Annotated in this window: 52 protein-coding genes and 1 pseudogene (2 of these 53 only partly in view); 33 read left to right on the forward strand and 20 right to left on the reverse strand. The window is 64.7% G+C overall.

Going from position 1 to position 56,819, the window contains the following annotated elements:
• Positions 1 to 375: the 5' portion of a ubiquinone biosynthesis hydroxylase gene (locus tag NKH04_RS14435; protein WP_352818429.1), read on the reverse strand. The gene continues 870 nt to the left of window position 1, outside the view; only the first 375 of its 1,245 coding nucleotides appear in the window; its start codon is at positions 373 to 375; its stop codon lies beyond the left edge, outside the window.
• Positions 376 to 475: 100 nt separating this feature from the next.
• Here NKH04_RS14435 and tesB point away from each other — a divergent pair, with 100 nt between their 5' ends.
• The 6 genes from tesB to NKH04_RS14465 all read left to right on the forward strand — a co-directional run bounded on the left by tesB (position 476) and on the right by NKH04_RS14465 (position 8,039).
• Complete coding sequence (gene tesB / locus NKH04_RS14440) at positions 476 to 1,351, forward strand: acyl-CoA thioesterase II (RefSeq protein WP_031212697.1); 876 nt, start codon at positions 476 to 478, stop codon at positions 1,349 to 1,351.
• A gap of 219 nt (positions 1,352 to 1,570) precedes the next feature.
• A complete protein-coding gene (locus NKH04_RS14445) occupies positions 1,571 to 1,909 on the forward strand; it encodes a P-II family nitrogen regulator (RefSeq protein ID WP_023679755.1) in 339 nt (112 codons plus the stop codon).
• Between the two features lie 49 nt (positions 1,910 to 1,958).
• On the forward strand, positions 1,959 to 3,281 hold the full coding sequence (locus tag NKH04_RS14450) for an ammonium transporter (RefSeq protein WP_502893763.1): 1,323 nt from the start codon (positions 1,959 to 1,961) through the stop codon (positions 3,279 to 3,281).
• A 343-nt stretch (positions 3,282 to 3,624) separates the two neighbouring features.
• Positions 3,625 to 6,282 carry an FtsK/SpoIIIE family DNA translocase gene (locus NKH04_RS14455; protein ID WP_352540844.1) on the forward strand — a complete coding sequence of 886 codons (2,658 nt, stop codon included), beginning with the start codon at positions 3,625 to 3,627 and terminating at the stop codon, positions 6,280 to 6,282.
• Between the two features lie 132 nt (positions 6,283 to 6,414).
• Positions 6,415 to 7,098 (forward strand): outer membrane lipoprotein carrier protein LolA, encoded by a 684-nt coding sequence (locus NKH04_RS14460; RefSeq protein ID WP_031213172.1) that lies wholly within the window; start codon positions 6,415 to 6,417, stop codon positions 7,096 to 7,098.
• A gap of 134 nt (positions 7,099 to 7,232) precedes the next feature.
• Entirely contained in the window at positions 7,233 to 8,039 is an 807-nt protein-coding gene (locus tag NKH04_RS14465; RefSeq protein WP_353044477.1) for an exodeoxyribonuclease III, read from the forward strand.
• Between the two features lie 12 nt (positions 8,040 to 8,051).
• Here NKH04_RS14465 and NKH04_RS14470 read toward each other — a convergent pair whose 3' ends face one another.
• The 3 genes from NKH04_RS14470 to NKH04_RS14480 are packed head-to-tail and all read right to left on the reverse strand — an operon-like array spanning position 8,052 to position 11,231.
• Entirely contained in the window at positions 8,052 to 8,903 is an 852-nt protein-coding gene (locus tag NKH04_RS14470) for a TIGR01459 family HAD-type hydrolase (RefSeq protein ID WP_352540845.1), read from the reverse strand.
• Positions 8,900 to 10,186, reverse strand: a complete 1,287-nt coding sequence (locus NKH04_RS14475; RefSeq protein ID WP_352832405.1) for an FGGY-family carbohydrate kinase — start codon at positions 10,184 to 10,186, stop codon at positions 8,900 to 8,902. The genes NKH04_RS14470 and NKH04_RS14475 overlap by 4 nt, the downstream gene beginning before the upstream one ends.
• Position 10,187: 1 nt before the next feature.
• Positions 10,188 to 11,231, reverse strand: coding sequence for a class II aldolase/adducin family protein (locus NKH04_RS14480; RefSeq protein ID WP_352615432.1), 1,044 nt, complete (start codon positions 11,229 to 11,231; stop codon positions 10,188 to 10,190).
• Between the two features lie 228 nt (positions 11,232 to 11,459).
• On the opposite strand from NKH04_RS14480, the gene NKH04_RS14485 reads away from it, so the two are divergent.
• The 6 genes from NKH04_RS14485 (at position 11,460) to NKH04_RS14510 (ending at position 18,186) form a co-directional block, all read left to right on the forward strand.
• The gene (locus tag NKH04_RS14485) at positions 11,460 to 12,242 is read left to right on the forward strand and encodes a DeoR/GlpR family DNA-binding transcription regulator (protein WP_023680486.1); all 783 of its coding nucleotides are present in this window, start codon (positions 11,460 to 11,462) and stop codon (positions 12,240 to 12,242) included.
• Positions 12,239 to 13,618, forward strand: a complete 1,380-nt coding sequence (locus tag NKH04_RS14490; RefSeq protein WP_352832408.1) for an FGGY-family carbohydrate kinase — start codon at positions 12,239 to 12,241, stop codon at positions 13,616 to 13,618. The genes NKH04_RS14485 and NKH04_RS14490 overlap by 4 nt, the downstream gene beginning before the upstream one ends.
• Complete coding sequence (locus NKH04_RS14495; protein WP_352832411.1) at positions 13,615 to 15,159, forward strand: sugar ABC transporter ATP-binding protein; 1,545 nt, start codon at positions 13,615 to 13,617, stop codon at positions 15,157 to 15,159. Before NKH04_RS14490 ends, NKH04_RS14495 begins: the two co-directional genes overlap by 4 nt.
• Before the next feature lie 20 nt (positions 15,160 to 15,179).
• Positions 15,180 to 16,157 carry an ABC transporter permease subunit gene (locus NKH04_RS14500; RefSeq protein ID WP_502913395.1) on the forward strand — a complete coding sequence of 326 codons (978 nt, stop codon included), beginning with the start codon at positions 15,180 to 15,182 and terminating at the stop codon, positions 16,155 to 16,157.
• Positions 16,158 to 16,243: 86 nt separating this feature from the next.
• Entirely contained in the window at positions 16,244 to 17,182 is a 939-nt protein-coding gene (locus tag NKH04_RS14505) for an ABC transporter substrate-binding protein (RefSeq protein ID WP_352470775.1), read from the forward strand.
• Positions 17,183 to 17,292: 110 nt separating this feature from the next.
• A complete protein-coding gene (locus NKH04_RS14510; RefSeq protein ID WP_352540852.1) occupies positions 17,293 to 18,186 on the forward strand; it encodes a sugar phosphate isomerase/epimerase family protein in 894 nt (297 codons plus the stop codon).
• A 46-nt stretch (positions 18,187 to 18,232) separates the two neighbouring features.
• On the opposite strand, the gene NKH04_RS14515 is transcribed toward NKH04_RS14510, so the two are convergent.
• Positions 18,233 to 18,688, reverse strand: a complete 456-nt coding sequence (locus NKH04_RS14515; protein ID WP_352470773.1) for a Crp/Fnr family transcriptional regulator — start codon at positions 18,686 to 18,688, stop codon at positions 18,233 to 18,235.
• Between the two features lie 125 nt (positions 18,689 to 18,813).
• Entirely contained in the window at positions 18,814 to 19,497 is a 684-nt protein-coding gene (locus NKH04_RS14520; protein ID WP_023680479.1) for a response regulator transcription factor, read from the reverse strand.
• Positions 19,498 to 19,641: 144 nt separating this feature from the next.
• Here NKH04_RS14520 and NKH04_RS14525 point away from each other — a divergent pair, with 144 nt between their 5' ends.
• Positions 19,642 to 20,178 (forward strand): L,D-transpeptidase family protein, encoded by a 537-nt coding sequence (locus NKH04_RS14525; protein WP_245274862.1) that lies wholly within the window; start codon positions 19,642 to 19,644, stop codon positions 20,176 to 20,178.
• Positions 20,179 to 20,278: 100 nt separating this feature from the next.
• Here NKH04_RS14525 and NKH04_RS14530 read toward each other — a convergent pair whose 3' ends face one another.
• Positions 20,279 to 20,524, reverse strand: coding sequence for a hypothetical protein (locus NKH04_RS14530; protein ID WP_352451326.1), 246 nt, complete (start codon positions 20,522 to 20,524; stop codon positions 20,279 to 20,281).
• A gap of 174 nt (positions 20,525 to 20,698) precedes the next feature.
• On the opposite strand from NKH04_RS14530, the gene gcvA reads away from it, so the two are divergent.
• Positions 20,699 to 21,619, forward strand: coding sequence for a transcriptional regulator GcvA (gene gcvA, locus NKH04_RS14535; RefSeq protein ID WP_352767415.1), 921 nt, complete (start codon positions 20,699 to 20,701; stop codon positions 21,617 to 21,619).
• Positions 21,620 to 21,622: 3 nt separating this feature from the next.
• Here the strand turns inward: gcvA and NKH04_RS14540 are convergent, their stop codons facing one another.
• The 6 genes from NKH04_RS14540 to tsaD form a co-directional block, all read right to left on the reverse strand.
• Positions 21,623 to 22,039: a DUF1761 domain-containing protein gene (locus NKH04_RS14540; RefSeq protein ID WP_023680475.1), complete on the reverse strand. Its 417-nt coding sequence runs from the start codon at positions 22,037 to 22,039 to the stop codon at positions 21,623 to 21,625.
• Positions 22,040 to 22,087: 48 nt separating this feature from the next.
• A complete protein-coding gene (locus NKH04_RS14545) occupies positions 22,088 to 22,744 on the reverse strand; it encodes a class I SAM-dependent methyltransferase (protein WP_352832432.1) in 657 nt (218 codons plus the stop codon).
• On the reverse strand, positions 22,741 to 23,166 hold the full coding sequence (locus NKH04_RS14550; RefSeq protein ID WP_023680473.1) for an EVE domain-containing protein: 426 nt from the start codon (positions 23,164 to 23,166) through the stop codon (positions 22,741 to 22,743). The genes NKH04_RS14545 and NKH04_RS14550 overlap by 4 nt, the downstream gene beginning before the upstream one ends.
• Before the next feature lie 181 nt (positions 23,167 to 23,347).
• Positions 23,348 to 23,644, reverse strand: a complete 297-nt coding sequence (locus NKH04_RS14555) for a YciI-like protein (RefSeq protein ID WP_352470768.1) — start codon at positions 23,642 to 23,644, stop codon at positions 23,348 to 23,350.
• A 26-nt stretch (positions 23,645 to 23,670) separates the two neighbouring features.
• A complete protein-coding gene (locus NKH04_RS14560; RefSeq protein WP_352540854.1) occupies positions 23,671 to 24,681 on the reverse strand; it encodes an NAD(P)H-dependent glycerol-3-phosphate dehydrogenase in 1,011 nt (336 codons plus the stop codon).
• Positions 24,678 to 25,763 carry a tRNA (adenosine(37)-N6)-threonylcarbamoyltransferase complex transferase subunit TsaD gene (tsaD, locus tag NKH04_RS14565; RefSeq protein WP_352540951.1) on the reverse strand — a complete coding sequence of 362 codons (1,086 nt, stop codon included), beginning with the start codon at positions 25,761 to 25,763 and terminating at the stop codon, positions 24,678 to 24,680. Before tsaD ends, NKH04_RS14560 begins: the two co-directional genes overlap by 4 nt.
• A gap of 94 nt (positions 25,764 to 25,857) precedes the next feature.
• Between tsaD and hemC the strand changes: the two genes are divergently transcribed.
• The 6 genes from hemC (at position 25,858) to NKH04_RS14595 (ending at position 32,184) form a co-directional block, all read left to right on the forward strand.
• On the forward strand, positions 25,858 to 26,784 hold the full coding sequence (gene hemC, locus NKH04_RS14570; protein ID WP_352540855.1) for a hydroxymethylbilane synthase: 927 nt from the start codon (positions 25,858 to 25,860) through the stop codon (positions 26,782 to 26,784).
• A gap of 1 nt (position 26,785) precedes the next feature.
• Positions 26,786 to 27,499, forward strand: coding sequence for a uroporphyrinogen-III synthase (locus NKH04_RS14575; RefSeq protein WP_352832414.1), 714 nt, complete (start codon positions 26,786 to 26,788; stop codon positions 27,497 to 27,499).
• Between the two features lie 324 nt (positions 27,500 to 27,823).
• Entirely contained in the window at positions 27,824 to 29,314 is a 1,491-nt protein-coding gene (locus NKH04_RS14580; RefSeq protein ID WP_352832417.1) for a COG4223 family protein, read from the forward strand.
• A gap of 8 nt (positions 29,315 to 29,322) precedes the next feature.
• Complete coding sequence (locus NKH04_RS14585) at positions 29,323 to 30,930, forward strand: heme biosynthesis protein HemY (RefSeq protein WP_352683749.1); 1,608 nt, start codon at positions 29,323 to 29,325, stop codon at positions 30,928 to 30,930.
• A 39-nt stretch (positions 30,931 to 30,969) separates the two neighbouring features.
• Positions 30,970 to 31,449: a tellurite resistance TerB family protein gene (locus NKH04_RS14590; protein ID WP_352832420.1), complete on the forward strand. Its 480-nt coding sequence runs from the start codon at positions 30,970 to 30,972 to the stop codon at positions 31,447 to 31,449.
• An 18-nt stretch (positions 31,450 to 31,467) separates the two neighbouring features.
• On the forward strand, positions 31,468 to 32,184 hold the full coding sequence (locus NKH04_RS14595) for a glutamine amidotransferase (protein WP_352832422.1): 717 nt from the start codon (positions 31,468 to 31,470) through the stop codon (positions 32,182 to 32,184).
• Here the strand turns inward: NKH04_RS14595 and NKH04_RS14600 are convergent, their stop codons facing one another.
• From NKH04_RS14600 to NKH04_RS14625, 6 genes are all read right to left on the reverse strand, one after another.
• Positions 32,185 to 33,426: an MFS transporter gene (locus NKH04_RS14600; protein ID WP_352832425.1), complete on the reverse strand. Its 1,242-nt coding sequence runs from the start codon at positions 33,424 to 33,426 to the stop codon at positions 32,185 to 32,187. It abuts the gene before it with no gap.
• 457 nt (positions 33,427 to 33,883) lie between these two features.
• Positions 33,884 to 34,351: a Ros/MucR family transcriptional regulator gene (locus tag NKH04_RS14605; RefSeq protein WP_352613172.1), complete on the reverse strand. Its 468-nt coding sequence runs from the start codon at positions 34,349 to 34,351 to the stop codon at positions 33,884 to 33,886.
• Between the two features lie 164 nt (positions 34,352 to 34,515).
• Positions 34,516 to 35,220: an ROK family protein gene (locus NKH04_RS14610; protein WP_352818354.1), complete on the reverse strand. Its 705-nt coding sequence runs from the start codon at positions 35,218 to 35,220 to the stop codon at positions 34,516 to 34,518.
• Positions 35,221 to 35,239: 19 nt separating this feature from the next.
• A complete protein-coding gene (gene zwf / locus NKH04_RS14615) occupies positions 35,240 to 36,616 on the reverse strand; it encodes a glucose-6-phosphate dehydrogenase (protein WP_352772220.1) in 1,377 nt (458 codons plus the stop codon).
• 22 nt (positions 36,617 to 36,638) lie between these two features.
• The gene (gnd, locus tag NKH04_RS14620) at positions 36,639 to 37,655 is read right to left on the reverse strand and encodes a phosphogluconate dehydrogenase (NAD(+)-dependent, decarboxylating) (RefSeq protein ID WP_352767430.1); all 1,017 of its coding nucleotides are present in this window, start codon (positions 37,653 to 37,655) and stop codon (positions 36,639 to 36,641) included.
• A 101-nt stretch (positions 37,656 to 37,756) separates the two neighbouring features.
• A complete protein-coding gene (locus NKH04_RS14625) occupies positions 37,757 to 40,168 on the reverse strand; it encodes a glucan 1,4-alpha-glucosidase (protein WP_352834698.1) in 2,412 nt (803 codons plus the stop codon).
• 219 nt (positions 40,169 to 40,387) lie between these two features.
• Here NKH04_RS14625 and NKH04_RS14630 point away from each other — a divergent pair, with 219 nt between their 5' ends.
• From NKH04_RS14630 to NKH04_RS14650, 5 genes are all read left to right on the forward strand, one after another.
• Positions 40,388 to 41,401 (forward strand): ABC transporter substrate-binding protein, encoded by a 1,014-nt coding sequence (locus tag NKH04_RS14630; protein ID WP_352481006.1) that lies wholly within the window; start codon positions 40,388 to 40,390, stop codon positions 41,399 to 41,401.
• Positions 41,402 to 41,475: 74 nt separating this feature from the next.
• Positions 41,476 to 42,969 carry a sugar ABC transporter ATP-binding protein gene (locus tag NKH04_RS14635; RefSeq protein ID WP_352834711.1) on the forward strand — a complete coding sequence of 498 codons (1,494 nt, stop codon included), beginning with the start codon at positions 41,476 to 41,478 and terminating at the stop codon, positions 42,967 to 42,969.
• A 1-nt stretch (position 42,970) separates the two neighbouring features.
• Positions 42,971 to 43,945, forward strand: a complete 975-nt coding sequence (locus NKH04_RS14640; protein ID WP_023678190.1) for an ABC transporter permease — start codon at positions 42,971 to 42,973, stop codon at positions 43,943 to 43,945.
• Positions 43,946 to 43,947: 2 nt separating this feature from the next.
• Positions 43,948 to 44,895, forward strand: coding sequence for an ABC transporter permease (locus NKH04_RS14645; protein ID WP_352456288.1), 948 nt, complete (start codon positions 43,948 to 43,950; stop codon positions 44,893 to 44,895).
• 121 nt (positions 44,896 to 45,016) lie between these two features.
• Positions 45,017 to 47,086: a 3-hydroxyacyl-CoA dehydrogenase NAD-binding domain-containing protein gene (locus NKH04_RS14650; RefSeq protein WP_352834696.1), complete on the forward strand. Its 2,070-nt coding sequence runs from the start codon at positions 45,017 to 45,019 to the stop codon at positions 47,084 to 47,086.
• Between the two features lie 8 nt (positions 47,087 to 47,094).
• Here NKH04_RS14650 and NKH04_RS14655 read toward each other — a convergent pair whose 3' ends face one another.
• Complete coding sequence (locus tag NKH04_RS14655; RefSeq protein ID WP_292657193.1) at positions 47,095 to 47,907, reverse strand: helix-turn-helix domain-containing protein; 813 nt, start codon at positions 47,905 to 47,907, stop codon at positions 47,095 to 47,097.
• Between the two features lie 114 nt (positions 47,908 to 48,021).
• Between NKH04_RS14655 and NKH04_RS14660 the strand changes: the two genes are divergently transcribed.
• The 8 genes and pseudogenes from NKH04_RS14660 to NKH04_RS14695 all read left to right on the forward strand — a co-directional run.
• A complete protein-coding gene (locus NKH04_RS14660) occupies positions 48,022 to 49,152 on the forward strand; it encodes an ABC transporter ATP-binding protein (RefSeq protein WP_352540866.1) in 1,131 nt (376 codons plus the stop codon).
• A pseudogene (locus NKH04_RS14665) lies at positions 49,133 to 50,295 on the forward strand (ABC transporter substrate-binding protein). Before NKH04_RS14660 ends, NKH04_RS14665 begins: the two are co-directional and overlap by 20 nt.
• 76 nt (positions 50,296 to 50,371) lie before the next feature.
• Positions 50,372 to 51,235: an ABC transporter permease gene (locus NKH04_RS14670; protein ID WP_353044479.1), complete on the forward strand. Its 864-nt coding sequence runs from the start codon at positions 50,372 to 50,374 to the stop codon at positions 51,233 to 51,235.
• Complete coding sequence (locus NKH04_RS14675) at positions 51,235 to 52,047, forward strand: ABC transporter permease (protein WP_352834690.1); 813 nt, start codon at positions 51,235 to 51,237, stop codon at positions 52,045 to 52,047. The genes NKH04_RS14670 and NKH04_RS14675 overlap by 1 nt, the downstream gene beginning before the upstream one ends.
• A gap of 12 nt (positions 52,048 to 52,059) precedes the next feature.
• A complete protein-coding gene (locus tag NKH04_RS14680) occupies positions 52,060 to 52,821 on the forward strand; it encodes an SDR family NAD(P)-dependent oxidoreductase (RefSeq protein ID WP_352834687.1) in 762 nt (253 codons plus the stop codon).
• A 142-nt stretch (positions 52,822 to 52,963) separates the two neighbouring features.
• Positions 52,964 to 54,169, forward strand: a complete 1,206-nt coding sequence (pcaF, locus tag NKH04_RS14685) for a 3-oxoadipyl-CoA thiolase (RefSeq protein WP_353044480.1) — start codon at positions 52,964 to 52,966, stop codon at positions 54,167 to 54,169.
• A gap of 152 nt (positions 54,170 to 54,321) precedes the next feature.
• The gene (locus NKH04_RS14690) at positions 54,322 to 55,353 is read left to right on the forward strand and encodes a BMP family protein (protein WP_352683733.1); all 1,032 of its coding nucleotides are present in this window, start codon (positions 54,322 to 54,324) and stop codon (positions 55,351 to 55,353) included.
• 274 nt (positions 55,354 to 55,627) lie between these two features.
• On the forward strand, positions 55,628 to 56,819 hold the 5' portion of the coding sequence (locus tag NKH04_RS14695; RefSeq protein ID WP_502898597.1) for an ABC transporter ATP-binding protein. Its footprint extends 299 nt past the window's final position; only the first 1,192 of its 1,491 coding nucleotides appear in the window; the start codon lies at positions 55,628 to 55,630; the stop codon falls past the right edge of the window.

Genomic DNA, 56,819 nt, shown 5'->3' on the forward strand with positions numbered 1-56,819 from the left:
CCGGCGCAAGGCGCCGTTCAAATCCTTGTTGGCGACCATATGCGCAAAGGGTTCGCCGGGCGCGACCTCGCCGTCGAAGGTGAGGAACACCGGGCGGACCGGATCGGATGTGCGCGAATCGGTGACGATCATTTCGGTGATCGCCTGCGCCCCCGGCGCGATCTCGTTCCAGACGCCGAGCTGGTCGAGCATGCGGCACGCGGCGGCGGCAATCGCCGAGGCGCGGCCGTCCTTCTGCCAGACCCTGGCGGGTGCTGCATCGACGACGGCGACGGCGAGGCTCGGCCGCGCCTGCTTCAGCGACACGGCGGCGGCCAGGCCGACATAACCGGCGCCGGCGACCAGAACGTCGAGCGAATTCTTGCTGTCGAGCATGGCAATTCCTTTCGCAGCCTGACTGTCGCCGGGCATTCCGCCCTTGACTGCCCGCTGTTCCTGTCGGAAACCGCCATGGTAATTTTGCGGCGAGGTCAAGATGACGGCAGCCATGGACGAGCTTCTCGGCATTCTCGACCTCGAGCAGCTGGAACACAACCTGTATCGTGGTCGCAGCCCCAAGCTCGATTGGCAGCGCATCTTCGGCGGCCAGACCATCGCCCAGGCGCTGGTCGCCGCGCAGCGAACGGTCGAGCCCGAGCGCCACGTGCATTCGCTGCATGGCTATTTCATGCGGCCGGGCGACACCAAGGTGCCTATCATCTACGAGGTCGACCGCATCCGTGACGGCGGCTCCTTCACCACGCGCCGCGTCGTGGCGATCCAGCACGGCCAGGCGATCTTTTCGCTGGAAGCCTCGTTCCAGCAGGATGAGGTCGGCCTGGAACATCAGGTGCCGATGCCGCAGGACGTGCCGGCGCCCGACACGTTGCTGTCGCAGCGCGAATTGCTGGGCAAGTTCGGCGAAGCCGTGCCCGACGGCATCAAGCGCTATTGGGAGCGCGACCGGCCGATCGAGATGAAGCCGGTGATGCTGAAGCATTATACCAGCCGGGAAAAACTCGAGCCGAAGCAGAACATCTGGATCCGCACCACCGGCCCGGTGCCGGCCGACCGCGCCACGCAGGCGGCCGTGCTCGCTTACCTCTCGGATATGACGCTGCTCGACACCTCGACCTTTGCTCATGGCCGCGCCATTTTCGATCGTGATATCCAGGCAGCCAGCCTCGACCACGCCATGTGGTTCCACCGCAGCCATCCGCTCGACGACTGGATGCTGTACACGCAAGACAGTCCGTCGACGCAAGGATCGCGTGGCTTTACCCGCGGCTCGCTGTTTGCCCGCGACGGCACCTTGATCGCCTCGGTTGCCCAAGAAGGACTCATCCGGCTGAAGCGGCCGCCTGCGGAGTAGGCATTTTTCGAAATTTGCCTATTTTTTAAGCATATGCACTGCCGCGCCTGTGAACAGGCAGCTGCCAGACCTTCTCGATTTCGTTGTTTAACAACAGCTTAACACCCTGCTTCGGCAATTGGCACGGAGCTTGAATCCTAGCGGGCACTCTCCGGCTCTCATGGGGATCGGCGAAGTCGTGCAAACGCGGGGACCCGCAACAGCAAAGGGTGAAACCTTATGAAGATCGTGATGGCAATCATAAAGCCGTTCAAGCTCGACGAGGTGCGCGAGGCGCTCACCGCAGTCGGCATCCAGGGCCTGACCGTCACCGAAGTAAAAGGCTACGGACGTCAGAAGGGTCACACGGAAATCTATCGCGGGGCGGAATACGCGGTCAGCTTCCTGCCGAAGATCAAGATCGAAGTCGCGGTCGCTGTCGACATGGTCGACAAGGCCGTCGAAGCCATCACCGCGGCGGCCAAGACCGGCCAGATCGGCGACGGCAAGATCTTCGTTTTCGGCATCGACCAGGCGGTGCGCATTCGCACCGGCGAAACAGACACCGACGCGCTTTGAGCTGCGGATACGTATTCCAATGGAGAGTTCAATGAATATTCCTTCTACCTTGAAGATAACGGGACGCGCGGCCGTTTTAAGTTCGCTCGCTCTCGCTGCACTGGGCACGGTTGCTGCGTTCGCGCAGGAAGCGGCACCGGCGGCACCGGCAGCCCCTGCGCCCGCGCTCGACACCGGCAACACAGCCTGGATGCTGACCTCGACGGCGCTGGTGCTGATGATGACCGTACCGGGCCTGGCGCTGTTTTATGGCGGCATGGTGCGCAAAAAGAACGTGCTCGCCACCATCATGCAGAGCTTTGCCATCACCTGCCTGGTGACGGTGCTGTGGTTCATGTTCGGCTACTCGCTGGCCTTCTCGGATGGCGGCGGCATGAATGCCTATCTCGGCGGCTTCTCGAAGTTCTTCCACAACGGCATCACCACCTCCTCGCTGTGGCTGCCGGGCGTGGCGAACATTCCTGAGTTCGTCTTCTCGATGTTCCAGATGACCTTCGCCATCATTACGCCGGCGCTGATTGCCGGCGCCTTCGCCGAACGCATGAAGTTCTCGGCGCTGCTCATCTTCATGGGCGCGTGGCTGCTGGTGGTCTACGCCCCGATCGCGCACTGGGTGTGGGGCGGCGGCTTCCTCGGCACAGCCGGCGTTCTCGATTTCGCCGGCGGCACGGTCGTTCACATCAACGCCGGCGTTGCCGGCCTGGTCTGCGCGCTGGTTCTCGGCAAACGTGAAGGCTACGGCACCACCAACATGGCGCCGCACAACCTCGTCTACTCCGTCATCGGCGCTTCGCTGCTGTGGGTCGGCTGGTTCGGCTTCAACGCCGGCTCGGAACTGGCCGCCGACGGCCTTGCCGGTGCCGCGATGCTGAACACCCAGGTTGCCGCTGCCGCTGCGGCGCTCGCCTGGATGTTCGCCGAATGGATCGTCGCCAAGAAGCCGAGCGTGCTTGGCATCATCTCGGGCGCCGTCGCCGGCCTGGTCGCGGTGACGCCGGCTTCCGGTTTCGTCAATCCGACCGGCGCCTTCATCGTCGGCATCGTCGCCGGCGTGCTCTGCTACGTCTCGGCCGTCAAGCTCAAGCACGCGTTCGGCTATGACGACTCGCTCGATGCATTCGGCGTGCACGGCATCGGCGGCATCATCGGTGCATTGCTGACCGGCGTGCTCGCCGATCCGGCGATCAACAGCCTTGGCTCGGGTGCCTCTGTCGGCAAGCAGCTCTACGGTATCGTCTTCACCATCCTGTGGACGGCGATCGCGAGCTTCGTGATCCTCTATATCGTCAAGGCGCTGGTCGGCCTGCGTCCTTCCACCCAGGAAGAGGTCGAAGGCCTCGACATCAGCCAGCACGGCGAAGTGGTGCCGTGAGGTTTATCGGCTGGCACCGGCGTTTTGCCGGTGCCGGGAAGATCCCGTCGTGATGCTCCCGAAAGGGCTCACGCCTTGAGGCCCGGAAACCTTCCGGGCCTCTTTTTTGTGTGCAGGCGGCCGTTATGGCTCGATCATACAATCGCTTGATCAAGGTGGCTCGATCCGCCGGCGGCGTGAAACAGCGGCCGCAACGCTCCGAACTGTGGTGGCGGTCGCCCGTTCCGGTGACGCAGAATGCCCATGGTTAATGCGCCCTTAACCTTCCCGCCGCTAGTCTGACAGCCGAATCTGCCGTGTTGCGCGTCCGCGCCCGGCCGGGCAACGACAGACGAGGAAAAGCATGCGTTCAGGGGCTTCAGCACCGCTTGCGCTGGCCGATACGGAGCACGGCATCCGGTCGTTCGCGAGGCGCCAGGTCGGGCGGCTGGTCGGTGCCGGGCTGTTTGCTCTGGTTGGTTTCGGCGTCGCCGCCCTTGCCACCTGGAACGTCGCCGATCCGAGCTTTTCGCACGCCACCGACAATATCGTCACCAATGCAATGGGTTATGCCGGCGCCGTCTTTTCCGACATTGCCATGCAGTTCTTCGGACTTGCCGCCGTTGCGGCGCTGGTGCCGGCGGTGATCTGGGGATTTCTGCTGTTTACCGCGCGCGGCGTCGACCGGCTGCCGAAACGGGCACTGGCCTGGTTCGGGTTTTCGCTGCTTGGCGCGGCAATTGCCGGCTGCGTGGTGCCGCCCAAGACCTGGCCGCTGCCGACCGGCCTCGGCGGCGTCTTCGGCGACATGGTGCTCAATATCCCGGGCCTGGTCATCGGCGGCTATCCGACCGGCCTCGTCGCCAGCGTGCTCGCCGTGCTCCTGGCAGCGCCGGCGCTGTGGGTATTCTTGTATGGCTCGGCGCTGATTTCGCGCAAGAACGGCTTTGCCGTCCTCGAACAGCCCGCAGTGCCCGATCCGCAGGACGACCTGCTTTTCGACAATGAAGAGGACGAGGGCGACGAAGGTATATTGGCGCTTGGCGCCATCACCCACTGGTGGCTGTCGCTGCGGGCCTATCTGCGCCGCCGCGCCGCGCGCCGGCGCGAGCGCGACGATTTCGAGCCGGAGATGGAACCGCGCCCCAGCGCCTGGCGGCGGGCGGCCGAACGGGTCGAATCGGCCGAGTTCGCCGAGGCGCGGATGAGCCCGGGCGGGCGCGCCCGCGTCGAGCCGGAATTCTTCGCCGCCATGGTCAACGACCGCAGTGCCTCGATCGACCCTGACGATGCCGACGTCTTCGATAACGACGACAATGACGACGACATGGATTTCGCGCCCGAGCCGGCCGGCCAGCGCCGCGCCGCGCCAACGGCCAGGGTGCAGAACTTCCGTTCCGACGCGGCGACACGCGTCGAGGCGCCGGCGCCGCGGCCGGCCCCCGGCGCCCGCGTCCAGCGCGAGGCGCAGACTTCGCTGATCGGCTCGGAAAAATTCGAGATGCCGTCGCTGCACTTCCTGTCGGAACCAAAGAACGTGGTGCGCGACGCCAGCCTGTCCAAGGATGCGCTGGAGCAGAACGCCCGCCTGCTTGAGGGCGTGCTGGAGGATTTCGGCGTCAAGGGCGAAATCATCCATGTGCGTCCGGGTCCGGTCGTCACGCTCTACGAGCTGGAACCGGCGCCCGGCATCAAATCGTCGCGGGTCATCGGCCTGTCCGACGACATCGCCCGCTCGATGAGCGCCATCGCCTGCCGTGTCGCCGTGGTGCCCGGCCGCAACGCGATCGGCATCGAATTGCCGAACGCCAGGCGCGAGACGGTCTATTTGCGCGAGATCATGGCCAGCCGCGATTTCGAAACCACCAAGGCCAAGCTGGCGCTGGCGCTGGGCAAGACCATCAATGGCGAGGCGGTGATCGTCGACATCGCCAAGATGCCGCACGTGCTGGTCGCCGGCACCACCGGCTCGGGCAAGTCCGTCGCCATCAACACCATGATCCTGTCGCTGCTCTACCGGCTGACGCCGCAGGACTGCCGGCTGATCATGATCGATCCAAAGATGCTGGAGCTCTCGGTCTATGACGGCATTCCGCATCTTCTGACGCCGGTCGTCACCGATCCGAAGAAGGCGGTGGTGGCGCTGAAATGGACCGTGCGGGAGATGGAGGACCGCTACCGCAAGATGTCCAAGGTCGGCGTCCGCAACATCGACGGCTTCAACGCGCGCGTGCAGCAGGCTGAGAAAAAGGGCGAAAGGATCTCGCGCACCGTGCAGACCGGCTTCGACCGCCAAACCGGCGAGGCGATCTACGAGACGGAGAACCTCGACCTCGAGCCGATGCCCTACATCGTCGTCATCATCGACGAGATGGCCGATCTGATGATGGTCGCCGGCAAGGACATCGAAGGCGCGGTGCAGCGCCTGGCGCAGATGGCGCGCGCCGCCGGCATCCATGTCATCATGGCGACGCAGCGGCCATCGGTCGACGTCATCACCGGCACCATCAAGGCGAATTTCCCGACCCGCATCTCCTTCCAGGTGACATCGAAGATCGACAGCCGCACCATCCTGGGCGAACAGGGCGCCGAACAGCTGCTCGGCATGGGCGACATGCTCTACATGGCCGGCGGCGGCCGCATCCAGCGCGTGCACGGTCCCTTCGTCTCCGACGACGAGGTGGAGAAGATTGTCGCGCATCTGAAATTGCAGGGCGTGCCGGAATATCTCGACGCCATCACCGAGGACGACGACAAGGATGACGATGAGCCGACGGGCAAAGGCAGTGGCGGCGGCGACGGCGGTAATTTCGAGGATTCCGACGATCCCTACGACCAGGCGGTCGCGGTGGTGCTGCGCGACGGCAAGGCCTCTACCAGCTACATCCAGCGCCGGCTCGGCATCGGCTACAATCGCGCCGCCTCGATCATCGAGAAGATGGAGAAGGAAGGCATTGTCGGCCCGGCCAACCATGCCGGAAAACGCGAAATCCTGGTGCCGACGGAGGACGACAAGTTCTAGAGCGCGTCCGCGCCGGCAACTTTGAACCTTTTGGCGCGTTGCAACGACGGGCGCCGTGCGGCCGCCAAACTTAAGCCCAACTGGGGGGCCAGACCAATATAACGAGCAAGCAATCAGATGATGGTGACCGGCATGAAAAACGCAACTCTCGCCCCAAGCAGGGATTTCGCCCCAACCCGCCGGCAGGTGCTCGGCCTCGGCCTGGTCCTGGCCGGTGCGGCGGCCGCCAACCTCGTGCCCGGCTTCCAGCTGCTGGCGTCGGCGCAAGCAGCGGTTCCGGCGACGGCGCAGAAGATCGCCGATCATTTCTCCTCGGTCAAATCGATGAGCGGCGAGTTCGTGCAGTTCGGACCCAAGGGCGAGCAGACCGGCGGCAAGTTCTTTCTGGAACGGCCGGGCAAGATCCGCTTCAATTATGACGGCGCCTCGAATTTCAGGGTGATTTCCGACGGCAAGTCGGTGGTCATCCTCAACAAGAAGCTGCGGACGTCCGACCTCTATCCGCTGTCGAAGACGCCGCTGAAGCTGCTGCTCGACGACAAGATCGATCTGTCGGGCGGGCGCGTCAGAAGCGTCAAGGAAGAGGACGATCTCACCACCATCCAGCTTGCCGACAAATCGGTGTTCGGCAATTCGAAGATCACCATGATGTTCGATCCGAAATCTTATGAATTGCGGCAGTGGACCATCACCGATGCGCAAGGCAAGGACACGACGGTGATGATCTTCAACACCAAGGAGGGCGTCAGCTTCGCCCCCGACACCTTCGCCATCGACTATACGGCGAACCGCGAGCTGAACACCAAGACGCGGTAACTTCCTACTGCTGCGGGATGGTTTTTCCGCGTTGGTGCGGGCGGCTTGTTTTTGCGGTGCGCGGCTGGCAGTAGTTTCCGCGATTGACTTCCGTCGGAGCCATCCGGCGGATCTTGCGTTGTCCGGAACCCCACATGCCGTTTTCCGTCGCTACCTGGAACATCAACTCCGTCCGGCTGCGCATGCCGATCGTCGAGCGCCAGCGGGTCGAGCAGGCGCCGGACGTGCTCTGCCTGCAGGAAACCAAGGTTCCGGACGAATTGTTTCCGGAGAAGGCGTTCCGCAAGCTCGGCTACGAGCACATCGCCTTCCATGGCCAGAAGGGCTATCACGGCGTTGCCACCATAGCGCGGCGGCCGATCGAGGTGGTCGAAAAGCGCCGCTTCTGCGAGATCGACGACAGCCGGCATCTGTCGGTCACCGTCAACGCCGGCGGCAAAACGATCCTGCTGCACAATTTCTACGTTCCGGCCGGCGGCGACGAGCCCGACCCGGCCGTCAACCGCAAGTTCAAGCACAAGCTCGATTTCGTTGCCGAGATGAACGCCGTGCGGGCCGAGCATGACGAGCACTCCGGCTCGATCCTGGTCGGCGACCTCAACATCGCGCCGCTCGAGCACGATGTCTGGTCGCACAAGCAGCTCCTCAATGTCGTCAGCCATACGCCGGTCGAGACAGAAAACTTCGAGGCAATGCGGCTCGCCGGCGACTGGATCGACCTGATGCGGCTCAATGTGCCTTACGAGGAGAAACTCTACACCTGGTGGAGCTATCGCGCCCAGGATTGGCAGGCCTCAAATCGCGGCCGCCGCCTCGACCATGTCTGGTCGTCGCCAAACCTGGTGCCGCATTTTGCCGGCTATGAAATCCTGCGGCCGGCGCGCGGCTGGGAACGGCCCTCGGACCATGTGCCGGTGATCGGGCGTTTCAACCTGGATTAGCTTTGTCTCGCCTCAGCGAAACCTGAAGCTATCCGCGATGTAGTCGGGACGGGCATTCAGCGTGGCGAAAACGTCCTCCAGGTCAGGCGCCCCCGCCAATATGCCCGACAGGACCAGCGTCGTCGCGACACCGACGCCGTTGCCGCCGGCGATGTCGTGCTCGACGCTGTCGCCGACGCAGACCACGCTGTCGCGCTCCGGGTGGCCCGCCAGTGCCAGCGCTGCCTCGAATATCTGCGGATTGGGCTTGCCAATGCGCGACACGCTGCCGCCGAGGCTCTCATAGAGATCGGCGAGCCGGCCGGCGCCGAAGCGAGGGCCGACGGCAGTCAGCATGATCTTGTCGGGATTGGTGCAGAAGCATGGCACCCGCCGCGCCGCCGCCGGACCAAGAAGCCGGCGATAATGGTCGAGGTCGTAGCGATCGCCCTCGCTGGCGGAAATCAGCACCAGTTCGGCATCGTCGCCGTCCTTGGCCAGGACGAAGGGCAGGCCGTCGACAGCCGAACGGTCATTGTCGCGGCGGATCAGCAGGCATTTTGTCTGCGGGCGCAGGGCTCCGGATGCTGCCATTTGGTGGAAAGAGCGCCATGCCACCTCGCCGGAGGAGACAAAGTGGTCCCAGCTTCCCGGTTCGAAGCCGAGCTTCAGCAGGCGGTGCTCATTGGGTTGCGCCCGCTTGCCGGAATTCGAGATCAGTACGATGGTCTTGCCGGCGCGCTTGAGTGCCGACAACGCTTCGACAGCACCTGGATAGGCGCTGGTGCCGTCGTGCAGCACACCAAATTGGTCGAGCAGGAACACCTGATAGCGGTCGGTCAGCGCGGCGATGCCGTCGAGGTGTTGAATTGCCTTGGCCGTCATAAAAGCCCCGCTGCGCTTGCGCCCATCAGCGCCAGCCGCGCCGTGCCGGCAGCGGCCTCCTCCGAAAGAGCCGGCACGAGAGCGACGCCAAGCTTGCGCTGCCGGATCGCTGTCCAGGCCGGATTGGCCGCACCGCCGCCGACGCTCCTGACCGATGTCAGTCGGGGGGCGCCGAGTTCGGCAAGCCGGCGATAGCCGAGCGCTTCGATCGCCGCAATACCCTCGAACATCGCTTTCAGATAGTCGGCGTCGTCGGCGGGCCGCGGCTCGAGGCGCGGCGGCAGCGCCGGATCGGCTATGGGGAAGCGTTCGCCCGGCGCCGGCAGCGGGTAATAATCGAGGCCGGTCTTCGTCGCCGGGTCGATTTTTTTGCTGAGTTCGACAATGCGGGCGACGGGGAAATGCTGGGCCAGCACCTTGCCGCCGGAGTTCGAGGCGCCGCCCGCCAGGTAGGTGTCACCCAGCCGATGGCTGTAGATGCCGAATTGCGGCGCCGAGATCGGCCGGTCGAAGAGGATCTTGATGGTCAGCGACGAGCCGAGCACAGTGACGCCGTCGCCCGCCGCCGTCGCGCCGGTTGCCAGGAACGACGCACAGCCATCGGTCGTGCCGGCGACCACGACCACGTCGCGCGGCAGGCCGAACATTTTCGCGGCGCTGGCGGTGAGCGTGTCCGTGACATCGCCCGGCCGCACGACGCGGGGCAGGAATTCCATGCGCACCCCGGTCGCCGCGATCCAGTCCGGCCAGCGCCGGGCCTCGACGTCGTAGCCGGTCTTCAGGGCGTTGTTCTCGTCGCTGACATCGAAATGGCCGGAAAACTGTCCGGCGATCCAGTCTGCCTGGTGCAGCACAGTGGCGACGCCGGGCAGGTGCTGGAAAGACAGCGCCTTGGCGAGACCGGAGGTTGCCCCGAGTGCAGCGCTCGTTGCCGGTGCCGCGCCGGCTATTGCTGTCAGAATAGTGTCGTCAGCGACCTTGTCGTTGTACATCAGCGGTTCGGCCAGCGGCCGCCCGGCGCCGTCGACCGGCAGCAGCGTGCCCGACGTACCGTCGACGGCGATCGAGCGCACTGCCGCGCGATCGATACATTTGAGCAGTTCCGCCAAAGTCGCGCCGACCGCCTCCCACCATATTGCGGGGTCACGGCCGTTCGGCCCAAATCGCTCGAGGGCAATAGCGGAATGCGCGGCAACGGAAAAGTCCGGACGCATGGCGACGGCGCGCGCGCCGGATGTGCCGATGTCGATGCCGATGGCAAGCGGGCCAGACGAACGCGACATGTCAGCTGCCTCCGGCATTGAGTTTCTGGCGATATTTTTCGGCGTCCCAGTTGATCAGCTCGTCATTCTCCGCCGCTGTCAGATAATTCAGCTTCGCCGAGACATCGATCCGCGCCGTCACGTCGGAAAGGCAGCGCTGCATGGCGTCGGCACCGGCGCCGGCGTCGCCGCGCATCAACACGCCGAGTCCAGGAAACAGGATCGCCACGGGTGCGGCGCCGCAGCGCTCGATGACGCGCTTCACACCCTCGTCCGGTCTCGCCACGACCGAGCCTTCGCCGAGAAAGATGACGTGGTCGGGGTAGAGGCTGCCACCCAAAGCCATGCGGCAGCTTTCGGGGTCGATCGCCACCGCATGCGCCTCAACGTCCGCCGGCAATCTGTAGTCGCTGTCGCCGGCGCGCGCCGTCAATGCCGCGATGTCCGGTTCCGCCACCTGGCGCGGCGGCCGCGCCAACAGTCGTGTCACGCGCCGCAGCAGCATGTCGGCCGCGGCGACGGTCTCGGCTGCAACGACCAGGCCGTGATTGCCGAGGATCAGGATATCCACGCCTGGCCGAAGGCGCTCGGCGATACCCTGCGCGAGCGGCAGTCCCGGCCGGCGATAGGGAATATACGCCCATTGATGGCCGTTGAGCCGCCTGGCGGCCTCGGCCTCGCAGTCGGCCTGCACGGCCAGCGAAATGGTCTCGACGCAGTGAACATGCAGAACGATGCGCTGCGGCATCAGCGCATGCACGGTGGTCTCGATCGACGGGCGCAAGCCGCGCGCGCTGAGGGCGTCGACAGTGAAGGCCTGCGGCTGTTCGGCGGCCGGGTCGCGCCGTTCGATGGCGTCGAGCAATGGCGGGATGCCGACCGGCACCATGATGTCGGCGATGAGCGCGTCCTTCAGCCAGGTGCCGGAGGCCTTGATCCAGAGCGTGTCGCCGGCTTTCAGCGAGGTGTTGCCGCCGGCGGCCTGGGTCAGATGCGCGTCGCTGCCGATAGCGGCCGAAAGCGACCGCAGCGCTGCCAGTTCCTGCGCATCCGCACTGATCGTCATCGAAATTCCTCTACAATCCGGCCGCGTGGCCACGGCTTTGGACGTCCCGGTGCCGGGACGAAGACCCATGCTGGTATCGCAGATGCGAGCAAGTTACGTCAACAGTGATGTTATCGCGTCAAATCAGGCTTGCAATCCGAGGGCCGTTGAGTAAGTTGCACCAATTGCCATGCAAAACGGCAATGCCGTGCAAAATGCTTGGGAGGCAAGCGCATTGGGAGGTAAGGGTTGAGCGACTCCGGCCGCCAGCGTCAGATTGTCGAGCTTTTGCGGGACCGGCCTTTCGCATCGGTGCGCGAGCTGCAGGAGCGGCTTGGCGTATCGGCGGCGACGGTGCGGCGCGACATCGACAAGATCGACGAGGCCGGCGAAGCGCGCAAGGTCTATGGCGGCATCTCGGCGCTCGATGGCGCTTCGCAAGCCGGCGTCGCCTATGCCAGGCCCTATGACGAGAACCGCGACCTCGCCGTCGAGGCGAAGCGGCAGATCGCCGCTCTCGCCGCCACCATGGTGCGCGACGGTGACGCGGTCATCGTGCATGGCGGTTCGACCTGCTTCCATCTCGGCGTCAAGCTCGCCGACCGCAACATCCGGCTCTACACCAACTCGATGCCGCTCGCGGCCTATCTCAGCGACCACGGCCATTGCAGCCTCACCGTCGCCGGCGGCGAACTGCACCGCGAGCCGGGCATCATCCATTCGCTGACGCAGACGGTGCCGTTCTACGCCTCGAAGTTCTTTCTCGGCGCGCAAGGCATCGGCCAGGAAGGCCTTCTGGAATCGCACCCGCTGCTGGTCCGCTCGATCGTCGAGCTCAGCCTCTGCGCCGACCAGATCGTCGTGCTGGCCGACAGCCGAAAACTGTCTATCCACGCGCGCAATGTGGCACTGCCGCTGTCGCGGATCGGCACGCTGGTCACCGATGACGGCCTGTCCGAGACAGATGCCCGCATGCTCGAAGATGCCGGCGTCATGGTGCGGATCGCGGCTTCCTCGGGAGGCGCCCAGTGAACATCGCCGTCCTCGATTTCGGCAAGACCAATTCGAAGCTGTTCGTCTTCGGCCAGGACGGACAGATACTCGACGAGCGCCGCAGCCAGCCGAGCTGGATCCGAAAAGGCGGCTTCAGCGTGCTCGACGAGCCAGCGCTGCACGACTGGGCGGCTCGCGCCATCGATAATGCAGTCGACATGCATGGCGTGGAAGGGCTGATGGTATCCGGCCATGGCTGCACCTTCGCGTTGGTCGACGAAGCCGTGCTGACGCATCCGATCCTCGATTACGAGCAGGAACCGCCAGCTGAAATCGCCGCGCAGATCGACCGCCGCATTCCGGATTTTGCCGAGACCTTTTCGCCGCGCCTGCCGCTTGGCTTCAACTACGGCCGCCACATGTTGTGGCTGAAGGAGGTGGAGCCCGGTGCCTTCGCCGCAGCGAAATCGATCCTCGGCTATCCCCAATATTGGAGCTGGCGGTTTGGCGGCCGGCCGGTATCGGAAGTGTCGTATCTTGGCTGCCACTCGCATTTATGGGCGCCGCGCAAACGCGATTTCAGCTCGCTGGTCGATGCCGAGGGCTGGCGCGGCCAGATGCCCGCCTTCGAGCGCGCCGGCGCGGTGATCGGCGAGCAGCGCTTCGGCCAGGCCGCGAAGCCAGTCGCCATCCATAATGGCGTCCACGACAGCAATGCCGCGCTCCATGCCTACCGCCGGCAGCAGCTCGGGCCGGTGACCGTGGTCTCGACCGGCACCTGGGTGGTCGTGCTCAATCCCGACTGCCCGCTCGACGCACTCGACGGCGAGCGCGACATGCTGGTCAATGTCGATGTCGATGGCGGCCCGGTGCCAACCGTCCGCTTCATGGGTGGGCGCGAATTCGCCACGATCAGCGCTGGCTGGCAGGGCGCAATCGCGCCGTCATCGATACAACGGGTGATCGACGCCGGCATTATGGCGCTGCCGAGCTTCGCGCCCGGCGGCCCGATGCCGCACCGCCGCGGCGAACTGGTCGGGCGTACGCCCAATGCCGAGGAACGCGCGGCCATGGCGCTGCTCTATGTCGCGCTGATGGTCGATCTGTGCCTCGAGTTGATCCATTCGGACAACACAGTGATCGTCGACGGCGGCCTGAACAATGGCGGGCTGCTTGCCGCGTTGCTGGCGCAGTTGCGGCCCGGGCAGGCTTTCCTGCAGGGCGCAACGCTGGAGGGCAGCGCCACCGGTGCTGCCGCACTTGCCTTCGAAAGCGTCGGACGCGAGTTTGCCACCGAAGCGCCGGAGGCGGTGCATGCGGCAAGTTTCAGCGGCCTTGCCGGCTATCGCAACGACTGGCGCGGCCTTGCCGCCGACCGGGCTGTGGCCAGCGCAGCTGCAGGAGGTGCGCGATGAGCGCCGCCGCCCGGATCGAGACGGTGCGCCAGCCGGTGCTGGAGATGCGCCACATCTCCAAGACGTTCGCTGCGATCCGCGCCTTGCACGATGTGTCGCTGACCGTTCACGCCGGCGAGCTGCACGCGCTGATGGGCGAAAACGGTGCCGGCAAGTCGACGCTGATGAAGGTGCTGTCCGGCGCCTACCGGCCGGACCCCGGCGGCGAAATCCTGATCGACGGCGTGCCGGCCGCGACGGGCGACCCGATCAAGGCGCGCGCCGCCGGCATTGCGGTCATCTATCAGGAGCTGTCGCTGGCGCCTAATCTGTCGGTAGCGCAGAACATTTTTCTCGGCAACGAGCCGCGACGGTTCGGCGTTGTCGACCGCGAGCAGTGCAATCGGCGCGCCAGCGAGATCATCGCGCGGCTCGGCGTGACCTTCTCGGCGCGCACTCCGGTCGCAAGCCTGTCGCTCGGCGAGCGACAGCTGGTGGAAATCGCCCGCGCGCTGTCGACCAATGCGCGCATCATCGTCATGGACGAGCCGACCACGTCGCTGACCTCGCGTGAGACCGACCGGCTGTTCGAGGTGATTGCGACGCTGAAGTCGCAAGGCATCGCCATCATCTACATCAGCCACCGCATGGAAGAGGTCTACCAGCTCGCCGACCGCGTCAGCGTGCTACGCGACAGCGGCTATGTCGGCACGCTCGACCGCGCCGACCTGAACGCCTCGCGCCTGGTATCGATGATGGTCGGGCGCGATCTGTCGACGTTCTACAAGAAGGATCACCGTCCGCCGGACAGCAAGCGCGCCATCGCGCTGTCGGTGCGCGGCATGTCGGGCGGCAATCTCATAAACAATTGTTCCTTCGACCTCCACAAGGGCGAGGTGCTGGCACTGGCCGGCCTGGTCGGCTCGGGCCGCACCGAACTGGCACGGCTGATCTTCGGCGCCGACAGGCACACATCAGGCACGCTGGAGCTCGGCGGCAAACCGATATCCATCGGTTCGCCGAGCGAGGCGCTCGATGCCGGCATTGCCTACCTGACCGAGGACCGCAAGCAACTTGGCCTGTTTCTCGACATGTCGATCTCCGACAATATCAGCATGGGCGTGCTGGCAAAGGACGCGAAGGCCGGCGGTTTGCGCGACTTCACGGCTGCCGAAAAGCGCGCCGCCAAGGCGGTGTCAGACCTCTCCATCCGCACCAACTCGGTGCAGGCCAATGCCGGCTCGCTGTCGGGCGGCAACCAGCAGAAGGTGCTGCTCGCCCGCCTGCTGGAAACCGAGCCGCAGGTCGTCATCCTCGATGAGCCGACCCGCGGCGTCGATGTCGGGGCCAAGTCGGAAATCTATCGGCTGATCGACAACCTGGCCAAGAAAGGCATCGCCATCCTGATGATCTCCAGCGAACTGCCGGAGGTGATCGGCATCGCCGACCGCGTGCTGGTGATGCGCGACGGCACCATTGCCGGCGAGGTGACGGCGTCGGAGGGCGAGCCGCTGCGGCAGGAAGCGATCATGGAACTTGCAACGGGAGCGGCTCAGCGATGACCGACAAGGTGGCCGACACGATGAATGCGGACGACCGGGCGGTCGGCAGGAGTACGAGGTGGCGTACCGCCATTGCCGCACTCGGCATGCTGCCGATCCTGATCCTGCTGGCGGTCGGCTTCCAGTTCATCAATCCGCGCTTTTTCACCCAGACCAATCTGCTGATCGTCATGCAGCAATCGTCGATCAACATCGTGCTGGCCGCCGGCATGACCTTCGTCATCCTGACCGGCGGCATCGACCTGTCCGTCGGCTCGATCCTTGCCGCCTCGGCGATGGTGGCAGTGATGGTGTCGCTGGTGCCCGATTGGGGACTGCTGGGGGTGCCCGCGGCCATTCTCGTCGGGCTCGGTTTCGGCGTCATCAACGGGCTGCTGATCGCCTATATCAAGCTGCCGCCCTTCATCGTCACGCTGGGATCGCTGACCGCCGTGCGCGGCGTCGCCCGCCTGCTCGGCCAGGACACGACGGTGTTCAACGCGGACCTGCCGTTCGACTTCATCGGCAACGGTTCGCTGTTCGGCATTCCGTGGCTGGTAATCATCGCGCTGGCGGTCGTCGTCCTGTCCTGGCTGGTGCTCAAGCGCACCGTGCTCGGCACCTGGATCTACGCCGTCGGCGGCAACGCCGAGGCCGCCAGGCTGACCGGCATCAAGGTGCCGCTGGTGCTGCTCTTCGTCTACGGCGTTTCCGGCCTTCTGGCCGGCCTTGGCGGCGCCATGTCGGCGGCCCGGCTCTATGCCGCCAACGGGCTTCAGCTCGGCCAGTCCTACGAACTCGACGCCATTGCCGCAGTCATCCTCGGCGGCACCAGTTTCGTCGGCGGTGTCGGCTCGATCTGGGGCACGCTGATCGGCGGCCTGATCATCGCCGTGCTGTCCAACGGGCTCATCCTCGCCGGTGTTTCGGACATCTGGCAGTACATCATCAAGGGATTGGTCATCATCGTGGCGGTCGCCCTCGACCGTTACCGGCTCCAGGCAGGAGCAAGAACGTGATGGCCCTTAGTCGCCGGCATCCAACGAGCCGGTTTCATGTGTAACGCACCGTGAGAGGCGCGGGGCATCAGGAGGAAAATAAAACAATGAAGACCATCGCTAAACTGCTCTGCGGCGTCGCCCTTGCGGCCGCCGTCATCGCGCCGGCATCGGCAAAGGATCTGAACAAAGTCGGCATCTCGGTCGGACTGCTCGGCAACCCGTTCTTCGTCGCCACCATCAAGGGCATCGAGGACGCGGCCAAGAAGATCAACCCGAATGTGCAGGTGACCTCGGTATCGGCCGACTACGATCTCAACAAGCAGGTATCGCAGGTCGATTCCTTCATCGCTGCCGGTGTCGACGTCATCATGCTCAACGCAGTCGATGCCAAGGCGATCGCGCCGGCGGTGAAGAAGGCGCAGGCGGCCGGCATTGTCGTTGCCGCTTTCGACGTTTCGGCGCCCGGCGCCGACGTCACCGTGATGACCAACAACGTCAAGGCCGGCGAAGAGGCCTGCCAGTATCTGGTCGATAATACCGGCGGCAAGGGCGACTATGTCATCCTCAATGGCCCGGCCTCGTCGTCGATCCTGGAGCGGGTCAAGGGCTGCAAGGACGTGCTGGCAAAGCACCCCGACATCAAGATCCTTTCCGACGACCAGAACGCCGAAGGCTCGCGTGACGGCGGCCTGAAAGTGTTCCAGTCGCTGCTGACGCGTTTCGACAAGATCGACGCGGTCTTCGCGATCAACGATCCGACGGCGATCGGCGCCCAGCTTGCGGCCAAGCAGCTCAACCGCTCGGAGTTCATCTTCACCGCGGTCGACGGTGCACCCGATATCGAGAAGGAACTCGCCTCCGGCACGTCGATGATCAAGGCCTCGGCCTCGCAGGATCCCTATGTGATGGCCGGCCAGTCGCTGACGATGGCGGCTGACCTGCTTGCCGGCAAGAAGCCGGCCGAGCCGACGGTGCTGCTCGACCCGAAGCTGATCACGGCCGACAATTTGAAGGATTACAAGGGCTGGACCGCGGCTCGCTAAGCCTCCCAAGCCTGGTGGGGCCGGGCTGCCCGGCCGCCCCTTTTTTTGGGAGCATCGGATTGCCAAAACCGCTTTGGACTTGGGTCAGCTGGAAATAACCGGAGACGATCATGTCGCGCATCGGAATCCACTCATTCGTCTGGTCGGCGAGCTCGGCGCAGGGCGACCTCGAGCGGACGCTGGCCAACACCAGGGAAGCCGGCTTCGACCTGATCGAATTCTCCTATCTCGACCCCGCCAATGTCGACATTGACGGCCTGGCCAAGCGGATCGCCGATCTCGGCCTCGGCGTTGCGATCAGCATTGGACTGCCGGCCGACGGCGATATTTCGAGCGCCGACAAAACGATTGCCGCGCACGGCGTCGAAATCCTGGAACGCACGATCGCGCTGACCCGCGATCTCGGCGGCCAGAAGGTTGCCGGCATCCTCAGCACCAGCCACGGCTTGCAGAGCGAGGCGCCGACGCGTGACCAGTGGAACCGCAGCGCCGGCACGCTGGCCGAGGTGGCGGACACGGCAAAATCAGCCGGCGTCACCCTCAACCTCGAAATCGTCAACCGCTTCGAAAGCAATCTGCTCAACACCGCCGCGCAAGGCATGGCCTTCATCGCGGACAGCGGCTCCGACAATATCTTCCTGCATCTCGACAGCTTCCACATGAACATCGAGGAGGCCGATGTCGGCTTGGCCATTCGCAATGCGGTCGGGAAGATCGGCTATGTCCATATCGGCGAGAGCCATCGCGGTTTCCTCGGCACCGGCAATATCGATTTTGCCGCGATATTCGATGCGCTGACCGCCATCGGTTACAGCGACGACCTCAGCTTCGAATCCTTCTCCTCGGAAATCGTCGACGCGAACCTGTCGCGGAAAACCGCGATCTGGCGCAATCTGTGGACCGACAACATCGAGCTGGCCAAACATGCGCGCCGCTTCATTGCGCTCGGACTGGAGACGGCACGGCGCAAGGCCGAGCTTGTTTCCGCAACGCACCGGCCCTGAGCCCTCGCAGTTCCGAAGTCGATCTGGTTAGGCCAGAGGCGCTATATTAGCCGGCAAAACGCGGCCCAAGTTCCTCGATGCGGCGAATCATCGCCTGGAAATCCTCCAAAATGCGCTGGTGCAGGTGAACCGCCAGTTCCGGGTATTCCTCGAGGATGCGGCGGAACATCTTGCGGCTGAGCCGCAGCACTTCCGAATCGATTTCGGCGGAGGCGCTGGTCAGCCGGTTGGTGTCGGCGATCAGCGCCAGTTCGCTGAGCATGGTGCCGGGGCCGACGGTGCCGATCGGGATGCGCTCGCCGTCGTGCTCGCGGTAGAGGACGATGCGGCCGCTGACCACGATGTAGGCCGAATCAGCCTCGTCGTCCTCGCGGTAAAGCTTGTGGTCGGCTTTCAACATGGTGGTTTCGGCGCCGAAGGCGAGCAGACGCAGCTGTTCCTGCGTAAAGCCCTCGAAGAGCCTCACGGTGGACAGGATGCGGATGTCGTCATCCAGCGCCATCTAGCTATGTCCCCGAACCGTCAGTCCGACTCCTCCCCTACGAGGCCGATCCAAAACCACCTCCAGCCTCAGGACCGTACCCGAAAAGCGCCCCGCCCGGATCGCTTATTTGAATAATGAAATGTTTAAGGAACCAGCTTGTAGCCGCCGCTTTCTGTCACGAGAATTTCCGCGTTGGAAGGATCGCGCTCGATCTTCTGGCGCAGCCGGTAGACGTGAGTTTCGAGCGTATGCGTGGTGACGCCGGAATTGTAGCCCCAGACTTCCTCCAGCAGCACGTCGCGGGTCACCACCTTCTGGTCGGCACGGTAGAGATATTTGATGATCGAGGCTTCCTTTTCGGTCAATCGCACCTTGGCGCCGCGCGGGTCGATCAGAAGCTTCTGGCTGGGCTTGAACGTGTAGGGGCCGACCGAGAAAGTGGCGTCCTCGCTCTGTTCGTGCTGGCGCAACTGCGCGCGGATGCGGGCCAGCAGCACGGCAAAACGGAACGGCTTCGTCACATAGTCGTTGGCGCCGGCCTCGAGGCCAAGGATGGTGTCGGAATCGGTATCATGGCCGGTCAGCATGATGATCGGCGCCTTGTAGCCGCCCTTGCGCAATATCTTTACCGCCTCGCGGCCATCCATGTCGGGCAGGCCGACATCCATGATGAGCAGGTCGATGAGCCCGCCACGCGCCGTGGCGACGCCTTTGGCGGCGGTCGCTTCCTGCAGGACATCGAATTCCTCATAAAGCGACAATTGCTCGACAAGGGTGCCGCGCAGGTCGTCATCGTCGTCGACGATCAGAATGGTGCGTGAAGTCATGGATCAATCCGTTGTTTTGAAAAGAGATTTCAGTTGACCGCTGCCTGTTTATGCGGAAGCTGACCGGCACAACAGCCGTTCACAGTGATTTGTTCCGTGGCACGATCATACAAGAAAAAACACGATCGCAATGCAGTCGGTGCAATTTTGCCGAAAGGGCTCACCGTGCTCACCGTGCGCGCGCGCCCCGGCCAACCCAGCCAGGGCTTTCTGCAGGCCGGCAAACTGGTGTTTCCATGTGCGCTGGGGCATGGCGGCATCTCGGCCGGCAAGCGCGAGGGCGACGGCGCCACGCCGCTTGCCTCGATGCGGATATTGTCGGGATATTTTCGCGGCGACCGTTTTGCCGGCGGCCGCCGGACGCGGCTGGCGATGACGCCGATCGGCCGCGACCTCGGCTGGTGCGAAGTGCCTGGGGACCGCAACTACAACCGCCCGGTCAAAATCCCCTATGGCGCCAGCCATGAGCGGATGCTGCGCACCGACGATCTCTATGACGCCTGCCTGGTGCTGGACTGGAACATTGTGCCGCGCCGGCGCGGGCGCGGCAGCGCCATCTTCTTCCACCTGGCGCGCCCCGGCTTCACGCCGACGCAAGGCTGCGTCGCGGTAACCGCCCGCACCATGGCGCGGCTGCTGCCGCTGCTGTCAGAGCGGACGGTGGTAAGGGTGGTGAGGTGAGGGAATAGGGGAATAGGGGAGTAGGGCAGTAAGAGTAGAGACAGGGGCGGGCGCGCCGCTTAGCTTTCCTACTCCCCTACTCCCCTACTCCCCTACTCCCCTACTCCCCTACTCCCCTACTCCTTTGCCACCCGATGTCGAGAAGGCCGAGCCGGCCGAGTTCGCGGTCCATGGCGCGTGCGATGTCCTTGCGTTCGCCGCCGATGTCGCGAAGCTGGCGATCGGAGAGATCCTCGACATTTTGGTAGGGAAGATTGACCGCGATTTTTGCGTGCCGAAGCCAGTCAAGCACGGCGCGCAGCCAGGCCGGGCGGAGGGTTACCGAGCGCAAGGCGATGTCAGACATGGTGCAATCCGCTTCTCCGGACATCAAATCCGGTTTGATGTTTCTTCGATGCTCAGATCATGGCGGATTGAAATTCAAACGGGAAACGAGTAGTTTTTTCTGCATCTTCAAGTTCTGTTTGATGATTGGAATGCTCGACCGAACCCTCGACCGAACCCTCCTCGTCTGGCACTGATGGCGCGCCTGCTGCCTGGAACCCGTGCGCTGCGGACGCTGGAGGCAGCGGCGCGGCACCTCAATTTCACCCGCGCCGCCGACGAGCTCGGCCTGACGCCGGCAGCGGTCAGCCATCAGATCAAGGAAATCGAGGATCAGCTCGGCATCGTGCTGTTCACACGCACCAGCCGCACGATCCGGCTGACCGAGGCGGGCGCGGTGCTGTTCGAAGCTTCGACCGATGCGCTCGACCTGCTTGGCCGGGCCGTCTCACGGGCGCAGAAGACGGCGCGCGGATCGGCGCTGCTGAAGGTCACCCTCGATGCGCAATTCGCGACGAAGTGGCTGATGCGGCGCGTCGACGATTTTCGCAAGCAGCATCCGGCAATCGAGCTGCGTTTCGACATCAGTTACGAGGTGCGCGACTTCGATCGCGACGACGTCGATCTCGGCATCCGTTTCGGCACCGGCAAATATCCGGGGCTTCGCTCGCACCGGCTGTTCGAAAACGTCATCATCCCCGTCTGCAGCCCGGCCTTGCTGCGGTCAGGGCCGCCGCTCAAGGAGCCGCGCGACCTGTTCCATCATACGCTGGCCCATATCGAGTGGTCACGCCAGGGCGTCACCTGGCCGAATTGGAGCATGTGGATGGCGGCGGCGGGCGTCGACGATTTCGACGACAGCCGGACCATCGTGTTCGGCAATTCGACGGATGCCGTCCAGGCCGCGCTCGACGGCAACGCGGTCGCGCTCGCCGATTTCGCCATGGTGGCAAACGACCTTTCGGAAGGTAGGCTGATCCGGCCGTTCGAACTCGGCATCAAGGTCGCGCCCGAATTCGCCTATTTCCTGGTCTATCCGGAGACCGCGGCGAATGATCCGCGCATCGTCGCCTTTCGCGATTGGCTTCTCGAGGAAATCGCCAGGACCCCGAGCTGACGGTCAGCCCGCCGCCGCGCCGAACCAGCCGATCACCGCGCCGATGAGAAGCAGCACGCCGAGCCAGTGACCAACATCGATGAGCGTCAGATCCCAGCCGAAACCTTCGTAACGATGGTTGACCGAAAGCGTGGTGGCGACGAACCCCAGCCAGAGAACGAAGCCGAAGATCACCCCGGCAAGCAGGCTCGGCTCGCCGCCGGTTACGGCGCCGATGATCAGCGACATGACCAGCGCCATGACGAGCTCCGCGATGAAGGAGACGACGAAGGGCAGCATCGATTTGCTCATCGTCGCCGGATCAAGCTTGGCGGCCTTCAGCCACGGCTTGCTCAAGCCCATGTACCAGGCCGCGCCGAACAACCACGCCACGACGGCGGCGACGATTACCGCCAGCCAATTGATTGCTGAAAAATCCATGGTTCCCTCCGGTCGATTGCGCGATGGAACGCCTGTTCGGCGATGCCGTCAAGCAAGGCGCCAGACGGTGGTGCGCTTGACCTCGGCGGCCTCCAGCGCCCGGGTCACCGCCACTTCGTAGACGGCAAGCGGCTCCAGCCCGGTCTTCGGCAGATAGGAGCGGCCGGGATCGCCGACGAGAATGTCGGCACCGCGCGCCTTCAGCGCGACGAACCACGGCATCAGCCTGTCGGCGAAAGTTTTGTCGTAGAAGACGTCGCCGGCCAGCACCACGTCCCAGCCGGCATCGCTGCCGATGCAGTCACCGATGAGGAATTTTATCTCGGTCCCATTTGCCTCGGCATTGAGGCGGATCGCGGTCGCGCAGAATGGGTCGATATCGGCGGCGATCACCTCGGCAGCTCCGGCCTTCACCGCGGCAATGGCGACAAGGCCGGAGCCGGAGGCGAAGTCCAGCACGCGCTTGCCGCGCACCGCCGCCGGATTGTCGAGGATGTAGCGGGCAAGGCCTTGGCCGCCGGCCCAGGCAAAAGCCCAGAAGGGTGGCGGCAGGCCGATTTCGGTCAGCTCGTCCTCGGTCCGCTGCCACAGTTCGTGCGCCTCGTCGGCCAGGTGCAGGCGGATCTCCGGCACATGCGGCGGCGCCATCAGCGCCGTGTTGTCGAGGATGAATTTCCTGGCGCTGTCCGGCGTCAGCGCCGTCATGGCGCCGGCGTCAGGCCGCCCATGCGGCAAACCTCTTGCCATTCGGCCGGCGTCACCGGCTGCACAGACAGCCGCCCGAGCCGCACCAGCGCCATGTCGGCCAGCTTTGGATTGGCCTTGGCCTGCTCCAGCGTCACCGGCTTCGGCATGGCCTTGAAGGCGCGGATGTCGACGCACTCCCAGCGGGGATCGTCGGTGGTGCTGTCCTGATGGGCCAGAGCGCAGACTTCGGCGATGCCGACGATGTCCAGCCCGTCATTGGAATGGTAGAAGAAGCCGAGATCGCCGATCTGCATCGCCTTCATGTTGTTGCGCGCCGCATAATTGCGCACGCCGTCCCACTGCGTGCCGGCCTTGCCCTTGGCCTTGAGGTCCTCGAAGGAGAAGACCGAAGGTTCGGATTTGAACAGCCAGTAGTTCATCTCAGTTGTCCCGTTGCCGTTGTCGGTTTGTCGCTATCCAGCGTTGGCGCTGCCCCTCACCCTTACCCGCTCCCCGTAAGGACGGGGAGAGGGGTCGCCAGCGCTGGAGCTTCTCCCTTCTCCCCGTTCTTCACGGGGAGAAGGTGCCGGCAGGCGGATGAGGGGCAGGGCGAACGAACGATCATTCACTCACAGGTTTGTTGAAGCTCCAGTTCCATTGCCGGATTTCGACGCTTTCGAACAGCCCCGCCTTGGTATAGGGATCCGCCGCCGACAGCGCTTTTGCCGCCGCCAGATCGGGCGCCTCGACAACGACGAGGCTGCCGTCCGGCTTGCCGTCGGCGTCGAGGAAAGGGCCGGCGAAACCCAGTTTCTTGTCGCCGTTCAGCCCTTCCAGAAAGGCAATGTGCTCGGGCCGCGTGTCGAGCCGCACCTGCAGGCTTCCTGGCTTGTCCTTGCAAATCAACGCAAACAGCATCTTTCCATCTCCGCAATCGTTCGCGATTACATGTCGGTTTCGGTCTTGAGTGGCCTTGTCATCAACGCCGACACAGCCTGGTCTATAGTTATGGTGCCGTCCAGTATGGCGGCGACGGCGGCGATGATCGGCGCGTCGATCTGGCGCTCGCCGGCGATGCGGGCGGCGATTGCCGCCGTCGGCACGCCTTCGGCCAAAGGCAAGCCGACAAGCGGCTTGCCTTGCCCCAGCGCCAGCCCATAGGCGAAATTGCGCGACTGCGCGGACGAGCAGGTGAGCAGCAGGTCGCCGAGGCCGGAAAGCCCCATCAACGTCTCCGGCCTGGCGCCAAAGGCGGCGCCGATGCGGCGCAATTCGACGAAGCCGCGCGTCACCATCGCCGCCTGGGCGCTGGCACCGAGCCCGGCGCCGGTGACGGCACCCGCGGCAATTGCAAAGACGTTCTTCAGCGCGCCGCCGATCTCGACGCCGATCAGGTCGTCGCTCGAATAACAGCGCAGATTTTCCGCCGAAAAGCGGGCGGCAAGGTCGGTGGCCAGAGCCTCGTCGCGGGCGGCGACCACGACGGCCGTCGGCAGGCCCCTGGCGACGTCGGTGGCAAAGCTTGGGCCGGACAAAGCGGCGACCGGATTTGCCGGCAGTATTTCCTCGGTGATGGACGACAGCAGCGCGCCGGTGTCGCGCTCGATGCCCTTGGCGCAGAGGACCAGCGGGACGCCTTTCGGCATATGGCTGGACGCGGCCGTCAGCATAATCCGCAACGATTGCGCCGGCGCTACCGCCAGAACGCAGTCGGCACCGTCGAGCGCCGCCTCGATGTCGCTCGTCGCCACGATGCCGGGATCGAGCGCAATGCCCGGCAGATAGCGCGGATTTTCGCCACGGTCGACCGCCGCGACGGTCTCCGGGTCGCGCGCATAGAGGCGGACGAAATGACCGGCGCGCAGCGTGGCCAGCGCCAGCGCCGTGCCCCAGGCGCCGCCGCCGAGCACGGCGACGCGCCAGCCGCTTGGCGCCTTGTGCTCGCTGCCGGTCATGCCTTGGCCCCACGCCGGCCCGAGCCGACCATCGGGGCCGAGACGCTGTCCAGCGGCCAGCGCGAGCGCGGCACGAAATCGGCGGCGTTTTCACCTGATATGCCGGCGCGCAAGCGCTCGATGCCGGCCCAGGCGATCATCGCCGCATTGTCGGTGCAGAGGTTGAGCGGCGGCGCGACGAAGCTGAACCCGGCCTGCTCGCACAGGCCCTGCAATGTCGCCTTGATGGTCCGATTGGCGGCGACGCCGCCGGCGACAACCAATGCAGGCTCGGCCTTGTCCGGGAATTGCTGACGGAACCGGGTCAGCGCCCGCGCAACACGGTCGCCCAGCGCATCCGCGACCGCCGCCTGGAACGAGGCGCAGATATCGGCGACATCCTGGTCGCTCAGCGGGGCAATCGCGGTTGCCGCCTGGCGCACCGCGGTCTTGAGGCCGGAGAAGGAAAAATCGGGCTGCACGGAGCCCTTCATCGGGCGCGGAAAGGCGAAACGCGTCGCGTCACCGGTTGCCGCCGCCTTCTCGACATTCGGTCCGCCCGGATAGGGCAGGCCGAGCATCTTGGCCGTCTTGTCGAAGGCTTCGCCAAGCGCGTCGTCGATCGTCGTCGCCCAGCGCTGGTAGTCGCCGACGCCGCGCACGGCGACGATCTGGGTATGGCCGCCGGAGACCAGCAGCAAGAGGTAGGGAAAGTCGAGCCCGTCGGTCAGCCTGGCCGTCAGCGCGTGGCCTTCGAGATGGTTGATGGCGATCAGCGGTTTTTTTGCTGCCGCGGCGATTGCTTTGGCCGTCATCAGGCCGACGATCAGCCCGCCGACAAGACCGGGGCCGGCGGTGGCGGCAATCGCATCGATGTCGGCGAGCTCGACGCCGGAATCGGCCAGCGCTGCCTCGATGATGCCGTCGAGCGCCTCGACATGGGCGCGCGCGGCGATCTCCGGCACGACGCCGCCGAAAGCAGCATGCTCCTCGATCTGGCTGAGCACGATGTTCGACAGGATTTGCGGCGTGCTGCGACCGTCCAGCGCCACCACGCTGGCGGCGGTCTCGTCGCAACTCGTCTCGATGCCCAGAACGCGGATCAATTCGTCGCTGTCCTCGATGATTGTGCAACCGGCCTTTCCCCGATAGGAGAAAGCCCGAAAACCTGCCGGGGGTTATCACGGACGACGCGTCATGCAAACAACCTTGAGAATCGGAACACGCGGCAGCCCGCTGGCGCTGGCGCAGGCGCATGAAACGCAGGCGCGGCTGATGGCGGCGCACGGCATGCCGGCGGAAGCTTTCGAGGTGGTCGTCATCTCGACCACCGGCGACCGCATCCAGGACCGGCCGCTGTCGGAAGCCGGCGGCAAGGGCCTGTTCACCAAGGAGATCGAGGAGGCGCTGCTGGCGCGCCGCATCGACATCGCCGTGCATTCGTCGAAGGACATGCCGACGCTGTTGCCCGAGGGGCTCGAACTGTCCGCGTTCCTGCCGCGCGAGGACGCGCGCGATGCCTTCATCGGCAAGGCGGCGCGAACGATTGCCGGCCTGCCGCAAGGCGCCAGGGTCGGTTCGTCGTCGCTGCGGCGCCAGGCGCTGATCCGGCGGATGCGGCCGGACATCGAGGTGGTGATGTTTCGCGGCAATGTGCAGACGCGGCTGCGCAAGCTCGACGACGGCATCGCCGATGGCACAATCCTCGCCTATGCCGGGCTGAAGCGGCTCGGGCTCGAAGACGTCGTCACCGACCTGATGCCGCTCGAGGTCTTTCCGCCGGCGCCGGGGCAAGGCGCGATCTGCATCGAAAGCCGCATCGGAGACCGCGACGTGGAACAGATGCTGGCAGCGATCCACGACGGGCCGACCGGCGAGGCGCTGGCCTGCGAGCGCGCCTTCCTGGCGGCGCTCGACGGGTCCTGCCGCACGCCGATCGCCGGACATGCGACGATATCGGGCGGAACGGTTTCCTTTGCCGGGCTGATCATCTCGCCCGATGGCACGCAGTCGCATGAAGTCAGGCTGCAAGGGCCGGCGCAGGAGGCGGCGCGCATTGGCGCGGACGCCGCGGCGACCGTTCGGGCCAAGGCCGGCGAAACATTCTTCGATGGCTGGACCTGACATGCTCCGCGTCCTTGTGACGAGGCCCGAACCGGGCGCGTCGCGCACGGGGCGCCGGCTTGCGGATGCCGGCTTTCAGCCGATCCTGCTGCCATTGACCGGAACCGTGACGCTGCCGGTCGATGCCGGCGCGCTCGCTGACGCCGCGGCGGTCGCGGTCACCAGCGCCAATGCCGTTCGCCATGCGCCGAAAGAGGTCATCGCGGCGTTCGCCGGCTTGCCGTGCCACGCCGTCGGCAGGAAGACGGCGGAAGCCGCCCGCGCTGCCGGGTTTCTGTCGGTCAGCGAAGGCCCGGGCAATGCCGAGGCGCTGGCCGATGCGCTTGCTGGCGCTTACGCGGGGCAGACGATCGTCTATCTCTGCGGGCGGGTGCGATTTCCCGGCTTCGAGGAAGGGCTGTTGGCGTCGGGCGTTCAGGTCCGCGCCGTCGAGACCTACGACACCGTTGTCCTGGATTACTCCGACGAGGCCGTTCTTGCGCGCCTGTCCGCCCGGCCGGTCGAGGCGGTGCTGCTCTATTCGGCCAAGGCGGCAAAAGCGATGCAGGCCCTGGCTAGCCGGCCGGCGCTGCGTAGCCTTTTTCAGGACACGCGCTGTTTCGCGCTGTCGGGACGCATTGCCGCGGCCTTGGGCGATGTCGCTGGCGAAAGGATACGGATTGCGCTCGAGCCCAGCGAAGATGCCTTGCTGGGACTTTTGCAGGCGCCGCGCTGATGGCATTAGCGGCGGCTCTGTGCCGTGCTTGAAGGGCGGCGCCAAACGCAGGCGATTGCCCTCGGGCACATTTTGTTCTTGCTTTGTGCCGGCAGCTATGCTAGTAATTTGGTTATGGTGCCAATTGGCTCCAACGACCCGCCCGCCGAGGCGGGTTTTTTGTGTGCCGAGCATGGGCCTTGGCTTGAAACGCGGATTCGGCCCTGCGGCGTTTTGCCAAAACTGAACTCCAAGCCGTGGCGTCATCACGCCGCCCCTTTTCACCGCTTGGTGATGTGCTAGACCCTTTCAACCATCCCGAAGCGAATTTTGCGGAGCCCGAGCATGGTCAAGACGCCGAAGATGCGGCATTCCAAGAGCCGCCGTGAGCCGGTGACCATCGAGCTTGAGCCTGGCGCCGTCTCGCGAGTCGCCGACAAACAGGATGCCGTGACCTCGCAGACCGACGAGGCGCGGGCCGAGGAAGCGGCGAACGCCTCGCAGCCGGAGCCACCTGAAGAGCCGGTGCATGCGGACCAGACCGATCTCGAGCCATGGGAACATGCCGACGCAGCCGCGCCGGCCGGCACGCAAGAGCCGGCGGACGCCGGCGTCGATTCTGCCACGGAAGCGGAAACCCCTTATCCCGCCGGTTCGGATGCGCCGGCCGGGCGCTCCGCGGTTTCCGATTACAGTTTCGAAGATGCATCCAGCGGAACCGGGGCCAACGAACCGAGGATCCCAGGTTCCGGTGAGAAGACAGCTGAGACGAGGGACGACCATATGGCAGCGCAGTCGAAGCGAAGCGGCATCAACGGCATCGCCGCCGGTATTATCGGCGGCGTCATCGCCCTCGCCGCGGCCGGCGGGCTGCAATTTGCCGGCCTGCTCGGTGCGCCGGGGTCGGGCGGCGTGTCGCTCGACGCGGTCAATGGTGAGATCGTTTCGCTGAAACGCGAGGTCGCGGACCTCAGACAGGCCGGCGCCAACAATGACGCATCGGCCAAGGTGGACGGGCTGTCGTCGGCGCTGGATCAGGTCAGGGCGGACGTCGCGGCGTTGAAGTCGGCGGTCGAGCAAGGCGGTGCCGGCGACAATGCCGGCCTGGCAGCACTTGGCGACAAGGTAAGGGAGATCGAGACGGCGGTTGCGGCCCTCGGCAAAGCCGGCGGTACGGCGCCGGTCGATCTCGGCCCGCTCAACGACAGGCTGGCCGCGCTCGATGCGCTGGTGAAATCGGCCGGCGAGACGACAAAGGCGCAGGACAGCCGGCTTGCGGCCCTGGAACAGTCGGTTTCACAGATCTCGAGCAAGGTCGATGCACAGGCTTCGCAGCCGAAGATCGCACTGGCCATTGCCGCTTCGGCGCTCAAGGCAGCGCTCGACCGTGGTGCACCGTTCGCCGCCGAGCTCGAAACCTTTGCCGCGATCTCACCCGATGCACCCGAGATTGCGACGTTGCGCACCTATGCCGAAAAGGGCGTCCCGATGCGCTCCGAGATCGCCGCCGAAGCGGACGGCGCCGCCAACGCGATGGTCGCTGCCGCAACTCCCATCGACCAGAATGCCGGCATCCTGCAGAAGCTGCTGTCCAGCGCCGAATCGCTCGTCAAGGTCAGGCCGATCGGCGCCGTCGAAGGCACCGGCGTCCCGGAAACCGTCGCTCGCATGGAGGTCGCGGTCAACCAGGGCGACTACGCCAAGGCGCTCAGCGAATATGAAACCCTGCCTGAGGCGGCCAAGGCCGCCGGCGCCGACTTTGCCGGCAAGTTGAAAGCGCGGATGGAGGTCGAGACGCAGATCGATTCGCTCATCGCCGGCGCGATGAAGGCGTGAGGAACCCGATGATCCGCATCCTCGCCTTCCTTGCCGTCGTCTTTGCGCTCGGGCTCGGCTTCGCCTGGCTGGCCGACCGGCCGGGCGAAATGCTCGTCACCTTCAATGGCTATCAATACCAGGTCAGCCTGATGGTCGCGGCGGTGGCGGTCGTTGCCGTGGTTGCCGCGGTGATGATCGTCTGGTGGCTGATCAAGGCGCTGTGGAACAGCCCCTATACGATCTCGCGCTATTTCCGCGTGCGTCGCCGCGACCGCGGCTACCAGGCGCTGTCGACCGGGATGATCGCCGCCGGCGCCGGTGACGGCGCGCTCGCCCGCAAGAAGACCAAGGAAGCGGCAAAGCTGATCCGCTCCGATCAGGAGCCACTGATCCAGCTGCTCGACGCGCAGGCCTCGCTGCTCGAAGGCGACCATGAAGGCGCCCGCGAAAAGTTCGAGACCATGCTCGATGATCCCGAAATGCGGCTGCTCGGCCTGCGCGGGCTTTATCTCGAGGCCGAGCGGCTCGGCGACCGCAACGCAGCCCGCCACTATGCCGGCCGTGCCGCGGCGGTAGCGCCGCAACTGGCCTGGGCGGCCGAATCGACGCTGGAAGACCTGACCGGACGCGGCGACTGGGATGGCGCGCTGAAACTGGTCGATGCCCAGAAGTCGACCCGGCAGATCGAGCGTGACGCCGCCAACCGCCGCCGCGCCGTGCTGCTGACCGCCAAGGCGCAGGCGCTGATCGACAGCGATGCCAATGCCGCAAGGGCGGCGGCGCTCGAAGCCAACCGGCTGCGGCCGGATTTTGCACCGGCGGCGGTCGTCGCGGCGAAATTGCTGTTTAGGCAGAACGACGTGCGCAAAGGCTCGAAAATCCTCGAGGCGGGGTGGAAGGCCGAGCCGCATCCGGAGATCGCCGAGCTCTACACCCATGCCAGGCCGGGCGATGCCGTGCTCGACCGGCTGAACCGGGCAAAGAAGCTGCAGGAGCTGAAGAAGAACCATGCCGAGTCCTCGCTTGCCGTGGCGCGCGCCGCGCTGGATGCGCAGGATTTTTCAACCGCCCGCCGGGAGGCGGAAGCCGCGATCCGCATGGATCGCCGCGAAGGCGCCTATCTGCTGCTGGCCGATATCGAGGAGGCCGAGACCGGCGACCAGGGCAAGGTGCGGCAGTTGCTGTCGAAGGCGGTGAGAGCGCCGCGCGACCCGGCCTGGGTTGCCGATGGTGTCGTCTCCGAACGCTGGGCTCCGGTATCGCCGATCACCGGCAGGCTCGATGCATTCGAATGGCGGGCGCCGATGGAGCGGCTCGGGCAGTTGATCGACGGTCATGAGGATACGCCGGAGGCGCCGGTGCCGGCCATCGCGGCTCCAGCCGGGCCGGTACAGGAAAGAGCCGGGACGATCGAGCACACGGCGGAGACACCGGGCACAGCGACCGAGGAAAAGACGGACGACCGTGCCGGCGAGGATCATGTGACACCAATCACCGCGGCGGCGTTTGCCCAAGTGCCGGAAGATGCCGAGGCAGTCGAGCCGGCGCAGGAGCTGACGCGGCTGCCCGACGACCCCGGCGTCGATCCAGACGACGCAGCGGATAAATCGACGCGCCGGTTTCGTTTATTCTGATCAGGGTCGAGTGGACCCGGGCTTATTGGGAATGATTTGATGTTCGAACGCGTTTTGTCGTTTCTAAGGGATCTGCCGTCCGGTGGTGGCGCCAGCCCCAGCGCCGACGATCCGCGCATTGCCGCGTCCGCCCTGCTTTTCCACGTGATGAACGCCGACGGGGTGCGCCAGGATAGCGAATGGGAACGGTTCAAGAAGGTGCTGGCGGAAAGCTACTCGATCAGCGGCGACGAACTCGACGCGTTGGCGGCTGCCGGCGAGCGGGCCGACAATGAGGCGATCGACCTCTACGCTTTCACCAGCGTGCTCAAGCGCCATCTCGACGCCGAGGCGCGAAAGGCCTTCATCGGCCTGATGTGGGAGATCGTCTATGCCGATGGCGAGCTGCACGAGCTCGAGGACAATACCGTGTGGCGGGTCGCCGAGCTGATCGGCGTCGAACGTCGCGACCGTGTCGAGGCGCGCCTCAAGGCGGCCGCCGCGGTTCCTGGTGCTGCCGGAACCTCAAGCGACGAATAGACAGGATCCCGCCTTCCAATGCCGCCCAAGCCAAGTCCGAGACCAAAGATCCTGATCGTGCTGCATCAGGAGCATTCGAGCCCCGGACGGGTCGGCCATATGCTTATCGAGGAAGGCTTCGATCTCGACATCCGCCGACCGCCGCTCGGCGAGGCCTTGCCGCAGACGCTGGATGGCCATGCCGGCGCCGTGGTGTTCGGCGGGCCGATGAGCGCCAATGACGGCGACGAGTTCGTCCGCCGCGAGACCGACTGGCTCAAAATTCCGCTCAACGAGAACCGGCCGCTGCTTGGCATCTGCCTCGGCGCGCAAATGCTGGTCAAGCATCTCGGCGGCAGGGTCGAGGGCCATGGCGAGGGCCTCGTCGAAATCGGCTGGTATCCGCTGAAGGCGACCGAAGCGGGCAGCAGGCTGATGTATTGGCCGGAGATGGTCTATCAGTTCCATCGCGAAGGGTTTTCGCTGCCGAAGGACGCGACGCTATTAGCGACGGCCGAAACCTATCCCAACCAGGCCTTCCGCTATGGCGACAATGCCTGGGGCATCCAGTTCCATGGCGAATTGACCCGGGCGATGATGCAGCGCTGGGTGGTGCGCGGCGCGCACCGCTTCGAACTGCCCGGCGCGCAGCCCGGCCGCGACCATCTCGGCGGCCGGCTGATCTGGGACATGCACCTCAAGCGCTGGCTCGGCGAGTTCCTGCCGATGATTTTCGGCAAGCCGGCGCTGCGGTAATCAGTTTCGCCCCCTGAGATGACGCACCTTGCGCAGCTGCGGGAACAGCACCGCCCATAGGCCGGCAACAGCGATCGCCCCGACACCCCCGACCACCACGGCCGGAACCGTGCCGATCAACGCCGCCATCGTACCGGCGCGGAATTCGCCGAGCTCATTGGAAGCGCCGACAAAAACCTGGTTGACAGCGTTGACGCGGCCGCGAACGTCGTCCGGCGTCCACAGCTGGATCAGCGTCTCGCGGATATAGACGCTGAACATGTCGGTGGCGCCGAGCAGCGCAAGGGCCGCAATCGACAGCCAGGCGATGGTCGAGAGGCCGAACAGAACCGTGAACGCGCCGAACAGCGCGACGAAGCCGAGCATGACAAGGCCGGCATGGTTGCGGATCGGGTGTCCGGCCAGCCAGATGGCGACGCAGATGGCGCCGACGCCGGGCGCCGAGCGCAACAGGCCGAGCCCCCATGGGCCGAGTTCGAGGATATCGCGCGCGTAGACCGGCAGCAGCGCCGAGGCGCCGGACAGGAGCACCGCAAACAGATCGAGCGAAATCGCACCGAGCACGATCTTTTCGCTCCAGATATAGCCGAAGCCGGCGAACAGGGTCTGTACCGTCGGCCTGTCGGTCCGGCTGCGCTGGGCAGGCTTCGGGATGGTGAAGATCAGCACGGCGGCAACCAGCATCAGCACGGCGGCGGTGGTGTAGGCGGCTTCGGCTGAAAGCCCGTAGAGCAGGCCGCCGGCGACCGGCCCGACGATGGTTGCCGTCTGCCAGGCGGACGAGTTCCAGGCGATGGCGTTGGCGAAATCCTCGGGCGGCACCAGATTGGCGAACAGCGATGAGGAGGCCGGCCCGAAGAAGGCGCGCGCGATGCCGAACATGGCGAGCACGATGAAGACCGGCATCGGCCCGGAGAGGCCGCGTAGCGTCAGCAGCAGCAGGGCCAAGGCGCAGCCCGCCTCGACCAGCACCGCCAGCGCCATGATCAGACGGCGCCCGAAACGATCGGCAACGTCGCCGGTGACCAGCACCAGCAGCAGCGAAGGCAGGAACTGGACGATGCCGACAAGGCCGAGGTCGAACGGGTCGCGGGTCAGATCGTAGATCTGCCAGCCGACGGCGACCGACACGATCTGGGTGGAGAATGTCGAAAGGAAGCGCGCCGCCCAGTAGCTCAGGAACGGCCGATGGCGAAAGGCGGCATAGCGCTGGTCGGATGGTACTTGGGATTCTGTGGTCATGGAATAAGGCCCCGTGGCGGCTATGTCGGCCGGCGGGGCACTTCCACGATGGGCGCTGGTCCGGCCAACAAAGCCTTTAGCGCAGTTCGGCGCAGGGCGCGCGCAAAAATCCGGCGTGGCTCCAGCTTTTTTCAGGCTGCCATACCAATTGCAGGCGGCAACCACGCTCGGCGGAGATGGAGAGGGTTATTTGGCGCGCAGGTCGAGTTCCTTCGCGCCCCCCTCTGTCCTGCCGGACATCTCCCCCTCAAGGGGGGAGATTGGACGTCGCGACGTCCTTCGCCAGTCTCCGGCTTCGAAGGCAATTTGTACGTTCAAAGATTTGTACGTTTAAAGCGTAGCGCCATCGGCGAGGCAGCTGATCTCCCCCCTTGAGGGGGAGATGTCCGGCAGGACAGAGGGGGGCGCTGTCCCGCCAATCTTCGAGGCTTGCGTTTGCAGGGCTTCGAACGATGCTTTAGGCCGTCGCCTTGGCCTTCCTGCCCCTACCCTTGACGGGCGTGGGCGCGGGCGGGGCTTTGCGGCCGAGACCGATCGCCTTGGCCAGCTGCGAACGCGAGGCCGCGTAGTTGGGGGCGACCATCGGGTAGTCCGACGGCAGGCCCCATTTGGCGCGATAGGCGTCGGGCGTCAGCCCGAAATGAACGCCGATATGGCGCTTCAAGGATTTGAACTTCTTGCCGTCCTCGAGACAGATGATGTAGTCCGGCGTCACCGATTTCTTGGGATTGACGGCAGGCGTCAGCGGCGCGGCGACCGGCACTGCCGGTTGCCCGAGCCCGCCTATGGAAGCGCTGACGCTGGCGATGAGATCGCCGAGGCCGGAAGCCGGCAAGCGGTTCTTCTCGACATAGGCGGACACGATATGGGCGGTCAGCTCGAGCAGGTCGATATTTTTGCGAGCGTTGTTGTTGTCGTCGGTCAATCTATCTCTCCGTCCATGGGGGTCGCAGAAATTCCTAGTCGGCAAATCTGCGCAATGCAATGACGCCGCACCACGTCACACATTATTTTGAATAATAATACTAACGGCAGCGCGGGATTAACAACCCTGAGCCGGTGCTCGATAATATCAGACAATCAGCAATATCAAATAATCAGGGATTTGTCGCGCCATAGTCGAAATCCGCCCTCGAAGGCGCGTGTGTTGTCGCCGCGTCTGCAATCGGCGGGCAAGTCGGTGAGTTCGTCGACATTGCCGCCGCCGATGACCACGTAGTCCGGCTGCATGGCGGCGCGAAGCCGGTCGACCACGTCGAAGACGTGTTTGCGCCATTTCTTCTTGCCGCGCTTTTGCAGGCCGCGTTCGCCGACATAGTCTTCGAAACTGCCGCGCTTCTTGTAGGGAAGATGGGCAAGCTCCATCGGCTGGGCAACGTTATCGACGATCATCGCGGCCCCAAGGCCGGTGCCGAGGCCAAGGAACAGCATGCGGCCGCCCTCATAACTGCCGATGGCCTGCATGAGCGCATCGTTAACGACCTTGACCGGTTTGCCGAACTCGGCGGCGAAATCGCAGCCGACCCAGCCCTTGCCGAGATTGGCGGGTTCGGTCAGCGGCCGGTTGTGGTGCACCGGGCCCGGATAGCCCATCGAGACGACATCGTAGTGCAGCCCTTCGGCGAGCGTCTTCACCGCCGCGACCATCTGCTGCGGCGTAAGCTCCGGTCCGGAAGCGGTCTTGCGCTCGTCGCCGCCGGCACTGGTGCGGATCTTGACGTGCGAGCCGCCGATATCGATCGCAAGCACGATCTTTTCTTCCTCCGATGCCGGGTGCCTCACCGCCTTGGCCATCGCCTTCGCCTCCCAGAAATCATTTCGCCGGATTGATCCAGCCGTTCGGCGGCCCGAATCCAGCCATGGCTTCGGCCGGCCCCCATGTCTTTGGCGCGTAGACAGGGGGCGGCGTGGTGTCGCCGAGCACCGGGCCGACGATGCGCCAGGCGAGCTCGCTGGCGTCCTGGCGGGTGAACAGCTGGCCGTTGCCGTTCATGGCGTCGCCGATCAACCGCTCGTAAGGCGGCATGTCGCCCTTCGAATCGTCGAGCGCGGTGAGCTCGACCTGCTCACCGACCATGTCATCGCCGGGCGCCTTGCGCCGGGCTCCGATCGAGATCGCCACCTGAGGATCGATGCGGAAGCGCACGTGATTGCAGTCGCCGGGCTTGATCGGATCGAAGACGTCGAGCGGCGGCCGCTTCAGTTGCACGATGACCTCGGTGGCGTGCACCGGCAGGGATTTGCCGGCGCGAATGAAGAACGGCACATCCTGCCAGCGCCAGGTATCGACGAAAAAGCGCACCGCCGCGAAGGTCTCGACCGGCGAGTTCGGCGCCACGCCCGGCTCGTTGAGATAGCCGTCGAACTGCCCGCGCACCACATCGTCCCTGGTCAGCGTCCGGATCGCCCGCAGGACCTGCACCTTCTCGTCGATGAGATCGTCGGCCGAGCGGCCGACCGGCGGTTCCATGGCGAGCAGCAAGAGGATATTGAGCAGATGGTTTTCGATGACGTCGCGAATGCAGCCGACCTCGTCATAGAAGCGGCCGCGGCCCTCGACGCCGAAATCCTCGGCCATGGTGATCTGCACGCTCTCGACGTAATTGCGGTTCCAGATCGGCTCGAGGAAGGAATTGGCGAAGCGGAAATAGAGCAGGTTCTGGATCGCCTCCTTGCCGAGATAATGGTCGATGCGGAAGATCGACTTTTCATCGAAGACCAGATGCAGCACCCGGTTCAGCCAGCGCGCCGATTGCAGATCGTGGCCGAACGGCTTTTCCACCATCAGGCGCGCGCCCTGGGCGGCGCCCGACTGCTCCAGCCCCTGGACGACCACCTCGAACATCGCCGGCGGCACCGCCAGATAGTGCAGCGGCCGCTCAGCGCTGCCGAGCGCGGTCTTCAGCTTCTCGAAGGTCGCAGGCGCCCGATAGTCGCCACTGACATAGCGCAGCAACGATGCAAGCCTGGCAAAGATCTTGTCGTCGATGCTGCCCAAGGCGTTGACGATGCCGTCGCGGGCGCGCGCCTGCAGCTTGGCCAGGTCCCAGGGATCGAAGGCGACGCCGATCACCGGCTCGTTCAGCGTCCCTTTGGCCACCATGGCGTAAAGGGCGGGGAAGATCTTCTTGTGGGCGAGATCGCCGGTGGCGCCGAAAAGCACCAGCGTGTCCGATCGTTCCTGGCTCATGGGCGTGCCTCCCTGTCGCCCGTCACGAGCCGGCCTTGGGTTTTTCGACATGGCCGCCAAAGGCATAGCGCATGGCGGACAGAAGCTTGTCGGCGAATTCGGATTCGCCTTGCGAGGAGAACCTGTCGAACAGCGCCGAGGACAGCACCGGCGCCGGCACGCCGGTGTCGATCGCCGCCTTCAGCGTCCAGCGGCCTTCGCCGGAATCCGAGACCCGCCCGCCGAACTGCGTCAACGACGAATCGGCCTTCAGTACGCCGGCCGTCAGGTCGAGCAGCCACGAGCCGATGACGCTGCCGTGCCGCCAGACCTCGGCCACTTCAGCGATGTCGATGTCGAACTGGTAATATTGCGGGTTTTCCAGCGGGCTGGTTTCGGCATCGGCGGTGCGCTGCCGTTTGCCGACATTCGCCGACTTCAGGATGTTCATGCCTTCGGCATAGGCGGCCATAACGCCATATTCGATACCGTTATGGACCATCTTGACGAAATGGCCGGCGCCGCTTGGTCCGCAGTGAAGATAGCCGAAGGGCGAGGTTCCGGCATCCTTGGCAGGAGCGGGCGAAGCGGCGTCGGCGCCCGGCGCCAGCGTTGCGAAGACCGGATCGAGATGCTGGACCGCGCTGTCGGGGCCGCCGATCATCAGGCAGTAGCCGCGCTCGAGGCCCCAGACGCCGCCGCTGGTGCCGACATCGACATAGCTCAAGCCTTTCAAGGCGAGGCGCGCGGCGTGGTCGACGGCCTCGTGATAATAGGAATTGCCGCCGTCTATGATGATGTCGCCCGGCTCCATCAGGGCAGCCACCTGGTCGACGATCTTGCCGGTGATCGCCGCAGGCAGCATCAGCCAGGCGCTGCGCGGCTTCGCCAGCTTGCCGACGAACTCCTCCATCGAGGCGGCTCCGACCGCGCCGGCGCTCACAAGCGCGGCGACGCTCGCCGGGTTAATATCGTAGACGACGCATTCGTGGCCATCGCGCAGCAGGCGCCGAACCATGTTGGCGCCCATCCGGCCCAGTCCCATCATTCCTATCTGCATGGTCTCGTCCTGCCTTACTTGAGGGATCGATGATCTAGTGGCGCCGTGATTGAAGCATGATCTTGTCCTGAAAACCGGTCTCCACTTTGCGGGGTCATGCTCTATCCTGTATCGCCGATGCCGACAGAAAAGTCAGCATTCTCCCAATGGCCGCTATCGGGCCAGAAGAAAGTGAAGACAATGCTATTGCCCGGGCTATTGCCTGGAGCAATCTCGGCAACCTGCAATTCCGCAAGATGGATGCCGAAAGCATTCGCGGTGGTCTCGGTGTCATGGACGGTTGCCCAATTGTCGCTGCTCCAATGAACCACCGCCCGGGCCAGAAGTTCGATGCGCAGCGCCTTGCCTGCCGGGATGGTACGGATCTTGTGGTTGAAGCGCCATGCCCTGAAGCGCGACACCGTCCTGCCCTCAATATAGCGCTTGACGCCTTGCGGCGGCATGTCGAACACCGTGCCGTCGCGCAGCGACCGCAGCAGCTTGATGTGCTCGGAATGCGCCCAGACCAGCGGCTTGGCGCTGCCGGAGGGCCCGCCATGCCGCAATTCGCGCTCCGGCATGTCGGGACCGTCCCAGACCTGCTCCGGTAGCAGGCCGCCCGGTCCGGCAGAGTTCTCGAACGTCCTGAGCAGGCTTGCCGCACTATCCCTGCGGCCTGCCGCCAGCTCGTAATGAGCGCGCTCGCCGACCAGCAGCGGCCAGGGCCGGCCCCGGCCGGTTCCATCGAAGGGCGCGCCGTCGGCATGCTCGCCATAGCCGTCGCCATTGTAGCGGTACCAGAGCGGGCCCTGCGGCAGCTCGCAGCGCAATTGCGCGTCGATGACCTTGACCGTGTCGAGGATGCGCGGATCGTCGGCCGCCCTGAGGCCGAAGCGGACCAGCGCCAGCGCATCCGGGCTGACGATCGCCTTGGCCGGCCGGTCCGTATCGGCCGGCGGGCGGTTCTTGATCGGGACGTAGCCGTCTTTCGGCGATGCCGCGCCGGCTTTGTCGGGCGGGGCGATCCGGACATAGTAGCCTTCGACGCTGGCTTGCTCGCATGCGGCGGTGCCGGCCACGTAGGTCCAGCGCTCGATCTGATCGTTCCAGACGTCGGCGGTTTCGCGCAGATAGTTTGCCGGCTCTGTTTTGCCGGCGGCATCGAAGATGTCCGCAGCCGCAAGCAATGCGGCGATCTCGACCGCAAGTGTGAACGGGCTGTAGCCGGCGTCTTCTTCCCAGCGGTCCTCGCCGGTGACCGGGCCGTTGCGCACGACATAGGCGGCAGCGCGCTCGATCATCGGCATGAAGGAGGAGAGTGCGGCAGGCGGCAAATGGCCGGCGCGGCGCAGTGCGTCGGCAAGCAGCAGCGGGAAGGCGCATTCGTCCATCTGGATGCCCGGCCAATAGGCCGATCCGTCGAGCCAGGCGTTCTGCGGCCAATGGCCGTCCGGCTGCTGGATCGAGCGCAGATAGCCAAGGATGCGCAAGGCTTCCGCCGGGTCGCCGGCAGCGAGGAAGCCGCCGGCGGTTTCGACCAGATCGCGCGGCCAGACCAGGTGATAGCCGCCGAGATCGTCGTCGCCCTTGTTGAAGCCCCACGGGATCGACAGGCTGGCAACGGCTGCTCCGGCGGACGACCGGTGTGTCGCCAGCACCGCCGTGCTGAGGCGGTAGCTGTTGAGGCCGGACGCCGCATGCCGGTCCAGCGGCAGCAATCCGGCCTGCCATTTGCGCCATTTGTCGACGTAGGATCCGGCTGCGGGCTCAAAACCTTGCCTCAGGCTGGCGAAAGCGGTTTCCGCCGCCTGTTGCGGCGTCGTGCCGAAGCCCAGCGCCAGCAATATTTTTGGGTTCGCAGCCGAAAAGGCGATCTCGCCGGTCAGCGCGACATTGCCGTCCTCGGCCCTGCGGCAGGCCGGATCGAGCCGGCCGCCTTGACCAAGCTGCTGCCAGCCGTCGGAGACGCCGACATAGCCGGCCGAGCACGCCTTCCACGGCACCGACGAGGCGAGCGCCAGGCAGGTGCCGCGTCCCGATGCAAACAGGACAGGCTGTCCTTCATGGTCGTCGATCCAGGCGGTGTTGCCCATGCCGGCGTTGACGAGGTGCGGTGCCAGCAGCGCGTAGACGCGGTAGTCGGCGGCCGCGCCTTTGAGCGGCGTGAACATAATCTCCTGCAGCAAGACGGGACGTTCCGGATCCGTCAGGATGCGCTTTTCGATCCTGTAGGTTCCATCGCTTGCGGTGTTGACCAGCTGGTAGGCAGGCACCCCGTCCGCCAGGGGTTCGATACTGTGTTCGGCATCGCGTTTTTCTTCCGAGAAATAGCCGTCGGGTCCGGTGACGATCAGCCCCAGATCGCGGGTGCATGCGCTATCGAGGCGCGGGTAGTAGATCTCGTTGAGGATACCGTGGCTGATGGTGAACCAGATCGGGCAGGCCGGCGAGAGCGCGGTGCCGACGCCGCTCTTGGCGCTCGAGGTCCAGCGTGCCGGAATGCCGGGTGCACCCGGGGCAAGGTTCGTCGCCATTCAAATCGGTCTCCAGTGCCATCCCTAGACCAGGAGTCGAACCGGTTTCAATGATTGCACCGCAAGTTGATCGCCGGCCATGGTTTGATGTTGACAGCTTGCCGCCTATCTGCATTTGTCTGATAATAGATAAAAAACAAGATTGTGAGCGTATCAGCCAATACCCACCAGCCAGCCATTAACCACCAGTAAGACAGCAACTCACGGGAGGAGTATGACATGAGGAAAATATTCGCTTTAGGAGCTCTTGCGGCGATGCTCGCCGCAGGTACCGCTCTTGCCGACACCAGCGGCAAGAAAATCGCTTTCTCCAACAATTACGCCGGCAATTCCTGGCGGCAGGCGATGCTGGACAGCTACGCCATCGTTACCAAGAAGGCGGTTGCCGACAAGGTGGTCGGCGCCGCGGACGTCTTCACGACGGCCGACAAGGAAGTGCCGACGCAGGCAGCCCAGGTGCAGAACCTGATCCTGCAGGGCTATGACGCGATCGTCATCAACGCGGCGTCTCCGGATGCGCTCAACGGCGCCATCAAGCAGGCCTGCGACGCCGGCATCGTCGTCGTTTCCTTCGACGGTATCGTCACCGAACCCTGCGCCTACCGCGTCGTCGTCGACTTCAAGGACATGGGCAAGCAGGAAGTCGAGCAGATGGCCAAGTTCCAGCCCAAGGGCGGCAACCTGCTGGAAATCCGCGGCCTCGCCGGCACTTCGATCGACGATGCCATCCATGCCGGCATCCTCGAAGGCGTCGCTGCCCATCCCGAGTTCAAGATCGTCGGCTCGGTGACCGGCGACTGGGACCAGACCACGGCACAGAAAGCCGTAGCGACGATCCTGCCTTCGCTGCCGGATGTTGTCGGGGTCGTCGACCAGGGCGGTGACGGCTACGGCGCGGCGCAGGCTTTCGCCGCCGCCGGCAAGCCACGCCCGACCATCATCATGGGCAATCGCCAGGACGAGTTGCAGTGGTGGAAGGAGCAGAAGGAAAAGGACGGTTACAAGACCTGGTCGGCATCGATCGCACCGGGCGTATCGACGCTTGCCTTCTGGGTGGCGCAGCAGGTGCTCGACGGCCGCACCGACGTGCCGCACGACCTGCTGGTGCCCTATCTTGCCTTCACCCAGGACGATTTCGAGGCCGCGCTGCCGAAGATTCCGAAGGGCGGCGTCGCCAGCCACGAATACACGCAGGAAGACGCCATCGCGGCGATCAAGGCCAACATCAAGTGAGCATGGCGCTATTGTTGCCGCCACGGATAACCGGGTATCGTTGAGGGATGCCCGAGGCCAATGCAGACATCATCATGCCGGATGGCGCCGAAAAGCTTTTCGGCGCCGTCAGTTTGGACATCATAAGACTGGACGGAGCCGAAAAACATTTCGGCGCCGTCAGGGCGCTCGCCGGTGTCGATTTCAGCGTTCGTGCCGGAGAATGCGTCGGTCTCGTCGGCCATAACGGCGCCGGAAAATCGACGCTCATGCATATGGTGGCGGGCACGCTTGCCCCCGACAGCGGGCAGATCGCGGTCCGCGGCGGTGTCGAGGCAAGTTATTCGGTGCCGCGCGCGCAGCAGCTCGGCATACGCTGTGTGTTCCAGGAGCTGTCGCTCTGCCCGAACCTCAGCGTCGCCGAGAACACGCGGATCAACCACGCGTCGCTGCATGGCTTCGGCTGGCGGCGCAAGGCGGCCGATCTGATCGCCGCCAAGCTCGACGAGATCTTCCCCGGCCACAGCATCTCGGCATCCGACATCGTCGGTGATCTTTCCATCACCAGCCGGCAGATGGTGGAGGTGGCGCGCGCCTTCACGGTCACGCAGGAGCCGCTCGAGCTGGTTATCCTCGACGAGCCGACATCCTCGCTCGACGCGCATACCGCCGGCCAGCTGCTGGCGTTCGTGCGCCGCTTCATCGCTGCCGGCAAGAGCTGCATCCTGATCTCGCATGTGTTGGGCGAAGTGCTCGGAAATGCCGACCGCATCGTGGTGATGCGCGACGGCAAGGTGGTCGCCGCCGGGCAGGCCGACGCCTTCGACCGCGACAGGCTGGTGACGGCGATGGGCGGAGCGGAGGCGCGCGAGAAGACCGCCGCAGAGATTGCGAGCGGCAAGCCGGAGCCCGGTCCGCTGCGGGTCCGGGCGCGCCCGGCGCGACAGCAGGACGGCAACGAGCTCGTCGCCCGTGCCGGTGAGATCATCGGCCTTGCCGGACTTGCCGGGCATGGGCAGACCGATCTTTTGCTGGCTATCTTTGCTGCGGCTTCCCGTGCCAAGACCGGCATCGAGGTCACCGCGCCGGTGGCGCTGGTTGCCGGCGACCGCCAGTCGGACGGGATTTTTCCGCAATGGTCGATTGCCGAGAACATTGGCATCCGTTCGCTGGCGCGATTGCGCAACGGCCTCTTGATCTCGCCGCAGCGCGAAGCCGAGCTCGCCGAGTTGTGGCAGCGGAAAATCGGCATCCGTACGCCCGACATGAACAACAACATCTTCTCGCTGTCCGGCGGCAACCAGCAGAAGGCGCTGTTCGCGCGGGCGCTCGGCTCCGACGCCAAGATCGTGCTGATGGACGATCCGATGCGCGGCGTCGACATTGGCACCAAGCTCGAAGTCTACGACCTGGTGCGCGAGGAGGCTCGCCATGGCCGCACTTTCCTATGGTACACCACCGAAACCGAAGAGCTCGACAATTGCGACCACATCTATGTGTTCAAGAACGGCCGGATCGTCGCCAACCTTCATCGCGACGAACTGACGGAGGAAAAGATCATCCAGTCGTCGTTCGGCGATGCGGCCTGAGATGACAGCGGTATCCGTCGAGAATGGGCTAAAATCTTCGGCTCGCGCCACGAGGCGGGCGCGCATGCTGCGCAGCCTGCTGCCGGCACTGTCGCTGGCGCTGGTGCTCATCGCCATCGCCTGGCTCAACCCGCGCGCCATCAGCTATTTCGGTTTCAGCCTGATGCTCAATCTGGCGATCCCGATCGCTCTGGCGACGATCGCGCAGATGTTCGTCATCGCCGGCAACGAGCTCGATCTGTCGATCGGCACCTTTGTCGGCTTCGTCGGCTGCGTGACGGCGACATGGCTGAAGGACGCGCCGCTGCTCGGCGTCGTGATCCTGCTCGGGTCGATCGGCGTCTACGCGCTGCTCGGCGCGCTGATCCATCTGCGCAACCTGCCCTCTATCGTGGTGACGCTCGGCATGAGTTTTGTCTGGCAGGGCATGGCCATCCTGATCCTGCCCAAGCCCGGCGGCAAGGCGCCGGACTGGCTGCTGGCGCTGATGGCCTTCAAGCCACCCTTCATTCCGTTCCCGATCATCGCGGCATTGCTGATCGCAGCCGTCGTCCATTTTGGCCTGATGCGCACCTCCTACGGCGTCATCCTGCGTGGATCGGGCGGCAATTCAGCCGCACTCAAGCGCGCCGGCTGGTCGCTGCTGCGCACCAAGATCGCGCTGTTTGCGCTGACCGGCCTGTTCGGCGTTTTGTCCGGCATGGCGCTGATCGGCATCACCACCTCGGCCGATGCCAATATCGGCAATGGCTACACGCTGCTTTCGATCGCCGGCGTCATCCTCGGCGGCGGCGAGTTCGTCGGCGGCCGGGTGTCGCCGATCGGCGCCGTCATCGGCGCGCTGACGCTGGCGCTGGCGGCATCGCCGCTCTTGACGTTCATGCACATTCCGCCCGACTGGCAGGTGGCCGCCAACGGCGCCATCCTGATCATCGTGCTGGCGGCGCGGGTGCTGATCAGCCGCAGGGAGAGGTGAGCATGGCATCGCTGCGGACACTGCTCGCCAGACCCTGGATCTGGTCGTTTTTCGGGGCGCTGCTGGTGTGGCTGGCGACCATCGCCTTCACCGGCGGCTATGGCGGCGGCGGCATGATCACGGCGGCGCTGTCGCTCGCCGTCTTCACGGTCATCGTCGGCGTCGGGCAGATGTTCGTCATCACGCTCGGGCCGGGCAATGTCGACCTGTCGCTGCCGGCCAATATCGGCCTTGCCAGCGCCGTCGCCATGAAGGTCATGGACGGCAATGATGCGATGATCGCGGTCGGCCTGCTGGCAGCGCTTGCCTGCGGCATGGCGATCGGCGCCGTCAACTATCTGCTGATCTGGGCGCTGCGCATTCCGCCGATCATCGCGACGCTGTCGGCCAGCTTCGTCATCCAGTCGGTCGATATCAGCTATGGGCGGGGCCTGCAGATCAAGCCGCCGCCGGGCTTTGCCGATTTCACCAACTGGCAGATCTTCGGCATTCCGGTGCTGGCGATCCTCACCGTGCTGTTCACCATCGGCGCCGGCATCGTTTTGCAGCGCATGATCTACGGACGCTCGGTGCTGGCGATCGGCCAGAACATCCGCGCTGCCTGGCTGGCCGGCGTCAATGTCGGCCGCACCCGCTTCCTCACCTACACGCTGTCGGGCGCGCTCGGCGGCCTCGACGGCGCACTGCTCGCCGGCTATTTCCGCGGCGCCAATGTCGATATCGGCAATGAGTATCTGCTGGCCTCGATCGCCGTCGTCGTCATCGGCGGCACGTCGGTGGCGGGCGGCAAGGCTAATGTGCCGGGGGTCTGGGGCGCGGCGCTGTTCCTGGTGCTGCTGTTGACCATGCTCAACACGTTCGGCGTCAGCGTCGGCGTCCGCCTGGTGCTGACCGGGCTGATCATCGTCGGCGTCATCACCGCCGCCGGTGGGCAGAAGGCGCTGCGCTAAGGCAAGGCCACCCGGCGGCGAGGGGATATCGATGCGGCCCGCAAAACACGTGGTTCCCATCCGCATGCCAGCGCTGTAAATCCCGTCGCGCTATTGGCCAACATCATTGCGTGAGGTTTGCGTGTCCGATTTCGTCAGCACTACAAGGCACGGCAACGTCGCGGTGGTGAGCATCGACAATCCGCCGGTCAACGCGCTGAGCTTCCATGTGCGCGAGCCGCTGATGCAGGCGCTCTTTTCCCTGCGCGACGAGCCGTCGGTCGGAGCAATCGTGATAGCATGCGCCGGGCGGACCTTCGTCGCCGGCGCCGACATCACCGAATTCGGCAAGCCGGCGCGGCAACCGGACCTGGGCGCCCTAGTCGCCATGCTGGAAACCATCGCCAAGCCGACGGTCGCGGCCATTCACGGCACTGCGCTCGGCGGCGGCCTGGAACTGGCACTCGGCTGCCATTTCCGTGTTGCCGACCGAACGGCAAGGCTCGGCCTGCCGGAAGTCAAGCTCGGCCTGCTGCCGGGCGGCGGCGGCACGGTTCGCCTGCCGCGCCTGGTTGGTCCGCTGAAGGCACTCAGCATGATCGTTTCGGGAACGCCGATCGGTGCGGCCGAGGCGCTCGCCGCCGGCCTGGTGGATGCCGTCTTCGATGGCGACCTGACCGCGCAAGCGGTGAGTTTCGCCAACGAAACGGCCGCGAAAGGCGGTCCGTTCACGCCGGTGCGCGACCGCAATGATCGCCTCGACCAGGCCGACTTGCCGGCGTTCGACAAGGAAGCGGCAGTGCTTGCCGGCAAAGCACGCGGCCTCGAGGCGCCGATCGCCTGTGCGCAGTCGGTCCGCAACGCCCTGACGCTGCCCTTCGACGAAGCGCTGGCGGCGGAGCGCGACCTGTTCGTCAAGCTTGTCGCCGGGGACCAATCACGCGCGCAGCGGCATCTGTTCTTCGCTGAACGTGAGGCGGCAAAGATTGCCGGCAAGGACGTCGCCAGGCGCAAGATCGCCCGGGTCGGCGTCATCGGCGCCGGCACAATGGGCGGCGGCATCGCCATGGCGTTCGCCAACGGCGGCGTCCCCGTGACCTTGCTGGAAGCGACACACGAGGCCTTGCAGCGCGGGCTGGCGACGATCAACAAGAATTATGCCGTTTCCGTCATCCGCGGCTCGCTGAGCGAAGACGCCAAGCGCCAACGGCTTGGGTTGTTCAAGGCTTCCACCGACTATGCCGATCTTGCCGATTGCGACCTGATCGTCGAGGCCGTGTTCGAGGAGATGGCGGTCAAGAAGGAGGTCTTCGGCAGGCTCGATGCCGTGGCCAAACCGGACGCGATCCTCGCCACCAACACCTCCTATCTCGACGTCAACGAAATCGCCGCTTCGACGTCGCGGCCGCAAGATCTCCTCGGCATGCATTTCTTTTCGCCGGCTAACGTCATGAAGCTTTTGGAAATCGTCCGCGCCGACAAGACTTCGACCGACGTGCTGGCGACCATCGTCGATCTGGCACGGCGGATCGGCAAGGTGCCGGTCGTTGTCGGCGTCTGCCACGGCTTCGTCGGCAACCGCATGCTGGCGGCGCGCGGTGCGGAACTGGAGACGCTTCTGCTCGAAGGCGCAATGCCGCGCCAGGTCGACCAGGTGTTCACCGATTTCGGCTGGCCGATGGGGCCGTTCGAGATGAGCGATCTCGCCGGCCTCGACATAGGCTGGCGCAACCGCAAGGCGCGTGGCCAGACGGCCGTGATCGCCGATGCGTTGTGCGAACAGGGACATTTCGGCCAGAAGACCGGCAGCGGCTTCTATCGCTATGAAGGCGGTTCGCGCACGCCGCTGCCCGATCCCGATGTCGAGGCGCTGATCCGCAACAAGGCTGCCGAGCGCGGTGTTGCACCGCGCGCGATCGGCGCCGAGGAGATCATCGAGCGGACGCTCTATCCGATGATCAACGAGGGCGCCAAAATCCTCAAGGAAAAGATTGCCGCCCGCGCCTCCGATATCGACGTCGTCTGGGTCAACGGCTACGGCTTCCCGGTCGGCAAGGGCGGGCCGATGTTCTGGGCGAGCCTCGAAGGCGTGGACAAGATCATCCAGCGGCTGGATCACTGGCACCAGCAGACCGGCAAGGATGTCTTTCGAGTGGCACCCCGGCTCAGGCAAATGGCCGAAACCGGTTCCTGGGACGGCGCTGCCGGCTGAACTTGGGACTACCGAATCCGTGCGTCCATGATCTCGACAAAACGCGCGAACAGACCCGCCTGCGACTTTATCTTGAGCTTGCGGTAAATGTTGCGGCGATGAACTTTTACGGTTCCCGGCACGATGCGCATCGCCCTGGCAATCGATTCCGTGGAATGGCCCTGAAGCACCAGATCGACGACATGCTGTTCGCGCGGCGTGAGCGAAAGGCTCTTCCAGATGTGAGCACGTTCGAACTCACTGACCGGAGCAATCGCCTCGTCTTGCTTCGTCCCAACCGGTCCGTCAGCCGGAAGGGTAGGCCAGCGCAGCCTGACGAGGCTGATCACCGCAGGCGCCATGTCGCGCAGCAACCTGGCATCGGCGGTTCCGAACGGCCCCGAAGCGCGCAATCGCATTAGCGAGACCACCAGCGCGTCCTTTCCCGGCAGCGGCACGAAAAAGCCGACCTCCTCCGCAAGCCTGGTCTGGCTGTAATAGGAGCGGTAATATTCGCTGGCATAGAAGCGATCCGGCGCCAATTCGCGCATGCGCCAAAAGCCTTCCTTGCGCTCGACTGCCGCATGGTGGAACGGATCGAGCAGATAAGGCCCTTCCTGATAGAGCGCAACGAAGACGTGGCTTTCGGCCGGCGAGAATGTCTCGAACAGCAGCGGCGGGCGTGAGGCGCCGCGATAGCCGAAGATCACGCAATGATCGAAGCTGACATGCTGGCGGAGCCAGGCGACCATCGCCTTGCCGAAAAGCTCGCCGCTCGTCTCCCGCGTCGCTGCGATGAGCGCAGCGAGCCGGCTGTATTCATCGCTGCGTGAAACGCCCAATTCATACCCCTCCATACGAGAAAATAGACGAAATATACCACCTGGGAGGTATATACTAGCCGCCATTGGCTCTGATAGCGTTTCGAGACCAACTAGCCGCTGGAGCCCGCAGCTTTGACCGCAGTGCCCGACATCGAGTTTCGCGGGGTCACCAAACGCTACGGCAGCGTGATCGCGGTCAGCGGCATCGATCTTGCCATCCCGCCGTCTGCCTTTGTCGCGTTGCTCGGGCCGTCCGGCTGCGGCAAGACAACCTGTTTGCGCATGATCGGCGGTTTCGAACAGCCAAGCGAAGGTGTGGTATTCATCCGTGGCCGCGACATGGCCGGCACGCCGCCCTATCGGCGGCCGGTCAACATGGTGTTCCAGCAATATGCGTTGTTTCCGCATCTGGATGTGGCGGACAACGTCGCCTATGGCCTACGCCAGGCGCGGCCGCGCCTGTCGTCGCGGGAGATCAGCCTGAAGGCAGGCGAGGCGCTCGCCATGGTTCGGCTTGCGGGCTATGGACGCCGCAAGATCCATGAGCTTTCCGGCGGCCAGCAGCAGCGTGTCGCCCTGGCGCGGGCGCTGGTCAACAAGCCGGCGGTGCTGCTGCTCGACGAGCCCCTGGCGGCGCTCGACAAGAAGCTGCGCACCGACATGCAGATAGAGCTGCAGAACCTGCAGCGCGAGATCGGCATCACCTTCGTCCTGGTCACCCACGATCAGGAAGAGGCACTGTCGATGAGCGATTTCGTCTGCGTCATGAATGGCGGGCGCATCGTCCAGCTTGGGCAGCCGAGCGAAATCTACGATGAACCCGCCGACCTCTTCGTCGCCGATTTCGTCGGCAAGACCAATCTCTTGAGCGGCAAGGTCGTCGGGCTCTCGGGCAAGCTCGTCGAGATAGCGCTTGCCGACGGCACCGTCATCGCCGCGCGCAAGCGCACTTCGCTAGCCCAGGGCGAAGCCGTCTCGGTCAGCCTGCGTCCTGAATCCTTAAGTCTCGGCGCGCCCGGAAGCGGCCGGCTGAACGGGCTTGTCCGCAACCGGATCTTTCTCGGTTCCACCGCGGAATATGCAATCGAGGTCCAAGGCATCGGGACACTGCTCGCCAAGGCCGATCATCTGGTTGGCGGTGGAAATCTCTTCAAGCCGGGTGAACCCGTCGCCGTCGGCTTTACAGCCGGAACGCCGCTGGCGTTTCCGGAGAATAACGGGACCAACCAGAGGGAAAACAAAAATGTCGAAATCGTATCGTGACGGACTGCCGATAAGCCCTGAAAATTCGTCGACCAGTTGATGCGCCTCAAGCGCGGTTCCATCGGCCGCCGCGAGTTCCTTGGCCTCACCGGCCTAGGCATCGCAACGGCAGTAATGGCCCGCGAACTCGGCATCATGCCGTCGCCAGCCTTCGCCCAGGAGGGGCTTGGCGACCGCATGTCGATTGCCACCTGGCCCAATTATCACGACCCGGCGACGTTCGAGAATTTCAAGGCCGAAACCGGCGTTGCCGTCGAGGTGAACGTGTTCGGGTCAAACGAGGAGATGCTGGCCAAGCTGCAGGCCGGCGCCTCGGGCTGGAGCCTTTTCGTTCCGACCAACTACACGATCTCGACTTACAAGAAGCTTGGCATCATCGAGGCGCTGGATATGGCCAAGCTTGCCAATTATGACGGCTCGCAAGAAGACCCGCGCTTCACTGGGGAAGGCACGATCGATGGCGTGACCTACGCGGTGCCGAAGAATTGGGGCACCACCGGCTTTGCCGTCAACACCAAGAAACTGACCAAGCCGATGACAAGCTGGAAGGAATTCTGGGACACGGCCATGGCGGAGGGCGACGGCCGGACCATGGTTCATGATTACCAGCTGACCACGATCGGCAACGCGCTGAAATATTTCGGCTTCTCGTTCAACTCGCTGAAGCCGGACGAACTCGCCAAGGCGGAGGAATTGCTGCTGAAGGTCAAGCCGCATCTGTTCGCGGTCTCCAGCGACTACCAGCCGTCGATGCGTGCCGGCGACGCCTGGATGACGATGTGCTGGACCAATGACGGGGCGCAGCTCCACCGCGACATCCCCGAAATCGCCTACGTGCTTGGCAAGGAAGGCGGCGAGATCTGGACCGACTTCTACGCAATACCCAAGGATGCGCCGAACAAGCCTGCCGGCTATGCCTTGCTCAACTATTTGATGAACCCGAAAGTCGCGGTCAAGGAGCACCTGGCCAACGGCGCGCCTTCCACCGATGCGCGGGTCAATGCGCTGCTGCCCAAGGAGGTGCTGGACAATCCGATCCTCTATCCGGCGGCGGATCTGCTGAAGCCGCTCGAATTCGGTGCGGCTGCAACGCTAACCGATCCGGGCCGGGCCGAATTGATGGCACGCTTCAAGTCGGCTTGAACCTGGCAGGCCACAGGCTCGTTGCAGGCAACTCCCCGGCGGACAGATGTCCGCCGGCACCGGGGCGGTTTTTTCAATGCGCAGCAATGTCCTTCGTCACAATCTCCTGACCGCCCTGCTGCTCGGTCCAGCAACTGCGTGGCTGGTGGTGTTTTTAGTTTTGCCGTTCGTGGCGATTGCCGTTTTCAGCGTCGGCGAGCGGGCGCCGGAAGGCGGCTATCAGGCCGCTTTCACCTTGGCGCAGTTTGCCAATCTTCCGGCGCGGGCGACCGCCTTCTGGAACACCATGGTGCTGGCGCCGGCGGGCGCACTGGCCTGTCTTCTCGTTGCCTATCCGGTCGCCTATTACCTCGCTTTGCGCGCACCGGAACGGTGGTGGCTGATCCTGCTGGCACTTGTCGTCATCCCGTTCTGGACCAGCCTGCTGATGCGAACCTATGCCTGGATGTATGTGCTTGGCGGGCGCGGCATCCCAGCTCTCCTGGCCTATGTCGGGATGGAGGACGTGCGGCTGATCAACACGCCGGGAGCGGTTCTGCTCGGCATCGTCTATGGTTATCTGCCGCTGATGATCCTGCCGATCTATGTCAGCCTCGAGCGGCTCGACCGCCGGCTGCTGGAGGCCTCCGCCGATCTCGGCGCGACGCCGATCTCGACATTCCTCGGCGTGACGCTGCGGCTGTCGCTGCCAGGTGTGATGACCGGCTTCTCGCTGGTCATGATCCTGCTGCTCGGCGAATATCTGATCCCGACGCTACTCGGCGGCGGCAAGGTCTTCTTCATCGGCAACGCGCTGGTCGATCTGTTCCTGCAATCGCGCAATTGGCCATTCGGATCGGCAATCGCCATCACACTTGTGGCGGTTTCAGTGGTCGTGCTGCTTGCCGCGAACCGCATTTCGACCCGGCTTTCGGGTGCCCGCCGGGTGGACCTGATCTGATGCGTGCCTTCGTCGTTGCGGTCTTTGCCTTTCTCTACCTGCCGATCGCGCTGGTGGTGCTGTTTTCGTTCAACGCCGGCCACCACGCCAGCGAGTTCACTGGCTTCTCGGTGCAATGGTACGGCAAGGCACTGGCAAACCCGTTCCTGGTCGAAGCGCTGAAGAACAGCCTGTTCATCGCCACGACCAGCGCCTTGCTGGCGGCGCTGTGCGGCACGGCCGCCGCGCTTGGCCTGGCGCGTGTCGGCGCGCGGACGCGAGCCGTGTTCGATGCGCTTTTGGGTGCTGCGATCGTCGTTCCTGGTGTCGTCATCGGCATCTCGACGCTGGTCGCGCTGGTCCAGCTATTCGGGGTGGTCAACCCGTTTGTCGCTTCGCTGTGGCCGAACGACCAGCCACCGCGCCTGGCGCTCGGCTATGGCTCGATCATCGCCGCGCACGGGCTGTTTTCGATGGCGCTGGTGGCGATGATTGTCAGCACGCGCCTCGGCAGCCTCGACCGCAATCTGGTCGAGGCCTCGAGCGATCTTTACGCCACCCCGCTGACGACGTTCCGCAGCATCGTGTTGCCGCAGATCATGCCGGCGGTGATCGCCGGCTTCCTGCTCGCCTTCACATTCTCCTTCGACGATTTCATCGTCGCTTTCTTCGTCGCCGGCGCACAGACGACGTTGCCGATCTATGTCTTCGCCTCGATCCGGCGCGGGGTCACGCCGGAGATCAATGCCATCGCGACGATCGTGCTCGTCGCCTCCGTTGTGCTCGTGGTGGTTGCCCAATGGCAACTGCGGCAACGAAAACCATCACACTGAAAGATAAAAAACATGATTCTGAGAGATCGCATCGCCGTGGTGACGGGTGCCGGGTCGGGGATCGGGCGTGCCGGGGCCATGATGATGGCCAGGGAAGGTGCGCTCGTGGTGATCGCCGACAGGGACCAGGCGGCGGGGGAAGCAACCGCTTCCGACGTTCGTGCGGCCGGCGGTCGGGCCGAGGCCGTCGCCACCGACGTCGGCGAGGATGCGGCGGTCGAGCAGCTCATTGCGAGAACGCTGGGCCGGCATCGGCGGATCGACATCCTGCACAATCATGCCGGGATCCAGGTCGGCGGCACGCTGACCGAAGTCGGCGCCGACGGCATGGATGCCTCCTGGCGGATCAATGTGCGGGCGCAGTTCCTGGCGGCCAGGCTGGTCATGCCGTCGATGATCGCGCAAGGCGGCGGGGTGATCCTGAATACCGCCTCAAATTCGGGTGTGTTCTACGACCGCGAAATGATCGCCTACGCAACGTCAAAACATGCAGTGGTGGCGATGACCCGGCAGATGTCGCTCGACTATGCCAAACACAATGTCCGCATCAACGCGCTGTGCCCCGGCTGGGTCGATACGCCCTTCAACGAGCCGTTCATCGCGCAGATGGGCGGGCGGGCGGCGATCGAGAACTATGTCCGCACCAAAATTCCCATGCAGCGCTGGGCCAGCGCGGAGGAAATCGCCGAAGCGATCCTGTTCCTCGTCTCCGACCGCTCGTCCTTCATGACCGGCCAGGCGCTGGTGATCGACGGTGGAGAAAGCATCGGCTGATCCGCCGCTCCCGGCGGGCGGCAGCTGAAATTCTCTTTGGCCTAACGGCCGGCGGCGAGATGTGCTTTCGTCTCAAGGAGAATGCGGCCAACATGGCTGGGTCGGGAGCAGAAATCATCAGCGCAACCGGGAAGGCTGTATAATGGCCGAGGCCTATATCTGCGACTACATCCGCACGCCGATCGGACGCTTCGGCGGTTCGTTGTCGGCGGTCCGTGCCGACGATCTCGGCGCTATACCTCTGAAGGCGCTGGTCGAGCGCAATCCAAACATCGACTGGGCTGCCATCGACGACATCGTCTATGGCTGCGCCAACCAGGCCGGCGAGGACAACCGCAATGTGGCGCGCATGGCGCTGCTGCTGGCCGGCCTGCCGAAGGAGGTTTCGGGCTCGACCGTCAACCGTCTCTGCGGTTCGGGCATGGATGCGGTGATGATTGCTGCCCGCGCCATCAAGGCCGGCGAGGCGGAGCTGATGATATCAGGCGGCGTCGAATCGATGAGCCGCGCTCCGTTCGTGCTGCCGAAGGCAGAGACCGCCTTTTCGCGCAATGCCGAGATTTACGACACCACGATCGGCTGGCGCTTCATCAATCCGCTGATGAAGAAGCAATACGGCGTCGATTCGATGCCGGAGACCGGCGAGAACGTGGCGGAAGAGTTCGCTGTCTCCCGCGCCGACCAGGACGCATTTGCCGTGCGCAGCCAGGACAAGGCTGTAGCCGCACAAGCCAATGGCCGGCTGGCAAAGGAAATCACGCCGGTGACGATCGCGCAGCGCAAGGGCGATCCGGTCGTTGTCGACAGAGATGAGCATCCCCGCGGCGGCACGTCGAGCGAAGCGTTGGCCAAGTTGCCGACGCCGTTCCGGCAAGGCGGCACGGTTACGGCCGGCAATGCCTCGGGCGTCAATGACGGCGCCGCGGCGCTGATCGTCGCCTCGGAAGCAGCCGCGAAAAGATACGGGTTGACGCCGATCGCCCGTATCCTCGGCGGTGCCACCGCCGGCGTCGCGCCGCGCATCATGGGCATCGGTCCGGTGCCGGCCACGCAGAAGCTGTGTGCCCGGCTCGGCCTGAAGCCACAACAGTTCGATGTCGTCGAGCTCAACGAGGCCTTTGCCTCGCAAGGCATCGCCGTGCTGCGCCAGCTCGGCATTGCCGAGGATGCGGAGCACGTCAACCCGAATGGCGGTGCCATCGCGCTCGGCCATCCGCTCGGCATGTCCGGCGCGCGCATATCAGGCACGGCGGCGCTGGAGCTGCGCGAACGTAGCGCCCGCTATGCACTTGCCACCATGTGCATCGGGGTCGGCCAGGGGATCGCGGTGGCGCTGGAGAGATTGTGAGCAAGCGTCGATTTGCCGGACCATTTAATGGCGCGTTCCGCCCACTCAAATTTGACCATGTGGACAAAAGCCGGGCACCGTTCCATAGTTCCTTCGCTGATATTCCAGAGAAGAGAGCCGGCTCGACACGGCGCCAATCAGAGGGGCATGCAATGGACAACGGGAAGAGCAGAATCCAATCGAAACGCGAAGAGCTTTCGCGCCGCAACGTGCTGGAGCTGGGCGCGCTCGGCCTGGCGGCGGCGATGCTGCCGGGCAGCGCCTTTGCCAAGACCAAGAAGCTGAAAGTGGCGGCTATCTTCGCCACGCCGATCGAGGAGCCGTGGGACAACCAGATCCACGTTGCCCTGCAGAAGGCCGAGAAGGAACTCGGCATCGAATACAAATGGTCGGAGAAGGTGCAGACGGCCGATTTCAGCCGCGTCATGCGCGAATATGCGCAGGGCGGCTATGAGCTGGTGCTGGGCGATGCCTTCGCCGCCGAGCGCGAATCGCGCAGGACCGCCAAGCAGTTCCCGAAGACCGCCTTCCTGTTCGGCTCCGGCGCCGGGCCGGCCGAGCCGAATTTCGGCGTCTTCGACAACTGGATCCACGAGCCGGCCTATCTGTCCGGCATGATCGCCGGAAAAATGTCGAAATCGGGCACGATCGGCGCCGTCGCGGCGATGGGCATTCCGGAAGTGAACCGGCTGGTCAACGCCTTCTTTGCCGGCGCCAGGGAGGTCAATCCCGACATCAAGAAGAAGGTCGCCTTCATCGGCTCGTTCTTCGATCCGCCAAAGGCAAAGGAAGCGGCGGTCGCCCAGATCGACGCCGGCGTCGACGTCATCTATGCCGAGCGCTTCGGCGTCATCGAAGCGGCGGCGGAGAAGAAGATCCTCGCTATCTCCAACATGTCGGACCAGTCGAGCCTCGGCCCCGACACCGTGATCACCGGGCCGGTCTGGGACATGTATCCGACCGTCGAGCAGGCGATCAAGCTGGTCAAGGCCGGCGTCTTCACCGCGCAGGATTACGGCGATTTCTCGCGCATGGCCAAGGGCGGCTCCTATCTCGCGCCCTACCACAAGTTCGACAAGACGCTGCCGGCCGAGGTCAAGGAACTGGTCGAGAAGAAGAAGGCCGAGATCCTCGACGGCAATTTCCGCGTCGACGTCGATGAGAATACGCCGGTCTCGGACTGAGCGCTGTCTTTTGGGGGTCCGGTGCTTGTCGCACCCCCCTCTGGCCTGCCGGCCATCTCCCCCTCAAGGGGGGAGATTAGCAGCTTCGCCGACAGCACCTCTTCTTCAGCGCTGACGATTTGCGAAAGCCGAAGTGACATCCGATCTCCCCCCTTGAGGGGGAGATGGCCGGCAGGCCAGAGGGGGGTGCAGCGCATTCCCGTCGATCAAACCTGAACCGTAAAGCCAATTCCGATCGGGAGCACCCTTGTCAACGCCTGCCCCTCTCATCGAAATGCGCGGCATCTCCAAGAGCTTTGGCGCCGTCCAGGCGAACGAGGCCGTCGATCTCAGCGTCGCGCCGGGTGAAATCCTCGGGCTGCTCGGCGAAAACGGTGCCGGCAAGACGACGCTGATGAACGTGCTGTTCGGCGCCTATGCGCCCGATGCCGGCGAGATCCTGGTGCAGGGCCGGTCGGTGGCGATCAACAGTTCGGCCGATGCGCTGGCCGTCGGCATCGGCATGGTGCACCAGCATTTTCATCTCGCACCACGGCTTTCGGTGCTGGAGAACCTCTTGATCGGCATTCCCGGCAGATCGGGCCGGATCGACCGCGCCGGCGGGCTGGCGCGGCTCGCCGAGATCGGCCGCCAGCACGGGCTGACGCTCGACCCGGACCTCCCCGTCTCGGCGCTGTCGGTCGGCGAGCAACAGCGGCTCGAAATCGTCAAGGCGCTGTTTCGCGGCGCAAGGCTGCTGATCCTCGACGAGCCGACGGCGGTGTTGGCGCCAACCGAGGTCGACGGGCTGTTTTCGGCGCTGCGCTCGATGGCGGCACAAGGGCTCGGCATCATTTTCATCTCGCATAAGCTCAACGAGGTGCGAGCGCTGACGCATCGCTGCGTCGTGCTCCGGCATGGGCGCGTTGCCGGCCGCGTCGATGCGCCGGCCAGCACCACGTCGTCGGAGATGGCGCGGCTGATGTGCGGCCACGAGATCGTGCCTCCGGCCAGAGGACCGTCGATGCCGGGTGCGGCCGTGCTGACCCTCGACGGTATCTCGACATCGCATCATTCCGGCATGGCGCTGCGCGATGTTTCGCTGTCGGTTCGTGGCGGCGAGATCCTCGGCATCGCCGGCGTCTCCGGCAATGGCCAGCGCGCGCTTGCCGAGGTCATCTCCGGCGTGCGTGCGCCCGATGCCGGGAAGATGACCATAGCCGGCAAAACGGTTTCGCGGTTCTCGCCGAGCACAGTGCAGGCGCTCGGCCTCGGCCGCATCCCGGAAGACCGTATGACGACAGGGCTGGTCACCAATCTGCCGCTCGCCGATTCGATGGTGCTGCCGCGCATCGGCACGGCGGCGTTCAGCCGCAACGGCCTGCTCAAGCCGGATGGGATCCGCGCCTTCGCCGAGGCACAGATCAAAGCCTACGATATACGTTGCCCCGGGCCGATGACGCGCGCCGGGGCGCTTTCCGGCGGCA

It is taken from the genome of Mesorhizobium sp. M1365 (assembly GCF_040317865.1).
Lineage (GTDB): Bacteria > Pseudomonadota > Alphaproteobacteria > Rhizobiales > Rhizobiaceae > Mesorhizobium.

Bases quoted from the DNA above. Each gene is read 5' to 3' on its own strand.
- NKH04_RS14575 (WP_352832414.1), top strand. From the start codon at position 26,786: ATGCTCCGCGTCCTTGTGACGAGGCCCGAACCGGGCGCGTCGCGCACG.
- NKH04_RS14580 (WP_352832417.1), top strand. From the start codon at position 27,824: ATGGTCAAGACGCCGAAGATGCGGCATTCCAAGAGCCGCCGTGAGCCG.
- NKH04_RS14645 (WP_352456288.1), top strand. From the start codon at position 43,948: ATGGCATCGCTGCGGACACTGCTCGCCAGACCCTGGATCTGGTCGTTT.
- NKH04_RS14460 (WP_031213172.1), top strand. From the start codon at position 6,415: ATGAAAAACGCAACTCTCGCCCCAAGCAGGGATTTCGCCCCAACCCGC.
- NKH04_RS14670 (WP_353044479.1), top strand. From the start codon at position 50,372: ATGCGCAGCAATGTCCTTCGTCACAATCTCCTGACCGCCCTGCTGCTC.
- NKH04_RS14600 (WP_352832425.1), bottom strand. From the start codon at position 33,426: ATGACCACAGAATCCCAAGTACCATCCGACCAGCGCTATGCCGCCTTT.
- NKH04_RS14585 (WP_352683749.1), top strand. From the start codon at position 29,323: ATGATCCGCATCCTCGCCTTCCTTGCCGTCGTCTTTGCGCTCGGGCTC.
- NKH04_RS14505 (WP_352470775.1), top strand. From the start codon at position 16,244: ATGAAGACCATCGCTAAACTGCTCTGCGGCGTCGCCCTTGCGGCCGCC.
- NKH04_RS14680 (WP_352834687.1), top strand. From the start codon at position 52,060: ATGATTCTGAGAGATCGCATCGCCGTGGTGACGGGTGCCGGGTCGGGG.
- NKH04_RS14690 (WP_352683733.1), top strand. From the start codon at position 54,322: ATGGACAACGGGAAGAGCAGAATCCAATCGAAACGCGAAGAGCTTTCG.
- gcvA (WP_352767415.1), top strand. From the start codon at position 20,699: ATGGCGCGCCTGCTGCCTGGAACCCGTGCGCTGCGGACGCTGGAGGCA.
- hemC (WP_352540855.1), top strand. From the start codon at position 25,858: ATGCAAACAACCTTGAGAATCGGAACACGCGGCAGCCCGCTGGCGCTG.
- NKH04_RS14545 (WP_352832432.1), bottom strand. From the start codon at position 22,744: ATGACGGCGCTGACGCCGGACAGCGCCAGGAAATTCATCCTCGACAAC.
- zwf (WP_352772220.1), bottom strand. From the start codon at position 36,616: ATGAGCCAGGAACGATCGGACACGCTGGTGCTTTTCGGCGCCACCGGC.
- NKH04_RS14465 (WP_353044477.1), top strand. From the start codon at position 7,233: ATGCCGTTTTCCGTCGCTACCTGGAACATCAACTCCGTCCGGCTGCGC.
- gnd (WP_352767430.1), bottom strand. From the start codon at position 37,655: ATGCAGATAGGAATGATGGGACTGGGCCGGATGGGCGCCAACATGGTT.
- NKH04_RS14610 (WP_352818354.1), bottom strand. From the start codon at position 35,220: ATGGCCAAGGCGGTGAGGCACCCGGCATCGGAGGAAGAAAAGATCGTG.
- NKH04_RS14560 (WP_352540854.1), bottom strand. From the start codon at position 24,681: ATGACCGGCAGCGAGCACAAGGCGCCAAGCGGCTGGCGCGTCGCCGTG.
- NKH04_RS14630 (WP_352481006.1), top strand. From the start codon at position 40,388: ATGAGGAAAATATTCGCTTTAGGAGCTCTTGCGGCGATGCTCGCCGCA.
- NKH04_RS14530 (WP_352451326.1), bottom strand. From the start codon at position 20,524: ATGTCTGACATCGCCTTGCGCTCGGTAACCCTCCGCCCGGCCTGGCTG.
- NKH04_RS14595 (WP_352832422.1), top strand. From the start codon at position 31,468: ATGCCGCCCAAGCCAAGTCCGAGACCAAAGATCCTGATCGTGCTGCAT.
- NKH04_RS14635 (WP_352834711.1), top strand. From the start codon at position 41,476: ATGCCGGATGGCGCCGAAAAGCTTTTCGGCGCCGTCAGTTTGGACATC.
- NKH04_RS14555 (WP_352470768.1), bottom strand. From the start codon at position 23,644: ATGCTGTTTGCGTTGATTTGCAAGGACAAGCCAGGAAGCCTGCAGGTG.
- NKH04_RS14445 (WP_023679755.1), top strand. From the start codon at position 1,571: ATGAAGATCGTGATGGCAATCATAAAGCCGTTCAAGCTCGACGAGGTG.
- NKH04_RS14470 (WP_352540845.1), bottom strand. From the start codon at position 8,903: ATGACGGCCAAGGCAATTCAACACCTCGACGGCATCGCCGCGCTGACC.
- NKH04_RS14500 (WP_502913395.1), top strand. From the start codon at position 15,180: ATGAATGCGGACGACCGGGCGGTCGGCAGGAGTACGAGGTGGCGTACC.
- NKH04_RS14640 (WP_023678190.1), top strand. From the start codon at position 42,971: ATGACAGCGGTATCCGTCGAGAATGGGCTAAAATCTTCGGCTCGCGCC.
- NKH04_RS14520 (WP_023680479.1), bottom strand. From the start codon at position 19,497: ATGACTTCACGCACCATTCTGATCGTCGACGACGATGACGACCTGCGC.
- NKH04_RS14510 (WP_352540852.1), top strand. From the start codon at position 17,293: ATGTCGCGCATCGGAATCCACTCATTCGTCTGGTCGGCGAGCTCGGCG.
- NKH04_RS14590 (WP_352832420.1), top strand. From the start codon at position 30,970: ATGTTCGAACGCGTTTTGTCGTTTCTAAGGGATCTGCCGTCCGGTGGT.
- pcaF (WP_353044480.1), top strand. From the start codon at position 52,964: ATGGCCGAGGCCTATATCTGCGACTACATCCGCACGCCGATCGGACGC.
- NKH04_RS14540 (WP_023680475.1), bottom strand. From the start codon at position 22,039: ATGGATTTTTCAGCAATCAATTGGCTGGCGGTAATCGTCGCCGCCGTC.
- NKH04_RS14515 (WP_352470773.1), bottom strand. From the start codon at position 18,688: ATGGCGCTGGATGACGACATCCGCATCCTGTCCACCGTGAGGCTCTTC.
- NKH04_RS14675 (WP_352834690.1), top strand. From the start codon at position 51,235: ATGCGTGCCTTCGTCGTTGCGGTCTTTGCCTTTCTCTACCTGCCGATC.
- NKH04_RS14480 (WP_352615432.1), bottom strand. From the start codon at position 11,231: ATGACGATCAGTGCGGATGCGCAGGAACTGGCAGCGCTGCGGTCGCTT.
- NKH04_RS14475 (WP_352832405.1), bottom strand. From the start codon at position 10,186: ATGTCGCGTTCGTCTGGCCCGCTTGCCATCGGCATCGACATCGGCACA.
- NKH04_RS14625 (WP_352834698.1), bottom strand. From the start codon at position 40,168: ATGGCGACGAACCTTGCCCCGGGTGCACCCGGCATTCCGGCACGCTGG.
- tesB (WP_031212697.1), top strand. From the start codon at position 476: ATGACGGCAGCCATGGACGAGCTTCTCGGCATTCTCGACCTCGAGCAG.
- NKH04_RS14495 (WP_352832411.1), top strand. From the start codon at position 13,615: ATGAGCGCCGCCGCCCGGATCGAGACGGTGCGCCAGCCGGTGCTGGAG.
- NKH04_RS14550 (WP_023680473.1), bottom strand. From the start codon at position 23,166: ATGAACTACTGGCTGTTCAAATCCGAACCTTCGGTCTTCTCCTTCGAG.
- NKH04_RS14455 (WP_352540844.1), top strand. From the start codon at position 3,625: ATGCGTTCAGGGGCTTCAGCACCGCTTGCGCTGGCCGATACGGAGCAC.